At 70.5% G+C, this 57,671-nt stretch carries 47 protein-coding genes, 8 tRNA genes, 1 other RNA gene, 4 pseudogenes and 1 riboswitch (1 of these 61 only partly in view); of the genes and pseudogenes, 23 read left to right on the top strand and 37 right to left on the bottom strand.

The window, feature by feature from the left end; genetic code table 11:
• The 5 genes from ACWD04_RS25610 to ACWD04_RS25630 form a co-directional block, all read right to left on the bottom strand.
• Positions 1-2,015 (bottom strand): DEAD/DEAH box helicase (locus ACWD04_RS25610; RefSeq protein WP_451135682.1); only part of this gene is annotated, 2,015 nt, incomplete at its 3' end.
• Between the two features lie 225 nt (positions 2,016-2,240).
• The gene (locus tag ACWD04_RS25615) at positions 2,241-2,801 is read right to left on the bottom strand and encodes a hypothetical protein (RefSeq protein ID WP_451135684.1); all 561 of its coding nucleotides are present in this window, start codon (positions 2,799-2,801) and stop codon (positions 2,241-2,243) included.
• Positions 2,802-2,920: 119 nt separating this feature from the next.
• Positions 2,921-3,304, bottom strand: coding sequence for a fluoride efflux transporter FluC (locus ACWD04_RS25620; RefSeq protein ID WP_451135686.1), 384 nt, complete (start codon positions 3,302-3,304; stop codon positions 2,921-2,923).
• Complete coding sequence (locus ACWD04_RS25625) at positions 3,301-3,798, bottom strand: FluC/FEX family fluoride channel (RefSeq protein ID WP_451135688.1); 498 nt, start codon at positions 3,796-3,798, stop codon at positions 3,301-3,303. The genes ACWD04_RS25620 and ACWD04_RS25625 overlap by 4 nt, the downstream gene beginning before the upstream one ends.
• Positions 3,795-4,148 (bottom strand): metallopeptidase family protein, encoded by a 354-nt coding sequence (locus ACWD04_RS25630; RefSeq protein ID WP_015578045.1) that lies wholly within the window; start codon positions 4,146-4,148, stop codon positions 3,795-3,797. Before ACWD04_RS25630 ends, ACWD04_RS25625 begins: the two co-directional genes overlap by 4 nt.
• Before the next feature lie 122 nt (positions 4,149-4,270).
• Here ACWD04_RS25630 and ACWD04_RS25635 point away from each other — a divergent pair, with 122 nt between their 5' ends.
• The 4 genes from ACWD04_RS25635 (at position 4,271) to ACWD04_RS25650 (ending at position 6,219) form a co-directional block, all read left to right on the top strand.
• The gene (locus ACWD04_RS25635; protein ID WP_451135691.1) at positions 4,271-5,797 is read left to right on the top strand and encodes a metallophosphoesterase family protein; all 1,527 of its coding nucleotides are present in this window, start codon (positions 4,271-4,273) and stop codon (positions 5,795-5,797) included.
• A 136-nt stretch (positions 5,798-5,933) separates the two neighbouring features.
• A tRNA-Glu gene (locus ACWD04_RS25640) sits at positions 5,934-6,006 on the top strand.
• 39 nt (positions 6,007-6,045) lie between these two features.
• Positions 6,046-6,120 (top strand) — tRNA-Asp (locus tag ACWD04_RS25645).
• Between the two features lie 22 nt (positions 6,121-6,142).
• Positions 6,143-6,219 (top strand) — tRNA-Phe (locus ACWD04_RS25650).
• Between the two features lie 53 nt (positions 6,220-6,272).
• On the opposite strand, the gene ACWD04_RS25655 is transcribed toward ACWD04_RS25650, so the two are convergent.
• Positions 6,273-7,118, bottom strand: coding sequence for a cytochrome c biogenesis CcdA family protein (locus tag ACWD04_RS25655; protein WP_451135693.1), 846 nt, complete (start codon positions 7,116-7,118; stop codon positions 6,273-6,275).
• The gene (locus ACWD04_RS25660; RefSeq protein WP_451135695.1) at positions 7,115-7,894 is read right to left on the bottom strand and encodes a DsbA family protein; all 780 of its coding nucleotides are present in this window, start codon (positions 7,892-7,894) and stop codon (positions 7,115-7,117) included. The genes ACWD04_RS25655 and ACWD04_RS25660 overlap by 4 nt, the downstream gene beginning before the upstream one ends.
• Positions 7,895-8,113: 219 nt before the next feature.
• Between ACWD04_RS25660 and hrpA the strand changes: the two genes are divergently transcribed.
• The 3 genes from hrpA (at position 8,114) to ACWD04_RS25675 (ending at position 12,679) form a co-directional block, all read left to right on the top strand.
• Positions 8,114-12,034 carry an ATP-dependent RNA helicase HrpA gene (gene hrpA / locus ACWD04_RS25665; RefSeq protein WP_451135697.1) on the top strand — a complete coding sequence of 1,307 codons (3,921 nt, stop codon included), beginning with the start codon at positions 8,114-8,116 and terminating at the stop codon, positions 12,032-12,034.
• A gap of 116 nt (positions 12,035-12,150) precedes the next feature.
• Positions 12,151-12,225, top strand: a tRNA-Asp gene (locus ACWD04_RS25670).
• Between the two features lie 94 nt (positions 12,226-12,319).
• A complete protein-coding gene (locus tag ACWD04_RS25675; RefSeq protein WP_451135699.1) occupies positions 12,320-12,679 on the top strand; it encodes a DUF6274 family protein in 360 nt (119 codons plus the stop codon).
• Between the two features lie 522 nt (positions 12,680-13,201).
• On the opposite strand, the gene bldC is transcribed toward ACWD04_RS25675, so the two are convergent.
• Together bldC and ACWD04_RS25685 are read right to left on the bottom strand one after the other, a co-directional pair.
• The gene (gene bldC, locus ACWD04_RS25680; RefSeq protein ID WP_003949541.1) at positions 13,202-13,408 is read right to left on the bottom strand and encodes a developmental transcriptional regulator BldC; all 207 of its coding nucleotides are present in this window, start codon (positions 13,406-13,408) and stop codon (positions 13,202-13,204) included.
• A 658-nt stretch (positions 13,409-14,066) separates the two neighbouring features.
• On the bottom strand, positions 14,067-14,918 hold the full coding sequence (locus tag ACWD04_RS25685) for a hypothetical protein (protein WP_451135701.1): 852 nt from the start codon (positions 14,916-14,918) through the stop codon (positions 14,067-14,069).
• A gap of 177 nt (positions 14,919-15,095) precedes the next feature.
• Between ACWD04_RS25685 and ACWD04_RS25690 the strand changes: the two genes are divergently transcribed.
• Both ACWD04_RS25690 and ACWD04_RS25695 read left to right on the top strand, forming a co-directional pair.
• Positions 15,096-16,178 carry a Leu/Phe/Val dehydrogenase gene (locus tag ACWD04_RS25690; RefSeq protein ID WP_451135703.1) on the top strand — a complete coding sequence of 361 codons (1,083 nt, stop codon included), beginning with the start codon at positions 15,096-15,098 and terminating at the stop codon, positions 16,176-16,178.
• 345 nt (positions 16,179-16,523) lie between these two features.
• Positions 16,524-16,781, top strand: a complete 258-nt coding sequence (locus ACWD04_RS25695; protein ID WP_451135705.1) for a DUF3073 domain-containing protein — start codon at positions 16,524-16,526, stop codon at positions 16,779-16,781.
• Positions 16,782-16,973: 192 nt separating this feature from the next.
• On the opposite strand, the gene purM is transcribed toward ACWD04_RS25695, so the two are convergent.
• The 9 genes from purM to purS form a co-directional block, all read right to left on the bottom strand.
• Positions 16,974-18,047, bottom strand: a complete 1,074-nt coding sequence (gene purM, locus ACWD04_RS25700) for a phosphoribosylformylglycinamidine cyclo-ligase (RefSeq protein ID WP_451135707.1) — start codon at positions 18,045-18,047, stop codon at positions 16,974-16,976.
• A 60-nt stretch (positions 18,048-18,107) separates the two neighbouring features.
• Positions 18,108-19,634 carry an amidophosphoribosyltransferase gene (gene purF / locus ACWD04_RS25705; protein WP_451135709.1) on the bottom strand — a complete coding sequence of 509 codons (1,527 nt, stop codon included), beginning with the start codon at positions 19,632-19,634 and terminating at the stop codon, positions 18,108-18,110.
• A 646-nt stretch (positions 19,635-20,280) separates the two neighbouring features.
• Positions 20,281-21,135, bottom strand: a complete 855-nt coding sequence (locus ACWD04_RS25710; RefSeq protein ID WP_451135711.1) for an META domain-containing protein — start codon at positions 21,133-21,135, stop codon at positions 20,281-20,283.
• Between the two features lie 38 nt (positions 21,136-21,173).
• The gene (locus tag ACWD04_RS25715; protein WP_451135713.1) at positions 21,174-21,974 is read right to left on the bottom strand and encodes a sterol carrier family protein; all 801 of its coding nucleotides are present in this window, start codon (positions 21,972-21,974) and stop codon (positions 21,174-21,176) included.
• A gap of 314 nt (positions 21,975-22,288) precedes the next feature.
• Positions 22,289-23,113 (bottom strand): M23 family metallopeptidase, encoded by an 825-nt coding sequence (locus ACWD04_RS25720; RefSeq protein ID WP_451135715.1) that lies wholly within the window; start codon positions 23,111-23,113, stop codon positions 22,289-22,291.
• Positions 23,114-23,145: 32 nt separating this feature from the next.
• Positions 23,146-23,670 carry an ArsR/SmtB family transcription factor gene (locus ACWD04_RS25725; RefSeq protein ID WP_451135717.1) on the bottom strand — a complete coding sequence of 175 codons (525 nt, stop codon included), beginning with the start codon at positions 23,668-23,670 and terminating at the stop codon, positions 23,146-23,148.
• A gap of 106 nt (positions 23,671-23,776) precedes the next feature.
• Positions 23,777-26,026, bottom strand: coding sequence for a phosphoribosylformylglycinamidine synthase subunit PurL (gene purL, locus ACWD04_RS25730; RefSeq protein WP_451135719.1), 2,250 nt, complete (start codon positions 26,024-26,026; stop codon positions 23,777-23,779).
• Positions 26,023-26,703 carry a phosphoribosylformylglycinamidine synthase subunit PurQ gene (gene purQ / locus ACWD04_RS25735; RefSeq protein WP_451135721.1) on the bottom strand — a complete coding sequence of 227 codons (681 nt, stop codon included), beginning with the start codon at positions 26,701-26,703 and terminating at the stop codon, positions 26,023-26,025. The genes purL and purQ overlap by 4 nt, the downstream gene beginning before the upstream one ends.
• Complete coding sequence (gene purS / locus ACWD04_RS25740) at positions 26,700-26,951, bottom strand: phosphoribosylformylglycinamidine synthase subunit PurS (RefSeq protein WP_033296931.1); 252 nt, start codon at positions 26,949-26,951, stop codon at positions 26,700-26,702. The genes purQ and purS overlap by 4 nt, the downstream gene beginning before the upstream one ends.
• Before the next feature lie 393 nt (positions 26,952-27,344).
• On the opposite strand from purS, the gene ACWD04_RS25745 reads away from it, so the two are divergent.
• From ACWD04_RS25745 to ACWD04_RS25775, 7 genes and pseudogenes are all read left to right on the top strand, one after another.
• Entirely contained in the window at positions 27,345-27,680 is a 336-nt protein-coding gene (locus ACWD04_RS25745; protein WP_451135723.1) for a histone-like nucleoid-structuring protein Lsr2, read from the top strand.
• Between the two features lie 152 nt (positions 27,681-27,832).
• A tRNA-Gly gene (locus ACWD04_RS25750) sits at positions 27,833-27,904 on the top strand.
• 79 nt (positions 27,905-27,983) lie between these two features.
• Positions 27,984-28,056 (top strand) — tRNA-Gly (locus tag ACWD04_RS25755).
• A gap of 253 nt (positions 28,057-28,309) precedes the next feature.
• Positions 28,310-28,507, top strand: coding sequence for a hypothetical protein (locus ACWD04_RS25760; protein WP_451135725.1), 198 nt, complete (start codon positions 28,310-28,312; stop codon positions 28,505-28,507).
• A 283-nt stretch (positions 28,508-28,790) separates the two neighbouring features.
• Positions 28,791-29,170, top strand: a pseudogene (locus ACWD04_RS25765) (sensor histidine kinase); the annotation flags it as partial.
• Positions 29,171-29,173: 3 nt separating this feature from the next.
• Positions 29,174-29,608 (top strand): annotated as a pseudogene (locus ACWD04_RS25770) (DNA-binding response regulator); the annotation flags it as partial.
• Positions 29,609-29,630: 22 nt separating this feature from the next.
• Positions 29,631-29,706 (top strand) — tRNA-Gly (locus ACWD04_RS25775).
• Positions 29,707-29,746: 40 nt separating this feature from the next.
• On the opposite strand, the gene ACWD04_RS25780 is transcribed toward ACWD04_RS25775, so the two are convergent.
• From ACWD04_RS25780 to ffs, 6 genes are all read right to left on the bottom strand, one after another.
• Positions 29,747-30,673, bottom strand: coding sequence for a phosphoribosylaminoimidazolesuccinocarboxamide synthase (locus tag ACWD04_RS25780; protein ID WP_451135806.1), 927 nt, complete (start codon positions 30,671-30,673; stop codon positions 29,747-29,749).
• Positions 30,674-30,795: 122 nt separating this feature from the next.
• The gene (locus ACWD04_RS25785; RefSeq protein ID WP_451135727.1) at positions 30,796-32,259 is read right to left on the bottom strand and encodes a N,N-dimethylformamidase beta subunit family domain-containing protein; all 1,464 of its coding nucleotides are present in this window, start codon (positions 32,257-32,259) and stop codon (positions 30,796-30,798) included.
• A 216-nt stretch (positions 32,260-32,475) separates the two neighbouring features.
• A complete protein-coding gene (locus ACWD04_RS25790; protein WP_451135729.1) occupies positions 32,476-34,200 on the bottom strand; it encodes a hypothetical protein in 1,725 nt (574 codons plus the stop codon).
• 360 nt (positions 34,201-34,560) lie between these two features.
• Complete coding sequence (gene purD, locus ACWD04_RS25795) at positions 34,561-35,814, bottom strand: phosphoribosylamine--glycine ligase (protein WP_451135731.1); 1,254 nt, start codon at positions 35,812-35,814, stop codon at positions 34,561-34,563.
• Positions 35,815-35,937: 123 nt separating this feature from the next.
• Positions 35,938-38,196: a DNA polymerase III subunit gamma and tau gene (locus tag ACWD04_RS25800; RefSeq protein WP_451135733.1), complete on the bottom strand. Its 2,259-nt coding sequence runs from the start codon at positions 38,194-38,196 to the stop codon at positions 35,938-35,940.
• Positions 38,197-38,276: 80 nt separating this feature from the next.
• Positions 38,277-38,371: signal recognition particle sRNA small type (ffs, locus tag ACWD04_RS25805), an RNA gene on the bottom strand.
• Positions 38,372-38,503: 132 nt separating this feature from the next.
• On the opposite strand from ffs, the gene ACWD04_RS25810 reads away from it, so the two are divergent.
• A tRNA-Ser gene (locus ACWD04_RS25810) sits at positions 38,504-38,591 on the top strand.
• A 152-nt stretch (positions 38,592-38,743) separates the two neighbouring features.
• On the opposite strand, the gene ACWD04_RS25815 is transcribed toward ACWD04_RS25810, so the two are convergent.
• The 3 genes from ACWD04_RS25815 to ACWD04_RS25825 all read right to left on the bottom strand — a co-directional run bounded on the left by ACWD04_RS25815 (position 38,744) and on the right by ACWD04_RS25825 (position 41,088).
• On the bottom strand, positions 38,744-39,157 hold the full coding sequence (locus tag ACWD04_RS25815; RefSeq protein WP_451135735.1) for a DNA-binding protein: 414 nt from the start codon (positions 39,155-39,157) through the stop codon (positions 38,744-38,746).
• Complete coding sequence (locus tag ACWD04_RS25820; protein ID WP_205019245.1) at positions 39,139-39,423, bottom strand: hypothetical protein; 285 nt, start codon at positions 39,421-39,423, stop codon at positions 39,139-39,141. Before ACWD04_RS25820 ends, ACWD04_RS25815 begins: the two co-directional genes overlap by 19 nt.
• A gap of 1,011 nt (positions 39,424-40,434) precedes the next feature.
• Positions 40,435-41,088, bottom strand: a complete 654-nt coding sequence (locus tag ACWD04_RS25825) for a DUF1326 domain-containing protein (protein WP_451135737.1) — start codon at positions 41,086-41,088, stop codon at positions 40,435-40,437.
• 235 nt (positions 41,089-41,323) lie between these two features.
• On the opposite strand from ACWD04_RS25825, the gene ACWD04_RS25830 reads away from it, so the two are divergent.
• The 3 genes from ACWD04_RS25830 (at position 41,324) to ACWD04_RS25840 (ending at position 44,402) form a co-directional block, all read left to right on the top strand.
• On the top strand, positions 41,324-42,127 hold the full coding sequence (locus tag ACWD04_RS25830) for a DUF2182 domain-containing protein (protein WP_451135739.1): 804 nt from the start codon (positions 41,324-41,326) through the stop codon (positions 42,125-42,127).
• 410 nt (positions 42,128-42,537) lie between these two features.
• The gene (locus tag ACWD04_RS25835) at positions 42,538-42,924 is read left to right on the top strand and encodes a hypothetical protein (RefSeq protein WP_451135741.1); all 387 of its coding nucleotides are present in this window, start codon (positions 42,538-42,540) and stop codon (positions 42,922-42,924) included.
• A gap of 131 nt (positions 42,925-43,055) precedes the next feature.
• On the top strand, positions 43,056-44,402 hold the full coding sequence (locus ACWD04_RS25840) for a helicase-associated domain-containing protein (protein ID WP_451135743.1): 1,347 nt from the start codon (positions 43,056-43,058) through the stop codon (positions 44,400-44,402).
• Between the two features lie 244 nt (positions 44,403-44,646).
• Here ACWD04_RS25840 and ACWD04_RS25845 read toward each other — a convergent pair whose 3' ends face one another.
• Positions 44,647-46,080, bottom strand: a complete 1,434-nt coding sequence (locus ACWD04_RS25845) for an oxygenase MpaB family protein (RefSeq protein ID WP_451135808.1) — start codon at positions 46,078-46,080, stop codon at positions 44,647-44,649.
• A gap of 80 nt (positions 46,081-46,160) precedes the next feature.
• Positions 46,161-46,874 carry a polyprenyl diphosphate synthase gene (gene uppS / locus ACWD04_RS25850; protein ID WP_451135745.1) on the bottom strand — a complete coding sequence of 238 codons (714 nt, stop codon included), beginning with the start codon at positions 46,872-46,874 and terminating at the stop codon, positions 46,161-46,163.
• 554 nt (positions 46,875-47,428) lie between these two features.
• Between uppS and ACWD04_RS25855 the strand changes: the two genes are divergently transcribed.
• Entirely contained in the window at positions 47,429-48,073 is a 645-nt protein-coding gene (locus ACWD04_RS25855; RefSeq protein ID WP_451135747.1) for a dihydrofolate reductase family protein, read from the top strand.
• A gap of 83 nt (positions 48,074-48,156) precedes the next feature.
• On the opposite strand, the pseudogene ACWD04_RS25860 reads toward ACWD04_RS25855, so the two are convergent.
• The 7 genes and pseudogenes from ACWD04_RS25860 to ACWD04_RS25890 form a co-directional block, all read right to left on the bottom strand.
• Positions 48,157-48,225, bottom strand: a pseudogene (locus ACWD04_RS25860) (VOC family protein); the annotation flags it as partial.
• A pseudogene (locus ACWD04_RS25865) lies at positions 48,197-48,614 on the bottom strand (helix-turn-helix transcriptional regulator); the annotation flags it as partial. The pseudogenes ACWD04_RS25860 and ACWD04_RS25865, both read right to left, overlap by 29 nt.
• A 36-nt stretch (positions 48,615-48,650) precedes the next feature.
• Positions 48,651-49,265 carry a glyoxalase gene (locus ACWD04_RS25870; RefSeq protein ID WP_451135749.1) on the bottom strand — a complete coding sequence of 205 codons (615 nt, stop codon included), beginning with the start codon at positions 49,263-49,265 and terminating at the stop codon, positions 48,651-48,653.
• 159 nt (positions 49,266-49,424) lie between these two features.
• Positions 49,425-50,717 (bottom strand): LPXTG cell wall anchor domain-containing protein, encoded by a 1,293-nt coding sequence (locus ACWD04_RS25875; protein WP_451135751.1) that lies wholly within the window; start codon positions 50,715-50,717, stop codon positions 49,425-49,427.
• Between the two features lie 229 nt (positions 50,718-50,946).
• Entirely contained in the window at positions 50,947-51,105 is a 159-nt protein-coding gene (locus ACWD04_RS25880; RefSeq protein ID WP_451135753.1) for a hypothetical protein, read from the bottom strand.
• A 43-nt stretch (positions 51,106-51,148) separates the two neighbouring features.
• Positions 51,149-51,904, bottom strand: a complete 756-nt coding sequence (locus ACWD04_RS25885) for an IclR family transcriptional regulator (RefSeq protein WP_451135755.1) — start codon at positions 51,902-51,904, stop codon at positions 51,149-51,151.
• A gap of 59 nt (positions 51,905-51,963) precedes the next feature.
• Positions 51,964-52,788: an alpha/beta fold hydrolase gene (locus ACWD04_RS25890; RefSeq protein WP_451135757.1), complete on the bottom strand. Its 825-nt coding sequence runs from the start codon at positions 52,786-52,788 to the stop codon at positions 51,964-51,966.
• A 126-nt stretch (positions 52,789-52,914) separates the two neighbouring features.
• Between ACWD04_RS25890 and ACWD04_RS25895 the strand changes: the two genes are divergently transcribed.
• On the top strand, positions 52,915-53,496 hold the full coding sequence (locus ACWD04_RS25895; protein WP_451135759.1) for a TetR/AcrR family transcriptional regulator: 582 nt from the start codon (positions 52,915-52,917) through the stop codon (positions 53,494-53,496).
• 17 nt (positions 53,497-53,513) lie between these two features.
• On the opposite strand, the gene cobN is transcribed toward ACWD04_RS25895, so the two are convergent.
• Positions 53,514-57,113 (bottom strand): cobaltochelatase subunit CobN, encoded by a 3,600-nt coding sequence (gene cobN, locus ACWD04_RS25900; RefSeq protein WP_451135761.1) that lies wholly within the window; start codon positions 57,111-57,113, stop codon positions 53,514-53,516.
• A 56-nt stretch (positions 57,114-57,169) separates the two neighbouring features.
• A riboswitch (cobalamin riboswitch) is annotated at positions 57,170-57,244 on the bottom strand.
• Positions 57,245-57,403: 159 nt separating this feature from the next.
• Here cobN and ACWD04_RS25905 point away from each other — a divergent pair.
• Positions 57,404-57,671: the start of a cobalamin biosynthesis protein CobG gene (locus ACWD04_RS25905; protein ID WP_451135763.1), read on the top strand. It continues 1,061 nt past the right edge of the window; only the first 268 of its 1,329 coding nucleotides appear in the window; the start codon lies at positions 57,404-57,406; its stop codon lies beyond the right edge, outside the window.

The raw sequence follows: 57,671 nt of genomic DNA on the forward strand, positions 1-57,671 counted from the left end.
CGACGGTCGCGGTTGAACGCCGGGCGGTCGTTGTCACGACGCTCGAACGAACGGCCACCACGGTCGTCCCGACGGTCACCGCCACCGGAGCGGAAGCCACCGGACGAACCACCGGACGAACCACCGGACGGACGCTCGTCACGACGGTCGCGGTTGAACGCCGGGCGGTCGTTGTCACGACGCTCGAACGAACGGCCACCACGGTCGTCCCGACGGTCACCGCCACCGGAGCGGAAGCCGCCGGACGGACGGTCGCTGCTGCCGCGGAACGACGGACGGTCGTTGCTGCCGCGGTAGCCGCTCCCACCGGAGGGACGGCCACTGCGCTCGCCGACGCGGTCGTTGCCGCCGCGGTATCCACCACGGTCGTCGCGGCGGTCGCCGCCACGGTCGTCACGACGGCCGTAGTTGCCCCGGTCGTCACGACGGTCGTCGCGCGCGGCCGGCTGCTCCGGCACGGACGCGGCGGCCACCAGCGCGGCCTCGGCCTCGGCGGCGACCTCGGCCACCGCCGCCTCCGGGTCGTCGCCCCGCTCGCGGGCGGCACGGGCGACCAGGCGGTCGGCCTCCTCGCGCAGCTCGACCGCGCGGCGCTGGATGCGCTCCAGCTGCTTGGTGAGGTCGGCGGCCTCGCGCTCGGCCTGCTTGGCCGCGTTGTTCGCGGAGTCGGCCTGGACCTCGGTCAGCGAACGGGCGCCGGTGATCTCGGCGACCTCGGGCTCGAAGACGCCCGCGCCCTGCACGATGTGACGCGAGGCGTCGACGCCCGCGTCCTCCATCAGGCGGAAGATCTGACGACGCTGGTGCGGAAGCGCCAGCGAGACGACGACGCCGGACTTGCCGGCACGGGCGGTACGGCCCGAGCGGTGCAGGTAGTCCTTGTGGTCGCCGGCCGGGTCCACGTTGAGGACCAGGTCGATGCCGTCGACGTGGATGCCGCGGGCGGCGACGTCGGTGGCGACGAGGGCGTTGACGAGGCCCTTCTTGAAGTCCTCGAGGACGCGGGTACGAGCGCCCTGAGTCATGCCGCCGTGCAGCGCGTCGGCCTTCACGCCGGACTCGATGAGCTGCTCGGCGATGCGGTCGGCGCCCAGCTGGGTGCGGACGAAGATGATCGTGCGGCCCTTGCGGGCGGCGATCGCGGCCGTGACCGGCGCCTTGTCCTTCGGCTTCACGACGAGGACGTGGTGCGACATGGTCGAGACGTTGCCCTGGGCGCTGTCCACCTCGTGGGTGACCGGGTTGCTCAGGTAACGCTTGACCAGCGTGCCGATCTCGTTCTCCATCGTGGCGGAGAAGAGCATGCGCTGGCCGCCACCGGGGATCTGGTCGAGCAGCTCGGTGACCTCGGGCAGGAAGCCCAGGTCCGACATCTGGTCGGCCTCGTCGAGGACCGCGACCTGGACGTTCTCCAGGGAGCAGGCGCCACGGTTGATGATGTCGCGCAGTCGGCCGGGGGTGGCGACGAGGACGTCGACACCGCGCTCCAGCGCGTAGATCTGGTTGCCCATCGACGTACCGCCGCAGACGACCTTCATCTTCAGGCCGAGCACGTCGCCGTAGGGCTGCAGCGCGTCCGCGACCTGCATCGCGAGCTCACGGGTCGGCGTGAGGATGATCGCGCGGGGCTTCTTCTTCTCGGTGTGACCGCCGGCCAGCGTGGCCAGGGTCGGCAGACCGAAGGAGAGCGTCTTGCCGGAGCCGGTACGGCCGCGGCCCAGGATGTCCTTGCCGGCCAGGGCGTCCGGGATGGTCGCGGCCTGGATCGGGAAGGGCGCCGTCACGCCGTTCTGCGCGAGCTTGCGGACGATGCCCTCGGGCAGTCCGAGCGAGGCGAACGTGACGCTCGGCTCGGCATCCTCTTCGGAGGCGTCCTCGGCGGGGATCTCCGAAGCGGGGATCTCCGAAGCGGCGGTGTCCGCGGCGGGGGTCTCGGCGGCTGTCTCGGGGGCCTGGGCCACCACGGCCTCGGCTGCCTCGACGACCTCGATGCTCTCGACGACGTTCTCGGACATGACGGTGTTATCAGAGGAAATTGACATGCGAAATGCGAAACCTTCCGGAGTCTCGGCACGCGCCCGTAACTCCGTGTTTTCGCAATTTCGACCGCCTCAATGCGGTCCAGCCACGGCAAGGGAGAGTACGCGCCACACGGCGCTCTTCTGTGTCGGCGCCGGGCATAGGATCAAACGATCTACTACCATACGCACCCTCCCCCCATTCGTGCAAACCGGCCCGGCTCACACCGGTGCGACCTGCGGTGATGCCTGCGGAGTGGGCCACATCTCGACCCGCTCCGGCTGCCCCGTCGTGTCCGTGCGGAACTGCGCGGCCGGAGAGGCCGAGGGCTGCTCCGGAGGCGGCGGGGACTCCGGCTCCGGCGAGGGCGGCGGCTCCTCGGGAGTGACCGGCGGAGGCGGTGGCTCAGACGGCGCCGGGGGGCTGGGCTCCGGGGTCGGCAGGGGCCCGCCCTGGGTCGGTTCCGGGATGCCGGGGCCACCGGGCGCCGGGCGGGCGTCCTCGCGGCCGGCCGAGGGGGCGCGGCCCGAGGCCTCGGCGTCCGGCTTGTGTGCGGCGCCACGGTCGGACTGCGGCTCGGCACGGCCGCCAACGGAGTTGGTCCGGCCGGTGCCGGACACGGTGCCGCCGTCCGGCCGCTCCGACGCACCCTTCGGGTCGGCGGAGCGGGAAGGGGCCGGCTTCCCGGCGTCGTCGTCGCCGACGCTCACACAGCCTGTGGACGCGGCGATCGTCAGCGCGGTGACGGCTGCCCAGCGGACGCGGGAGGACAACTGGCGCACGGGGTGGCACCTCCGTGGAGGAGAGGAACAGCGGGACGGGAAAGCGATGTGTCCAACTCCCCTGCCCCCACAGGGGACACGCCCGGACACAACTCCCCCACACGCGCCGGTCGCCCGGGTCACCCCCCGGAGCCCGTGAAGCCCCCCGCCAGCTCCACCCCCAGGAACACCGCCCCGAGGCCCACCAGCAGGGACGCCAGCACGTTGGCCCCCGCCAGGAAGCCGCGGCCCGTCTCGGCCAGTCGCACCGTCTCGTACGAGAACGTCGAGTACGTCGTCAGCGCCCCGCACAGGCCCGTGCCCAGCAGGGCGTACACCGGTGTGGACACCATGGCTCCCGTGAGCACCCCGAGCAGCAGGCTGCCCGCCGCGTTGACGGTGAAGGTCCCCCAAGGAAACACGTACGGCAGACCGGCACCGTGGCGCGCCTGCACCGCACGGTCCGTCAGGTAGCGCAGCGGCGCCCCGACCGCACCCCCGAGGACGACCAGCAGCCAGTTCACACCGCCCGCCCCCGCCCGTCCACCAGCGCCCGGGTGAGCACGGCCGCCCCCCACACCGCGCCGATCGCGGCCACGGCCGTCGCCGCCATGTACGCCACGGCCGTCACCGCCTCCTGACGGGCCAGCAGCTCCGACACATCGGCGGCGTACGTCGAGAAGGTGGTGAACCCGCCGAGCACCCCGACCCCCAGGAACGGCCGCGCCAGCGGGTGCGTGACCGTGCGCCGTTCCGCCACCAGCACCATCAGGACGCCGATCAGGGCGCAGCCCGTCACATTGACGGCGAAGACCGCCCAGGGGAACGCCCCCTCGGCGGCGGGCCACGCCAGCGAGGCCGCGTAGCGGGCCGAGGCCCCCAGCGCGCCGCCCGCCGCGATCGCCCCCAGGACCCGCCACCTGCCGGCCCCCGCGATCTCGGCGCGCTGCGCCGGTACGGAGAGATCGACGTCCGGGTCGATCTCGGGCCGGCTCGGCGGCGGGTCCTGGGTGCTCACCCGTACCCCAGCTCGTGGAGACGCTCGTCGTCGATGCCGAAGTGGTGGGCGATCTCGTGGACCACGGTGATCTCGGTCTCGGCGACCACGTCCTCGCGGGTCTCGCACATCCGCAGCGTCGGCCCCCGGTAGATCGTGATCCGGTCCGGCAGGACGCCCGCGTACCACTCACCGCGCTCGGTGAGCGGCGTGCCCTCGTAGAGTCCGAGCAGCTCCCGGTCCTCCGGGTCCTCCGGCTCCTCCTCCACGAACACCGCGACGTTGTCCATCAGCCGCATCAGCTCCGGCGGGACCCGGTCAAGAGCCAGGCTCACCAGCTCTTCGAACTCCTCGCGTGTCATCTCCAGCACCCCGCCATTGTCACGTACGTCCCGCCGGAACGGGCGGGCCGCTCGCCCCTGCGGACACCCGCCCGGCCCACACCTCCCCGCCCGCCCGCATGTCTGCTGCCCGATCGGGGCATACGCGTCCAATGGCACGCCCGTTCCACGCCGCAGCCGCCCGTGTCCGCCGCTCCCGCTCGCGCGCCACCACCCCCGCCGGCGAGCTCGTCCCCGCCGCTCACCCCTGGATGCGCGCGTTCGGTCTGCTGGCCGTGGTCGTGCTGGGCGCCTGGCTCGGGCTGCTGGTTGTCGGCAGCGTGCGTACGCCGGTGGGGCCCATGGACACCACCATGACCCTGCGGCCCTCGGTGAGCGGCGGTACCAAGATCAACGTGTCTCCGCTCGGCGCTCTGGAGCTGGACTCCCACCGCGCCCCGGTCCGCCTGGACGTGGACGTGGACCAGCTGGACCCGCAGCGCTCGCAGGCCCTGGTCAAGCACCCCGAACGACTCTCCGGCCTCCAGGACGAGGTCGCCGGCGACGTCGCCTCCGGCACCCGGGAGCTGGCGGTCCGCTCCTGTGTGGCCGTGGTCTCCGGAGCGACGGCCCTCGGCCTGGTCGTCTACCGCCGCCCACGCCGCGCACTGGCCGCCGGCGGCCTCGCCCTGGCGCTGCTGGCCGCGTCGGGCGTCAGCGCGTACGCCACCTGGAACCCGAAGTCCGTCCTGGAGCCGAAATTCTCCGGGCTGCTCTCCAGCGCCCCCTCGGTCGTCGGTGACGCCCGCTCGATCGTCACCGAATTCGACGTCTACCAGCAGGAGCTGGCCCGGCTCGTCACCAACGTCACCAAGCTGTACGACGCCACGTCCACCCTCCCCGTGTACCAGCCGGACCCGGCGACCATCCGGGCACTGCATGTGTCCGACATCCACCTCAACCCCGCCGCCTGGCACATCATCGGCTCGCTCGTCGAGCAGTACGAGATCGACGTGATCATCGACTCCGGCGACACGATGGACCACGGCACGGCCGCGGAGAACAGCTTCCTGGACCCCGTCCGCCACCTCGGCGCGCCGTACGTCTGGGTGCGGGGCAACCACGACTCCGAGGAGACCCAGGCCTATCTGAAGAAGACCAGGAACGCCTACGTCCTGGACGAGGGCGGCGCGGTAGATGTGGCCGGGCTGCGGATCGCGGGCACCGGTGACCCGCAGTTCACCCCGGACCGTGTCCGCCCCACGGGCGGCAAGGCCGCCGAGCAGCTCGCGGGCAAGCGCCTGGCCGCGGCACTGCGCGCCCAGCACCGGACCGGAACCCCCGTGGACATCGCGGTGGCCCACGACCCGAACGCGGCCCGGGAGACGGACGGCACGGTTCCGCTGGTCCTGGCCGGTCATGTGCACCACCGGGTGAACGAACTGCTGCCGCTGGGTACGCGGCTGAAGGTCGAGGGCTCCACGGGCGGCGGCGGCCTGCGCGCCGTACAGAACGAAAAGCCGGAGAAGGTGCGCGCCTCGGTGCTCTACCTGGACCGGTCCACCCGGCATCTGCAGGCCTGGGACGAGATCACCCTCGGCGGTCTCGGCCTGACGACGGCCGAGGTCAGCCGCCACCTTCCGGAGGAAAACCTGAAGAGTCCGTCCCCCTCCACGACCCCCTCCACGACCTCGCCCTGAGACCGGAATGCGCGCCCAGCCCCGCGACGCCGCCCCCCATGTGCCGGTCGGTCCAAACCGTTTTGGCGATACCTCCTGCCATCACATATGCTTCTCACGTCCCCGACGCGCTGGAAAGCGCGCAGGTGGGCCCTTAGCCCTCATCGTCTAGTGGCCCAGGACGCCGCCCTTTCAAGGCGGTAGCACGGGTTCGAATCCCGTTGGGGGCACGCTTTACAGTGTGCGAGACTTGTCTCGCACATTAGCTAGGTCCTGTGGAGCAGTTTGGAGTGCTCGCCACCCTGTCAAGGTGGAGGCCGCGGGTTCAAATCCCGTCAGGACCGCTGCAGCCCGTACGAGCTGCGTGGCTGGGTAGCTCAGTTGGTACGAGCGATCGCCTGAAAAGCGATAGGTCGCCGGTTCGATCCCGGCCCCAGCCACCACCCGAAGGCCCCGTCCGATGGACGGGGCCTTCGTCGTTGCCAGGCCACCGTAGTCAGGCCGCTTCCTCTTCCTTCCGCCCGGTGCGCCGCCGCCACACCTGCAGCCCGAGGAACAGCAGCCCCACCGCCGCCACGGCCCCCAGCGCCAAGGCGTCCGGCACCCGCTCACCGAGGCGCTGGGCCCACTGCTCCACGGCGAACGAGTCGTCCACGTCCAGGAGTCCGGGCAGCGCGGTCGTCCCGTCGTACACGAGGAAGAGCACCCCGAGTCCGATGAAGAAGAGGCCGGAGAGCAGCGAGGTGCTGTGCAGTTCGAAGCGCCCGGCACGCAGCGGCCTGCCGCGCAGCCAGGCCCGGCGGCCGAGGTCGAAGCGTTCCCAGAGCAGGGCGAGCACGAACAGCGGGACGGCCATGCCCAGCGCGTAGACGGCGAGCAGCAGTCCGCCGTAGACGGGGCTGCCGCTGACGGCCGCCACCGTGAGGACACTGCCGAGGATCGGGCCCGCACAGAAGCCCGCCAGCCCGTAGACCGTGCCCAGGGCGTAGACGGAGAGGACCGTCGTGGGCCGGATCCGGCCACTGAGGGCGGCGATCCGCCGGGAGGCGAAGCCCAGCCCGACGATCTGGGCGAGGCCGAGCCCGATGATCAGCCAGCCCGCGCCGAGGACGAGAGCGTCCCGGTGCCCGTAGAAGAGCCGTCCGGCGTACGAGCCGGCGGCGCCGAGCGGCACGAGCGTGGTGGCGAGACCGGCGTAGAAGATGCCGGTACGCGCCAGCAGTCGCGAGGCGGAGTCGACGGAGTACGCGAAGAAGGCCGGGAGCAGCAGGGCACTGCACGGGCTGACGAGGGCGAGCAGCCCGCCGAGCAGGGCGGCGAAGTAGCCGAGGTCCGGGGTCACTTCGCGGGGTCCCCGGCGCTTCCGACGTTCGCTTCCTCGGCCGCCGCGGCCTCGATGGCCTCGGTGAACACGGCCATGGGCTGGGCCCCGGCCAGCGGGCGGCCGTTGACGAGGAAGGACGGGGTGGACGTGGCACCGATGCCGTACGCCTGCTCCTGGTCCTTGCCGACAGCTTCCGCGGCCGCCGGGCTGTCCGTGTCGCGTACGAAACGGTCGAGGTCCTTGACGCCGGCCTGCCGGGCGAGGTCCCTGAGACGGTCCTTGCCGAAGCCCTTCTCCTTGGCGTCCTCGGCATAGGCGGCGCGGTGGAAGGCCCAGAAGCGGTCCTGCTGCCCGGCCGCCCAGGAGGCGCGGGCGGCGGCCTCGGATTCCTTGCCGAAGATGGGGAAGTTGCGCCACTCGATCCGCAGCGTGCCGTCGTCGACGTACTTCTTGATCAGTTCCGGTTCGGTGTCCCGGGCGAACTTCCCGCAGTAGCCGCACTTGAAGTCGGCGTACTCGATGAGGACGACGGGGGCGTCGGTGCGGCCCTGTGCCAGCTTGTCGCCTGCGTCGCGCCGGGCGAGTTCCGCCAGCTGCCGGTAGACGTCGGAGTCCGGTCCTGCGGTCGTGGCGGCGGCCGGGGTGTCGGTGGCGGACGCGTCCGGGGCGGTCGCCCGGTAGGAGACGAAGCCGAGCAGCCCGGCGGCGAGGACGACGACGAGGCCGAAGAGCAACGGCTTCCTCGCGGAGGACGGCTTCTCCGCGGAGGGCGAGGGGCGGGTGGGCGTGGGCATGCGGCGCTCCGTGCGGGGGGGTGTGAGCGGGGAGTGCGGTGCGCGGGCGTGGGGCCTCGCGCGGGAAACGGATGATCAGTTGCCCGGAATGGTACGTGCTGTGAGTCCGCCCTCCCGCTCGGCCTCGGCGCCACGGCACGCCATTCCGGAGCCGTGTGACACGGCCCGGACGAAATACGTTCGCCACTCATCGCGCCCGGGTGAGATCCTGGGGTCCGTATGTCTACTTCCTTCGCCGATCTCCAGTCCCAGCTCGGGCAGCTCTCGCTCCGCGACGCGCACCGGCTCGGCCGCCGTCTCGAGGGTGCCCGCCGCATCCGTAAGCCCGAGGCTCGTCAGTCCGTGGTGGACGAGATCTCGGCCGAAGCCGGGAAGGCAGCCGAGCGGCTCGCAGGACGCGCCGCGCGGATGCCCGCCCTGTCGTACCCGGAACAGCTTCCGGTCAGCCAGAAGAAGGACGAGATCCTGGAGGCGATACGCGACCACCAGGTCGTGATCGTCGCGGGTGAGACCGGCTCGGGCAAGACCACGCAGATCCCCAAGATCTGCATGGAGCTGGGGCGTGGCGTCCGGGGCATGATCGGGCACACCCAGCCCCGCCGGATCGCGGCCCGCACGGTCGCCGAACGCATCGCGGACGAGCTGACGACCCCGCTCGGCGAGGCCGTCGGCTGGAAGGTGCGCTTCACCGACCAGGTGAATCCGGACGCGACCTTCGTGAAGCTGATGACGGACGGCATCCTGCTGGCCGAGATCCAGACGGACCGTGAGCTCCTCGCCTACGACACGATCATCATCGACGAGGCCCACGAGCGGTCGCTGAACATCGACTTCCTGCTGGGCTATCTGGCCCGGCTGCTGCCCAAGCGCCCCGACCTGAAGGTCGTCATCACCTCGGCGACCATCGACCCGGAGCGCTTCGCCAAGCACTTCGGCGAGGCTCCGATCGTGGAGGTCAGCGGTCGTACGTATCCGGTCGAGGTGCGCTACCGGCCGCTGCTCGAGGAAGAGAGCGACGACTCCGACCGCGACCAGATCACCGCGATCTGCGACGCCGTCGACGAGCTGGACCACGAAGCCCCGGGCGACGTCCTGGTCTTCCTCTCCGGGGAGCGGGAGATCCGCGACACGGCGGACGCCCTGAACAAACGCAACCTCAGACACACCGAGGTGCTCCCCCTCTACGCGCGCCTCTCGCACGCCGAGCAGCACCGCGTGTTCCAGCGCCACACCGGACGCCGCATCGTCCTCGCCACGAACGTCGCCGAGACCTCGCTGACCGTCCCCGGCATCAAGTACGTGATCGACCCGGGCAACGCCCGTATCTCGCGCTACAGCCACCGGACCAAGGTCCAGCGGCTGCCGATCGAGCGGATCTCACAGGCCAGTGCCAACCAGCGCAAGGGCCGCTGCGGCCGTACGTCGGACGGCATCTGTATCCGGCTGTACTCCGAGGACGACTTCCTGACCCGTCCGGAGTTCACCGATCCGGAGATCCTGCGGACCAACCTGGCCTCCGTCATCCTCCAGATGACCGCCGCCGGCCTCGGCGACATCGAGAAGTTCCCCTTCATCGACCCGCCGGACCACCGCAACATCCGCGACGGCGTCCAGCTGCTCCAGGAACTCGGGGCACTCGACCCGGCGGAGAAGGATCCCAAGAAGCGCCTCACCCCGCTGGGCCGCAAGCTCTCCCAGCTGCCCGTCGACCCGCGCCTGGCCCGCATGGTCATCGAGGCCGAGAAGAACGGCTGCGCCCGCGAGGTCATGGTCATCGCGGCGGCGCTCTCCATCCAGGACCCGCGCGAGCGGCCCTCGGAGAAGCAGACCCAGGCCGATCAGCACCACGCCCGCTTCAAGGACGAGACGTCCGACTTCCTGGCGTTCCTCAACCTGTGGCGCTACATCCGGGAGCAGCAGAAGGAGCGCGGCTCCTCGAGCTTCCGCCGGATGTGCAAGCAGGAGTATCTGAACTTCCTGCGGATCCGTGAGTGGCAGGACATCTACGCCCAGCTGCGCACGGTCGCGAAGCAGATGGGCATCGAGCTCAGTGAACAGGACGCGCCGGAGCAGTCGGTGCACACCTCGCTGCTGGCCGGCCTGCTGTCGCACATCGGGCTGAAGGACACCGAGAAGAACGAGTACGTGGGTGCCCGCAGCGCCAAGTTCGCGATCTTCCCCGGATCCGCGCTGTTCAAGAAGCAGCCGCGTTTCGTGATGTCGGCCGAGTTGGTCGAGACGTCACGGCTGTGGGCACGGGTCAACGCGAAGGTCGAGCCGGAGTGGATCGAGCCGCTCGCCCAGCACCTGCTGAAGCACACGTACAGCGAGCCGCACTGGGAGAAGGACCAGGCCGCGGTGATGGCGTACGAGAGGGTCACGCTCTACGGGGTACCGATCGTCGCCCAGCGCAAGATCAATTTCGGCCGTATCGACCAGGAGGCGTCGCGCGATCTGTTCATCCGCAACGCCCTGGTCGAGGGGGACTGGCGCACGCACCACCAGTTCTTCCATGACAATCGCAAACTGCTGGGCGAGGTCGAGGAGTTGGAGCACCGCGCCCGGCGGCGCGACATCCTCGTGGACGACGAGACGCTCTTCGATTTCTACGATCAGCGGATCCCGGAGCACGTCGTCTCGGGGGCGCACTTCGACTCCTGGTGGAAGCACAAGCGGCGTGACGAGCCGGACGCGCTCGACTTCGAACGCTCGATGCTCATCAATGAGAAGGCCGGGGCCGTCACCAAGGACGACTACCCGGACTCCTGGCGGCAGGGGAAGCTCAAATTCCGGGTGACCTACCAGTTCGAGCCCGGCGCGGACGCCGACGGTGTGACCGTCCACATCCCGCTCCAGGTGCTCAACCAGGTCACCTCCGAGGGCTTCGACTGGCAGATCCCGGGGCTTCGCGAAGGGGTGGTCACCGAGCTCATCCGCTCGCTGCCCAAGCCGATCCGCCGGCATTACGTCCCCGCCCCGGACTACGCGACGAAGTTCCTGGACCGCGCGGTCCCCCTGCAGGAGCCCCTCCCGCTCACGCTCGCCCGTGAGCTCCAGCGGATGGTCGGCGTCCCCGTCACGGCGGACGACTTCGACCTGTCACGTATCCCGGACCACTTGAAGATCACCTTCCGGATCACCGACGAACGGCGCCGCAGGGTCGCCGAGGACAAGGACCTGGAAGCGCTGAAGATCCAGCTGCGGCCCAAGGCCCGCCAGGCCCTCTCCAAGGCCGCCGCCGCCACCGCGGGGCCCTCGGGAGAGTCCATCGAGCGTTCGGGGCTCACCGACTGGACGATCGGCACCCTGAACCGCGTCTTCGAGACCCGTCGCGCGGGTCAGCCGGTCAAGGCCTACCCGGCACTCGTCGACCAGGGCGAAAGCGTGGCCGTACGGCTCTTCGACACGGAGGCCGAGCAGCAGCAGGCGATGTGGCGGGGCACCCGGAAGCTGATCCTGCTGAACATCCCGGTGAACCCGGCGAAGTTCGCCTCGGACAAGCTCACCAACCAGCAGAAGCTGGCACTGTCCCGCAATCCGCACGGCTCCGTCCAGGCACTGTTCGACGACTGCGCGACAGCGGCGGCCGACCGTCTGATCGCCGCGCACGGCGGCCCGGCCTGGGACGAGACGTCCTTCCGGAAGCTGTACGACAAGGTGCGCGCCGACCTCGTGGACCTCACCGTCCGCACGATCGGCCAGGTTCAGCAGATCCTGGCCGCCTGGCAGGCCTGCGAGCGCAGGCTGAAGTCGACGAAGAGCCTGGTCCTGATCAACAACGTCACGGACGTACGCGACCACCTGGCCCGCCTGATGCCACCCGGGTTCGTCACCGCGACCGGGCTGCGGAGACTGCCCGACCTGATGCGCTACCTGGTCGCCGAGGACCGCCGACTGCAGCAGATGCCGACGAACGTCCAGCGCGACACCACACGCATGGAGAAGGTCCTCGAGATGCAGGACGAGTACGCCTGGCTGCTCGAACAGCTGCCGCGGGGGCGGCCTGTGCCCCAGGACGTACTGGACATTCGCTGGATGATCGAGGAGCTGCGCGTGAGCTACTTCGCACACGCGCTGGGCACCGCACAGCCCGTCTCGGACAAGCGGATCGTGAAGGCGATCGACGCGGCGGCGCCGTGATCCGGCCCGCTCCGGAGACGTGACAGCTCCACCACTGTGGGTGAGTTCGACCTGGCCCGCGGACCTCCTGTACAGTCTGTCTTCGCAGCCGAACGAAAGAACGGCAGCGAAAACCTGGTCCTGTGGAGCAGTTTGGAGTGCTCGCCACCCTGTCAAGGTGGAGGCCGCGGGTTCAAATCCCGTCAGGACCGCAGTAAACGGAAGCCCGGATCCTCTGGATCCGGGCTTCCGTGCGTCTTGACGCCGGCTCCCACCGCGAGTAACTCCGTAGGACGGAGTCCGCCCTTGTTCCCCTCGACGCGGGGCGGCCGGGTCCACCTGGAGGCCGTGCGCATGTCCGCGTCCACGCAAAGGCACGAGACCCGCGCGCTACTGCGCGCCCACCTGGCGGCCGCCTCCGGCTACCGCCACCTCACCCGGCACTGTCCGATCTGCTACCGCCTACTACGGCTCGCCATGGAGCCCCTGACGGCCCCACAGGCGCCGTACGCACCCCAGGAGGCCGGCAGCGGGACCGAGCCGCCACCGACCCCGGAGGCCGCCGCCGGCACGCTCCGGAGGGCCGCGGACGACGAGGGCGGCGCGGACCGCCTCGCGGACCAGCCCCGGGATCCCCCAGGGAGCGAAAGCCCGCCCGCGACCTGACCATCTACCGCAGCCAAGACCGCCGAAGAGTGGCAGGCTCACAGCGGGAGACCGCACAGGTGTGACGGGAGTCACCCACCCCGTTTGCCGCAGGAGGGATTTTACTCACTTCCTACAAGTGGCCAATTTAATATGTGCAATTGCACTGCCGTGTAAGTACATCCCGGACCGTTCCGCACGAGCTGTCCCACGACGCCAGGGACCCGGGCGAACAGGCCCGAACAGGTCCGCCCGGGGTCGCACGCGACCTCCCCACAAACCGACCCGTCGGCAGGTTCGGGCGCCACTCGGACCGTCGAGCGCCTCGAACACCTCCGGACACAGGCCTCCCGGCGCAGGCCTCCGGGCACAAAAAAGATCGCGCTGGACCCGGCGGAGTCCAGCGCGATCGAACGACGTACCGGTAAGTCACAGGCATGGCACCCGTTGGGGCGGGCACCCGTCGTGTGGAGCTATGAGCGGGGACACCGGGGGTCGGGGGACCCTTCAGCGCCCTGTTGTGGCTGCGGCGACAGGGGTGTGTCAGGCCTCGCTACGCTGCTGCGGAATACCCGCAAGCAGTGCGCGGACCTCTGCCTCGCGATACCGGCGATGCCCACCGAGCGTGCGGATGGACGTGAGCTTGCCAGCCTTCGCCCAACGGGTGACCGTCTTCGGGTCCACGCGGAACATCGTGGCAACCTCAGCCGGGGTCAGCAGCGGCTCGGCATCAGGGGTGCGAGCGGTCATGAGCGGCCTCCTCGGGAGAACCGAACCATCTCGGTTCTTTCCTCTAAATTCTGCACCTTGACCCACGTTGCCCGAAATGGCGGACGCAGGCCGAGTCGGTTATAGGACGAACGGCTTGTCTTCGGCACTACAACTACACCATCCGTCCAGCCACGTCGGCCAAACCGATGGAATTGCCCTCCCAGGCGCCCATCAGCGACGGAAGCCGATGGACCATGCCATAGCGGACAGTCACGCCCCAGTAACGATCAGTCACAGGGTAACCAGGAATCGCCAGAAGTCGTCAGACCCCCCATAGCGTGCAATGCACAGCATTCCGCCCATAGTTGGGCGAACAGAGCCCTCCCCGGACTCCTTGTCCTATTTTGGCATGAGGAGTAGGTAAGGGCGCAAGGGCCCCGATAGTGCTATCCATCACGCTTGAGGCAAAGGCCCGGTTCGGGGCGTAGGTCCCGGTCTCGCGAGCGGCTTCCCGCCCCGCCTGTCACGCGCGTCACACTCAACGGGTATTCACGGCCCGTCAATTTCCCTCAGGGCATCTCCGTTCACCTCCGCCGGCTCCCTCGGTGCCCGCAGATGTCGGACACCTCACAGGATGTCTCTTCCCTACGGATAGCGCCTCTATGCGACGTTGCGTTCCACTTCACACCGCTTCGGGCTAATTGGACGATTGTAGGTCACGCACCGCCCGCCAGCGGTCGGCGAGACGCCCGTACGCGACACCCGCCGCATCGCTGTCCCCGGCGCGCAGCGCCGCGATGCCCTCGGCCACATCCGCCGCCGACCGGTCCGCGGCGAGCTGCTCGCCGCTGAGCGCGTGGACCAGGCCGCCGTAGTCCAGCTCGACCATGGCGCGCGGGTGGAACTCCTCCAGCCAGCGCCCCACCTCCACGAGCCCCTCGGTCAGCGGGCCTTCGTCGACGGTCTCCCGCAACGTCCGCAGCGCCCTCGCCAGCCTGCGCCGCGCCTGCACCATCGGGGTCCGGTATCGCAGCAGCCGGCCCCCGGCGGCGCCGTCCGCACCGGCGGTCACGTACTCCCGCTCCTCGTCGTCGAACAGGACGAACCACCGCACCGGCACATGCCACACCGTGGTCCGGATCCAGGGGCGGGCGTCCGGATTACGCTCGGCCCACCGCTCGTGGTCCGCCGCCGCCTGCCCCCGCACCACCGGGGGCAGCACCGCGTCCAGCACAGTGGCCGAAAAGAGACCCCCCAGTTCGCCCAAGGCCAGCCAGCCCCGCAGCCGCGTCCGCCACGGGCAGACGCAGACCACCCCGTCGACCACCGCGACGAAGGCGTCCCCGCTCTCGTGCACCGGCACCGCAACCGGAGGGGTGGAGACCAAGCCCGCCAGTGAGCGCCGCAGTTCGTCCTGGGCCGTGGGGAGGCCGGAACGCTGCGCGTAACGCGTCCAGTGGTCCCGTTCGGGCTCACGGAAAGCGGCGAGCGGTTCGTACACCCGCAGGTAGGACGCGTAAGGGACGAGCACCGAAGACACCACCGACATGCGGCGAATCGTGTCACGCCGGTACTCCACAGGGGGGTGATCCCGGTCAGGAGAACAGATCTACGTGCCACGAGGACATACGCTCTTGCCCAGTCGGACCGGCCGGTACCGGCCGGTCCGAGACCCTCCCCACCTTCAGGAGGGGCCCCCGCCGCTTCGTACTTGGGAGTCACCACAGTGACCGATGTGACCAACGGCGTCCTGCACACCCTTTTCCACTCGGATCAGGGGGGCCACGAGCAAGTCGTGATCTGCCAGGACCGTGCCAGCGGCCTCAAGGCCGTGATCGCCCTCCACTCCACCGCCCTGGGCCCGGCCCTCGGCGGGACGCGCTTCTATCCGTACGCCTCCGAGGAGGAGGCCGTCACGGACGCGCTGAATCTCTCGCGCGGCATGTCGTACAAGAACGCCATGGCCGGCCTCGACCACGGCGGCGGCAAGGCCGTCATCATCGGCGATCCCGACCTGATCAAGTCCGAAGAACTGCTGCTGGCCTACGGCCGGTTCGTGGCCTCGCTCGGCGGACGTTATGTGACCGCCTGTGATGTCGGCACGTACGTCGCCGACATGGACGTCGTCGCCCGGGAGTGCCGCTGGACCACCGGCCGCTCCCCCGAGAACGGCGGCGCGGGCGACTCCTCCGTACTCACCGCGTTCGGCGTCTTCCAGGGCATGCGCGCCTCCGCGCAGCACTTGTGGGGTGACCCCACGCTGCGCGGCCGCAAGGTCGGTGTCGCGGGCGTCGGAAAGGTCGGCCGCCACCTGGTCGAGCACCTGCTGAGCGACGGCGCCGAAGTCGTCGTGACGGATGTGCGCGAGGAATCCGTACGCCGGATCACCGAGCCGCACCCCGAGGTCTCCGTGGCCTCGGACACGGACGCGCTGATCCGCACCGAAGGGCTGGACATCTACGCCCCGTGCGCGCTGGGCGGTGCGCTGGACGACGAGAGTGTCCCCGTACTCACCGCCAAGGTGGTGTGCGGCGCGGCCAACAACCAGCTCGCCCACACGGGCGTCGAGAAGGACCTTGCCGACCGATCGGTGCTGTATGCACCGGACTATGTGGTGAACGCCGGTGGCGTGATCCAGGTCGCCGACGAGCTCCATGGTTTCGACTTCGACCGGTGCAAGGCGAAAGCCACGAAGATCTTCGACACCACGCTGGCCATATTCGCACGTGCGAAGGCTGACGGGATTCCGCCGGCCGCGGCGGCCGACCGGATCGCCGAACAGCGGATGGCGGACGCCCGCCGTCGCTGACGCGCTGCTCCGACGTCGCCCCTCCGTCACCGGCCTGTCAGGAACATCCGGTGGCGGGGGACCTTCCCGCACCCGGGAGCCGCCGACGTGCCACAGGGAGACAAGACTCACTCCGGTCGGCGGGTCGACCGCCCCGAAGAGGTTAATATCGGGGTTGACCAGCGAGGACGGGCTCCTCTGCGGTCCTGCACGGAGGCGCGTGATGCGGGCGGCGTACCGTATGGCCGAGGAAGCAGGTACCGTTAAAGCCACGGGCGCGGTCTCTCCGCTGAGAGTCCGTCCCGAAACATGAACGCGTGTCAAGACTCTGGGGCCGTCGAGCCCCGTCACCGAGGGGGTCGAGCCATGGGGCGCGGCCGGGCAAAGGCCAAGCAGACCAAGGTCGCCCGCCAGCTGAAGTACAGCAGCGGCGGGACTGACCTATCGCGTCTGGCCAATGAGCTGGGCGCATCGCCTTCGAGTCAACCACCGAACGCAGAGCCGTTCGAGGACGACGACGAGGAAGATGACCCGTACGCACAGTACGCGGATCTGTACAACGACGACGAGGACGCGGACGAGGACGGCCAGTCCGGTCCGTCGTCAAAGCGCCGCGGCGCTTGACCTCGCGCTGACACATCAACCCGGTCCGGGCCTGCCCGGACCGGGTTCTGTGCTGTAGCGGTACGGACGGATGCGGTCACTCCCGCGAGCGGTCGGCGGGCGACGCCGCCCGTCGGCGCTCCGGGGGTGCCGGACCGACGGGCGAGGCGTCGTCGTGCGCCGTGGCAGGCGATGTCGCTGCCTGCCACGGTACTAGCGTGCGTAGCCGCCGGTCAGCTCGGCACCCGTGGCGTGGTCACCGCGCTCAGTGATCTCGCCGGCGACCCAGGAGTCGACACCCCGGTCGGCCAGCGTCGTCAGGGCCGCGTCGACCGAGTCCGCCGGGACGATCGCGATCATGCCGACACCCATGTTGAGCGTTTTCTCCAGCTCCAGCTGCTCGACCTTCCCGGCCGTGCCGACCAGGTCGAAAACGGCGCCCGGCGTCCAGGTGGAGCGGTCGACCGTGGCGTGCAGCCCGGCCGGGATCACCCGGGCCAGGTTGTTGGCCAGGCCACCACCGGTGACGTGGCTGAAGCCGTGCACCTCGGTCGTGCGGGTCAGCGCCAGGCAGTCCAGGGAGTAGATCCTGGTGGGTTCCAGGAGCTCCTCGCCGAGCGTCCTGCCGAACTCCTCAACCTGGCGGTCCAGGGTCCAGCCGGCCCGGTCGAAGACCACGTGGCGGACGAGCGAGTACCCGTTCGAGTGAAGACCGGACGACGCCATCGCGATCACGGCGTCACCCTTACGGATGCGATCCGGACCCAGCAGCCGGTCGGCCTCGACCACACCCGTACCGGCACCCGCGACATCGAAGTCGTCGGGGCCCAGCAGACCCGGGTGCTCGGCCGTCTCTCCGCCGACCAAGGCGCAGCCCGCCAGGACACAGCCTTCGGCGATGCCCTTCACGATGGCCGCGACACGCTCGGGATGCACCTTGCCGACACAGATGTAGTCGGTCATGAAGAGCGGCTCCGCGCCGCAGACGACCAGGTCGTCGACGACCATGCCGACGAGGTCGTGACCGATGGTGTCGTACACACCCATCTGCCGGGCCAGATCGACCTTCGTGCCGACGCCGTCGGTGGCGGAGGCGAGCAGCGGGCGCTCGTAACGCTTGAGCGCCGAGGCGTCGAAGAGGCCGGCGAAACCGCCGAGGCCGCCGAGGCCCACGACCTCGGGGCGCTGCGTCTTCTTCACCCACTCCTTCATCAGCTCGACGGCGCGGTCACCGGCTTCGATGTCGACGCCCGCCGCAGCGTAGGAAGCACCTGTTGTCTCAGACATGGCCCGGGATCTTTCGTGTGGGAATACGGGGCTGGTGGGGAGGCAGCCGGTCGGTCCGGGTCACGGACGACGCAGCGCGTCGGCCGCCGCGGTCGCGGCGGGGCCGGCCGCCAGCTCGGTCTCCAGCAGCTGCTTACCGAGCAGCTCCGGGTCGGGGAGCTCCATCGGGTATTCGCCGTCGAAGCAGGCGCGGCACAGATTCGGCTTGGCGATCGTCGTCGCCTCTACCATCGCGTCCAGCGAGATGTACGCGAGGGAGTCGGCACCCATGGAGGTGGCGATCTCGTCGACGGACATGCCGTTGGCGATCAGCTCGGCCCGCGTCGCGAAGTCGATGCCGAAGAAGCAGGGCCACTTCACGGGCGGGGAGGAGATCCGGATGTGGATCTCGGCGGCGCCCGCCTCGCGCAGCATCCTGACCAGGGCACGCTGGGTGTTGCCGCGGACGATCGAGTCGTCGACGACCACCAGGCGCTTGCCCTTGATGACTTCCTTCAGCGGATTGAGCTTGAGACGGATGCCCAGCTGGCGGATGGTCTGTGAAGGCTGGATGAAGGTTCGGCCGACGTAGGCGTTCTTGACCAGTCCGGCACCGAACGGAATTCCGCTCGCCTCGGCGTAGCCGATGGCCGCGGGGGTACCCGATTCCGGCGTCGCTATGACCAGATCGGCCTCGGCGGGGGCCTCGGCCGCCAGCTTCCGGCCCATCTCGACCCGGGAGAGGTAGACGTTCCGCCCGGCGATGTCGGTGTCGGGGCGGGCCAGATAGACGTACTCGAAGACACAGCCCTTGGGCTTCGCTTCTGCGAAGCGGGTGCTGCGGAGGCCGTTCTCGTCGATGGCGACGAGCTCACCCGCCTCGATCTCGCGGACGAAGCTGGCACCGCAGATGTCGAGGGCGGCGGACTCGGAGGCCACCACCCAGCCACGCTCGAGCCGGCCGAGGACCAGGGGGCGGATGCCCTGCGGGTCACGGGCGGCGTAGAGGGTGTGCTCGTCCATGAAGACGAGCGAGAAGGCGCCCTTGACCTCGGGGAGCACCTTGACGGCGGCCTCCTCGACGGTGAGCGGCTTGTCCTCGGCATCTCTCTGACCGGCGAGCAGCGCGGTCACCAGGTCGGTGTCGTTGGTCGCTGCGACCTGGGTGGCACGGCCGTCCTTGCGCGGAAGGTCGGCGACCATCTCGGCGAGCTGGGCCGTATTGACCAGGTTGCCGTTGTGACCCAGGGCGATCGAGCCGTGCGCGGTGGCACGGAACGTCGGCTGCGCGTTCTCCCACACCGAGGCACCGGTGGTGGAGTAACGGGCATGACCGACCGCGATATGGCCCTGGAGCGATCCCAGAGACGTTTCGTCGAAGACCTGCGAGACCAGTCCCATGTCTTTGAAGACCAGGATCTGGGACCCGTTGCTCACTGCGATGCCCGCGGACTCCTGTCCACGGTGCTGCAGGGCATACAGTCCGAAATAGGTGAGCTTGGCGACCTCTTCGCCGGGAGCCCAGACACCGAAGACGCCGCAAGCGTCCTGGGGGCCTTTCTCTCCGGGGAGCAGGTCGTGGTTGAGTCGTCCATCACCACGAGGCACGCCACCGAGTGTAGGCGAGATCGACCACCGGTCCGAATTGGGCGACCCCCCGGCAGGGACTGCCGACGGGACCGCGGGGCGCTCGCCGCAGAGGCCGGGGCCGACATCGGACGATTACTCCGGGTCACCGACGCGACGTCTCGGCCCTGGCCTGGGAGGGCCCCGCAGCGGCCGACACCGGGCACAGACGGCGGTTACCGGCCGGTCGGGCGACTCGGCGACTCCACGCCGCGATCGCCCCGCTGGTGGCACTCGGTGAGCCGGACCAACCGGCAGGGCAAGCGGTGGTCGAACGCTCGTTCCGTGGCGAGCCTCACACCGGGCGACCGCCACCGGAAGGCCGTGCGAGCCACTTCGGAGCCCCTCACGGGCGGGCCTGGGCCCGCCCGACCGTCCGGCCGGGCCCACCCAGGGGCCCTGGGCGCGAACGGCGTAATCGGGACAGTTGTCCGCAGTCCGAGCCCACCACTGACAGGCACACGCCCCGGCGGAAGACTCCTTCCCCCTGCAGCCCCTCGGCGCGGCAGCCGAACCGCAGGGCCTGGCGGAGCCGCGGGCGGCGTGGAGGAAGACGGACTCCGGCCTGCTCCGTATCCGTGGGGTTACTGAGAGTCGGCCGCATCCCGCGCGGATCAGCCCTGGCCGGTCAGCCCTTGTGCTCGGCCGCCGGGGCGGACGCCACGAGCCCCTTGCCGCTCCCGGTCTCGATCGACAGGGAGCGGTGATCGATCTCGTACGTCGTCTTCCCCTCCAGCACACCGAGGAGCGCTCGCTCCAGCTCCATCTCGGGGCCCGCGCACATCTTCCGGGTGGAGGTGAGCGGACCGAAGGTGAGAGTGGAGCCGGAGACCGACGCCTTGCCACGGAAGGAGTTGCAGCCGAGGTTCCCCTCCACCGCTCCGTCCTCGCCGAAGGTGAGGTGCGCCTTGTTCTCCGTACCGGACGGCACGGAGGCGGCCCCCCTGCCCGATAGCAGGCCGGTCACCTTCCAGGCGGTGCCGGTCAGGGGGGCCGGGGGCTCGGAGGTGAGGGCGATGGAGTCCCCCTCCGCGGTGGTCAGGGTCAGGGTCTTCTCGTCGCTCCGGCCGGCCACGGCGGCCTTGAGCTCGCCGCTGAAGGTCCGGCCCATCGCCTTCTCGAACTGCTGGACATCCTTCTCGCACCCCATTTCGGTGGTCGTGCCCGGCCCGACGGAGACCTTGTCGCCCTCGACGTGGGCCTCGGCGGTGAAGCGGTTACAGCCCAGATTGCCCGTGGCCTTCCCCGCGGAGTCGATCTCGACGTGTGCGCCGGCGGGGGCGGTGGTCTTCTTCCCGCCGACGGTCAGGGAGGACACGTTCCAGTGGACACCGGTCACGGACGGCCCGCTTCGTACCGAGCCGCTGCCGTCCCCGGAATTTCCGGAGCCCCCGGAACCCGCTCCGGAAGAGCCCGGCTCCGTACCGCAGGCGGCAAGGGCGAGGAGGGCCAGGACGCTGACAGCCATACGTTGTTTGCGCATGGCCCTGGGACGGATCGAGTAACCGATCCGGTTCCCCCTCAGCCCATCAGCGGGAGCAGCGGAGCCAGGTCGGCCCGCTCACCACTGGCGCTGACCTGCGCCGCGTCGAGCGCCTCCGCCCACCGCGTACGTCCCGTGGCCAGCCGGATCCAGGTGAGGGGGTCCGTCTCCACGACATTGGGCGGCGTGCCCCGGGTGTGCTTGGGGCCGCCGATGCACTGGACGACGGCGAAGGGCGGGACGCGCACCTCGACGGAACCGCCGGGCACCTTGTCCGCGAGCGCGTCGGCGAGCAGCCGGGTGCAGGCCGCGAGCGCCTGGCGGTCGTAACCGATGGAGAGTCCGGCCGCGCGGTTGAGGTCGTCGGTGTGCACGACGAGTTCCACGGTGCGGGTGACCAGGAAGTCGCCCAGCCGCATCGTGCCGCCCCGTGTCGTCACCAGCCGCTCGCCCGCGCTCGCGGGGACCAGCCGCGCGAACCGGTCGGCCGTCTCCCCGTACAGCGCGGCGAGGCCTGGGTGGGCCTCGGCCGGTTCCCGGGTGTCGTCGGCGATGCCCTCCGCCCCGCCCGCGGCGGAGAAGGGCCACTCCAGCAGGGTGAGCTGCGGCTTGGGCCCGGGCGGCTCCGGCAGCTCCATCTCATGGCTGACGCGATCCATCGCCTTGGTGAGGTGGACGGCGAGGTCCCGCACGGTCCACTCCCCCAGCCCGGACGGCCCGGCCAGCCGGCCCTCCGTCAGCGCGGCCACCGCCTCCCGGACACGGTCGAACTGGGCCAGGACCGCGAGGCGGGTCCGGCTGAGGTCATAGACGCGCGGGCGCTTCTTGGCCGGGGGCATAGGGCGAGACTAACCGGCGCCTGTGACAGTGCGCGCCCACCGCAGGGTCGCTCAACTCCGTTCGAAGTCCGAGGTCCGGGGGAAGGTGAGACCGGTGCAACCGCAGCGTCAGGTGGCGTCGTCGACGTACGCCCGGACAAGGGCTCCAGCCGGTCGCGGGGGGTGCGGCGTCACGGGTCAGGGCGAAGTGCCCGTACGTCGTCCCCAAGTCGCCCACCCGGTCGGCTCCGCATCGGACCCAGGTGGCCCGGCAGCGCACGTACCGTCCGTGATCATTCCCCCGTACCGCACCGACACGTGACGCCCGCAAGCCATCAGTGGCTACCGGCCGTCCCGCCGGTGACGAAGATTTCATCGTTGCCCGGGACACCGACACCCCGCCAGGTGAAGGGGATCCCCCGCGCCACGTCGAGATCGGGGTGGTCCATCAGCTGGAAGTGCACATGCGGCTCGGTGGAGTTGCCGGAGTTGCCGCAGCGGGCGAGCAGTTGCCCCTCCCGGACGGTGTCCCCGGCCTTCACCTGGAGGGACCCGCGCCGGACATGCGCGTATGCGGCGTACGTGCCGTCGCCGAGGTCGAGCACGATGTGGTTGCCGAAGATCCTGTGGGCGCCGGCCATGTCGCGTACGAAGGCCTCCACCAGCATCAGATACGCCAGCGCCGGGCCCGAGTTCCGGCTGAGGTGATCGCGCCGGCCGTCGCTCGCGCGGACGACGGTGCCGTCCGCCACCGCGACGAGCGGGGCGCCGAAGGCCGGAAACGCGCGGTTGGGCCGGGCGACCGGCCACAGCCGTCGGAAGGGCGGACGGCTGCCCTCCTCCGGTTCGGCGACGATGTCGATCGCGTATGCCTGCCCATAGGCGTGCGTGCCGTGGCTCGGCACCTTGTCGGCCGGGCTGTTGACGGCGGTCCAGCGGCCCGTCACCGGCGGCCCCACCTCCACAGCGGGCCGGGGGTCCGTCACGCCCGCGCCGCCGGAACGGCTCAGCGCGTAGCCGGTCACGAGAGCCGTCACGGCGGGCAGGAACACCAAGGCGAACGGGTCCAGCGGTCCCGTGAACGTGGTGACCACCACCAGTGCGACAAAGACCAACCAGCAGCAGCGGTACAGGACCATCGCGGCTTTGCGTACGGACATGACGTCCCCCTCGTTCGTATCGGTCCGGCTCCTCAGGGCCGGGCGGCCGTGAGCATCACCAGCAGCGGCACCACCCGTGCGCCGGGCACCTCGTAGCGCCCGCGCTCCTTCGTGTGCAGCCAGCCCGCGGCGGTGAGCAGGCGCAGATGGTGGTAGATCTGGCCGGTTGTGCCCGTCTCGTCCAGCCCGGCCAGCTCGGCAGCGGTACGCCGGCCCGCGAGGATCTCGCGGAGCAGCCGCAGCCGTACCGGATGACCGAGTGCCGCCAGGGGTTCGGCGGCTTCCGCCCAGTCGGGGCGGTCCTCGTCGGTCCCCAGGAGGCCTGCGGTGAGCGCTCCGTACTGCCACTCGTACCGCTCACCGGCGGGCAGCTTCACCGCGCCCGTGAACAGCACCCCGCCGTCGGCCGCGGCCTCCCCGACCTGTTCGAGCTGGTCCTTCAGCCCGTCCAGCGCCCAGAAGTCACCGTCGCTCAGGCTCGGTTGCCCGCCGCCCGCCGCCTGCTCCAGCGCCGCCATCCGGCGCTCCAGCTCGGCGACGCGTTCCTCAAGCTCCACAGAACACAACCTTACGTAATTACGTAACATGCATCAACAGTTTCCGGTGAGAACGCCGAAGCCCCCGTCCGGTAGACCCGGACGGGGGCTTCGGTACGGGCAGAACTTAGGCGAACAGACCCCTCAGAGTCCCCTCGTGCGCCGTACGCAGCTCGCTCAGCGGGATGCTGAACTCGCCCTGGATCTCGATCTCCTCGCCGTCCACGACACCGATCCGGGCCACGGGCAGTCCCCGCGCCCCGCACATGTCGTTGAAGCGGAGCTCCTCACTGCGCGGGACCGAGACGACCGCACGGCCGGCCGACTCCGAGAACAGGAAGGTGAACGCGTCCACGCCCTCCGGCACGACCAGCCGGGCACCCTTCCCGCCGCGCAGGCAGGACTCGGTGACCGCCTGGATCAGGCCGCCGTCGGAGAGGTCGTGCGCCGCGTCGATCATGCCGTCGCGGGAGGCCGAGATCAGGATCTCGCCGAGCAGCTTCTCGCGGCCCAGGTCCACCTTGGGCGGCATGCCGCCCAAGTGCTGGTGGATGACCTCGGACCATGCCGAGCCGCCGAACTCCTCGCGGGTCTCGCCCAGGAGGTAGAGCAGCTGGCCCTCTTCGGCGAAGGCGACCGGCGTGCGCCGGGTGACGTCGTCGATCACGCCGAGCACCGCGACGACGGGCGTCGGGTGGATCGCCGTCTCACCGGTCTGGTTGTACAGCGACACGTTGCCGCCGGTGACCGGGGTGCCGAGCTCCAGGCAGCCGTCCGCGAGACCACGGGTGGCCTCGGCGAACTGCCACATGACGTCCGGGTCCTCGGGGGAACCGAAGTTCAGGCAGTCGGAGATGGCGAGCGGCTTGGCGCCGGAGGCGGCGACGTTGCGGTAGGACTCGGCCAGCGCGAGCTGCGCGCCCGTGTACGGGTCGAGCTTGGCGTAGCGGCCGTTACCGTCGGTCGCCATGGCCACGCCCAGGTTCGACTCCTCGTCGATCCGGACCATGCCGGCGTCCTCGGGCATCGCGAGCACGGTGTTGCCCTGCACGAAGCGGTCGTACTGGTCGGTGATCCAGGACTTGGAGGCCTGGTTCGGGGAGCCGACCAGCTTCAGGACCTGCTCGCGCAGTTCGGCGCCGTCGGCCGGACGGGCCAGCTTGCCGGCGTCGTCGGCCTGCAGCGCGTCCTGCCAGGAGGGACGGGCGAACGGACGGTGGTAGGTCGGGCCCTCGTGGGCGACGGACCGCGGCGGTACGTCCACGATCTGCTCGCCGTGCCAGAAGATCTCCAGCTGCGAGCCCTCGGTCACCTCACCGATGACGGTGGCGATGACGTCCCACTTCTCACAGATCTCCAGGAAGCGGTCCACGTGCTGCGGTTCGACGATCGCGCACATGCGCTCCTGCGACTCGCTCATGAGGATCTCCTCGGGCGAGAGCGAGGAGTCACGCAGCGGCACGGTGTCCAGGTCGACGCGCATACCGCCGGAACCCGCGGAGGCCAGCTCGCTCGTGGCGCAGGAGAGCCCGGCGCCGCCGAGGTCCTGGATGCCCGCGACGAGCTTCTCCTTGAAAATCTCCAGGGTGCACTCGATGAGGAGCTTCTCCTGGAACGGGTCGCCGACCTGGACGGCGGGCCGCTTCGCGGGCCCGGTCGACTCGAAGGTCTCCGAGGCCAGCACGGAGACGCCGCCGATGCCGTCGCCGCCGGTGCGGGCGCCGTACAGGATCACCTTGTTGCCGGGTCCGGAGGCCTGGGCGAGGTGGATGTCCTCGTGCTTCATCACGCCGATACAGCCGGCGTTGACGAGCGGGTTGCCCTGGTAGCAGGCGTCGAAGACGACCTCGCCACCGATGTTCGGCAGGCCGAGGCAGTTGCCGTAGCCGCCGATGCCCGCGACGACACCGGGCAGCACCCGGCGGGTGTCGGGGTGGTCGGCCGCACCGAAGCGCAGCGGGTCGACGACCGCGATCGGGCGGGCCCCCATGGCCAGGATGTCGCGGACGATGCCGCCGACGCCGGTGGCCGCGCCCTGGTAGGGCTCGATGTACGAGGGGTGGTTGTGCGACTCGACCTTGAAGGTGACCGCGTACCCCTGGCCGACGTCGACCACACCGGCGTTCTCGCCGATGCCGACGAGCATCGCGTCGTTCTCGGGGACCTTCTCGCCGAACTGCTTGAGATGGACCTTGCTGCTCTTGTAGGAGCAGTGCTCGGACCACATCACGGAGTACATGGCGAGCTCGGCGCCGGTGGGACGGCGGCCCAGGATCTCGCGGATCCGGGCGTACTCGTCCTCCTTGAGGCCGAGGTCCTTCCAGGGCTGCCCGGTGTCCGGGGTTTCGGCCGCGTGCTTGACCGTGTCCAGGCTCATGCGTTGACCAGCTTCTTGATGATCGAGGTGAAGAAACCGAGACCGTCGGTGCGACCGGTGCCGATCAGCGGCTCGACGGCGTGCTCCGGGTGCGGCATCAGACCGACGACGTTGCCCGCGGCGTTCGTGATGCCGGCGATGTCGCGCAGCGAGCCGTTCGGGTTGAGGTCGGCGTAGCGGAAGGCGACGCGGCCCTCGGCCTCGAGCTCGTCGAGCGTGTGATCGTCGGCGGTGTACCGGCCGTCCACGTTCTTCAGCGGTACCGAGATCTCCTGGCCCGCGGTGTAGTCCGAGGTCCAGGCCGTGTCCGCGTTCTCCACCCGCAGCTTCTGGTCGCGGCAGATGAAGTGGAGGTGGTTGTTGCGCAGCATCGCGCCGGGCAGCAGGTGTGCCTCGGTCAGGATCTGGAAGCCGTTGCAGATGCCGAGGACCGGCATGCCGGCCTTCGCCTGCTCGATGACGGTCTCCATCACCGGCGAGAAACGCGAGATGGCGCCGGCGCGCAGATAGTCGCCGTAACTGAATCCGCCCGCCAGGATGACCGCGTCGACCTGGCGGAGGTCCTTGTCACGGTGCCAGAGAGATACGGGTTCGGCACCCGCGATCCGCACGGCCCGCAGGCTGTCCTGGTCGTCGAGCGTGCCGGGAAAAGTGACGACTCCGATACGGGTGGTCACTTCTCCTCCTCCACCTTGACGGTGAAGTCCTCGATGACGGTGTTGGCGAGAAACGTCTCGGCCATCTCGTTAATACGGGCAAGGGCGGCATCGTCGACCGGCCCCTCGACCTCGAGCTCGAAACGCTTTCCCTGACGAACGTCCGCGATTCCGTCGAAGCCGAGACGGGGCAGTGCGCGCTGCACAGCCTGTCCCTGCGGGTCGAGGATCTCCGGCTTGAGCATGACGTCGACTACGACGCGTGCCACGGGCACTCCCGGTGGTGTGGTGCGGCTGTTTCTCCGAGGGGTTCCCCAGATCCCCGCGGGTCCTCTCAGCGTACCTGGCCAGAAAATCTACGCGGGTAGATATCGACGGCGCGATCACGGACAGATATCGGAGGCGACAACGCCCAGCGAAAATCCCGGGAAAAATCTTCACCCGGATTGCCCGCGGACACACGGAGGCAACACGCGGATGCAACACGCGGATGCAATTGGCCGGGCTTCACAATGCGGCTCCTGCCGCTGTACAAATGAATAGCCGGGAAAGCACGATTACCCCGGGACAGCCGACAGCAGTCGAGCCCATCCGCCCAGCCGCCGGAAGGCCGGCATCAGCGCATGTCAGCGCGACGATGCCGCAGGAAAGGACCGATATCCGTGGCTCAGCGCGTAGTAGTTACGCTCTCCGACGACATCGACGGGGGAGAAGCGGCGGAAACGGTCACCTTCGCCCTGGACGGTAAGTCGTACGAGATCGACCTGAATCCCGCCAATGCAAAGAAACTGCGCAAGACGCTGGCCCCGTACGTCGCGGCCAGCCGAAAGCAGACAAATACCGGCAAGCGCGGCAAGCCCCCCGTGTCGTACCACCACACGTCGCTCGCGCCGGACCCCGCGGCCGTGCGCGCCTGGGCCCGCTCGCACCGCATGGAGGTGCCGGCCCGCGGCCGGATCCCCAAAAAGGTCTACGAGGCATTCAGCGCGGCCAGTTGAGAGCAGCGCCCGGAATGCTCCCTTCCGCTTCAACGTCCTCCGGGCCCCGGAGCCGCACCTCGGGGAGCCGACTTGCACAACACCCCTGCAGGTCGGCTAGAGTCTGGAGCACGCCGAAGGGCAAGGCCGAAAAGCCGGGTCCGACGCAGCGTGCGGGTGTAGTTCAGTAGTAGAACATCCCCCTTCCAGGGGGAAGGCGCAGTGTGCAATTCCTGTCACCCGCTCTGCACTGCCTTACCGGACCACTGAGTGGATCAGGTAGAGTAGTGAGCGCTCCACCGGTGAAAGCCGAGTGGTAGCAATGCGGACGTAGCTCAGTTGGTAGAGCGCAACCTTGCCAAGGTTGAGGTCGCCAGTTCGAACCTGGTCGTCCGCTCTTGATTCAAAGGCCCCGGTCGATCTCGACCGGGGCCTTTGACGTTCCCGGACATCGACCCATGACGTCTGTCATGAGTAGTAATGACCACGCGCATTACTCACGGTCGCGAACCAACGGAAGACTTGATCCTTGACCGGCGACGGCTCTTCCCCGTCCGGAACCGGGTGGGTACGGGCACGGGTGCGCATGGCAGACGCGCGAGGGGTTCGACGACATCGATCTCTACACGCACAGGACCATCCCCCGGACCATGCACACCATGGTCCGGGGGATGGTCCTGCGCGTGGTGCTCCTGTCGGTGACACACCCGGGGCGGCACTCGGACGCGTCCGCCGTCCTGATCGCCGCTACGGTCCTGAGCGCGATCACCCAGGGCGCCTGCTCGGTACCGCTGATCGTCCGGCCCTCGACAGCTTCCTCGGCCGCGGGGCCGTCGAACGACGATTGATCGCGCTCGCGGCCGTCCTGCTCATCGTGAACGCGGCAGGCCTGCCGGCGCTCGGCGGATACGCCGGCACCCCGAGGTTTCCCGAGCTGCGGCTGGCCCTGGGGGCCGCACTGTGGCCGTTCCTGACGCCTTTCGTCCTCGCCGTACCGGTGTGGGCATCCGGTGTGTGCATCGCGGTTGTCGCGGCGGGCATGAGCGGCGGCATGCTGCCGACCGGGGGCACCGGGCCGTTCGCCCCTGACCAGGTCGGCGGGGGTGGGCATCGGCGGTGCACCGATCGACCCGGCCGGCGGTCGCCGAGGAGCGACTGCGCTTCGAGGGGCGGGACACACACGAAGTCCTGCGCCGGAATCCGGCGGTGATCGCGCTGAAGAGCGAGCTCGCGGTCGAGCCGGCTCAGCGCGGAAAGCCCACGGCGATGGGCCGGATGATCGAGGTACAGCGCATCGCACAAGCCGCCCAGCAGGAGGTCCGCGACGTGCGTACGGGGATATCGGGAGGCCGACCGTACGGAACTTCTGGGCGCCCAGGGCGTCTTGCGGGCAGCCGGAATCGAATGCACCGTCCACGGCGACGGCGGGCAGCTTCCCGCTCCGGTCCGGGTCGGTGCTCGGCTGATCCGTACGGGAGGCGGCCACCAAGGTCCTGCGACACGGCGCCCCCGGCGGCGCGGACGGTGTGAAGGTCGCCACAGCACCGCGGGCCGGACTGCCCGGCTGCCGCACCGTGATCGTGACAAGCGATGACAGGCCGGGGAAACAGGCCGGGGAATCTGAAGCGGGCACTGGAGGCGGGCGTCCGTGCGTTCGTCCCGAAGACGGTCGGCGCCCGGCGGCGGGCCGAGATCATCCGTACCGTCCACGCGGGGAAACCGTTTCGTGCACCCGGAGTTGACGGCCGACGCGATCGTCGCCGGGGACTCCCCGCCGACCGCACGGGAGGACGAGGTGCTGGAGCCGACGGCGGACGGCGCGCCGGTCGCGGAGCGTGCGTCGCTGTCACCGGGGACGGTGCGCGCCCGCCTCGGCCGCCGTCTCCGAACTCGGTGCGGAGAACCGCCGTGCGGCAGTGCGTCTCGCAGGCCGCAGAGGTTGGGTATAGTAGGCATCGCACTTCGGCGCACGCGGACGTAGCTCAGTTGGTAGAGCGCAACCTTGCCAAGGTTGAGGTCGCCAGTTCGAACCTGGTCGTCCGCTCCATGTAGAAGGCCCCGGTCCTCGCGACCGGGGCCTTCTTGCGTCACACCCCCTGGGCCGGCCAGCTCGTGCCCGTCAGGAGCTCGTACGCGTCCAGGTACTTGGCCCGGGTCGCGTCGACGATGTCCTGCGGCAGCGGCGGGGGCGGCTGTTCGCCGTGGCGGTCCCAGCCGGACGCCGGTGAGGTCAGCCAGTCGCGCACGAACTGCTTGTCGTACGAAGGCTGCGCCTTGCCCGGCTCCCAGGTCTCGGCCGGCCAGAAGCGGGAGGAGTCGGGCGTCAGCACCTCGTCCGCGAGGACCAGCTCCTCGCCGCCGTCCGCGGAGGGCGCGAAGCCGAACTCGAACTTCGTGTCGGCGAGGATGATCCCCCGCTCACGGGCGATGTCCCGGGCGCGGCCGTAGACGTCGAGCGTCGTCCGGCGCAGTACGGCCGCCGTCTCGGGGCCGACCTCGCGGGCGACCTCCTCGTACGAGACGTTCTCGTCGTGGTCGCCGACCGCGGCCTTCGTGGCCGGGGTGAAGATCGGCCCCGGGAGCTCGGAGCCGTCGACGAGCCCCTCGGGCAGCCCGAGACCGCAGACCGTACGGGACGCGTTGTACTCGACCAGGCCTGAGCCCGTCAGATAACCGCGCGCCACGCACTCGACCTGGACCATCCGCAGCGAGCGGCAGATCAGGGTGCGGCCGGCCCAGTCGGCGGGCGCCCCGGCAGGGAGCTCCGCCGACAGCACATGGTTGGGGACCAGATCGGCGAGCTGGTCGAACCACCACAGCGACAGCTGGGTGAGGACGCGGCCCTTGTCCGGGATCTCGGTGGGCAGGACCCAGTCGTACGCGGAGATACGGTCGCTGGCGACCATCACGAGGTCGCCCGCCTCGTTCCGGTACAGGTCGCGCACCTTGCCGGTGTGCAGATGGGTGAGCCCGGGCACCTGCACAGGCTCGGGCTTTTCTACGAAACCGGACACGCTGCCTCCGCGTAGGTTGATCCAGGAGTCGTAGCGATTGTCCCGCATGCGAAGGAGCCGCGCCGCCGGGGGTCGCCCCGTGGACACGGGGGCCCCTCGGCGGCGCGGATCCTCGGTCCCGCTCAGTCCCGCTTACAGATCCGGTCGAGCAGATTGGCCGTGGCCCGCTGAATACGGGAGTCGACATGGCCCGGCCGGTCCAGAGCCGGAGACCAGGCGAAAGTGCCCGACGCGAAGACGAGCGCGCCCGACGGGGCGCGGTACAGCGAGGTCTCCTGGTGCCGGGTGGCCCCCTCGCTGTCCGCGTACGGAGAATGCGCGAGCAGCATGCGGCTCTCGTGCTCGGGCAGCGCCGTGCGCGGGAAGTAACGGTCGGCCTCACCGGCGACCAGCCCGTCGATCTCGTCGCCCTCGGCTGCGCCAGTGGCTTCCCAGAGCCAGTGGCCGGCATTCCGCACGACCAGCGGATGGGGGTCGGGGACCCGGCCCGCGTACTGGATGCCGAGCATCTGCTGCTCGGGGCGGTCGATGTCGCGCCACAGCGCGGACTTCCCCGGGCCGCGGCGCTTGCGGCAGGTGAGCAGGCGGTCGGGGACACCTGAGGGGGACGGGCCCAGACCGACCTGCCAGTACATGGTGTTGGCCGAGAGGAAGACGAGCGAGGTGCCGGTGTCCCGGGCGAGCTCGGTGGTACGGCGCATCGGCACCGACCAGTACTCGTCGTGGCCGGGGAAGACGAGGCCCCGGTAACGGCTGGGGTCGACCCGGCCGGCGTGCAGATCGCGGGCGTCGGCGTACGCGAGGTCGTAACCGTAGCGCTCGGCCCAGCGGATGAAGTCGTAGGCGTGGCCCACATGCAGAGGCAGCCCGGCGCCTGCGTAGGGGCGGTCGAAGGAGACGGTGACGGCGGCGTCCTCCTCGCCCAGCAGCCGGCCCTGATCATTCCAGGCGTGGTAGAGACTCGCGCCGGTGCGACCGTCCTCCGGGTAGAGGTTGTAGGCCTGCCAGGTGACGTCGGGGAGCAGGAGCAGCAGGTCCGCCGGATGGTTGTCGCGGACCGTGAACGGGACGTGCGAACGGTGGCCGTCGGCGGTGGTGAGCACGGCGACGTAGGCGCCGACCGACCAGTAGGCGGGGATCTGAAGCCGCCAGGAGAGCCACCAGTGATGGCAGGAGACCGTCCGGTCGGCGGTCATGGGCGCCGGCTGGACGATGCCGGAGAGGCGCGGGCTGGTGCTGATCTTGGCGGCGCCGTCGCCCGCATAGTGCCCGATGCGGTACACGTCGACGGAGAACTCCTGGGGCGGGTCCACCGTGATGTGGAAGTCGATCGCCTCGCCGGGTGCCGCGGCGCCGGGAGACACGAATCCCTTGATCTGCCGGCGCACGTCGTCGGCCGTACGCGTGCCGCCGCCGGATCCACCCCGGCCGAGGTCGGGATCGACGTACCAGGGGACGACCTGACCGGTGTCGTCGAGGTAGTTGTCGCTGCTGCGCAGCCACGGCAGCGGGCCCTGCCCGAAGGGGTCACTCACGGCATGCGCGAGGGCACCCGATTCCCATCGCCGGATCTGCTCCGCCCCCATCCCGCGCCCCTCCCTCGTCCCCGAACATCTGATGCGCCGGATGCCGACGCCGGGCTCAGCACATCACATTACGCAGGCACTCCGTCACCGTTCGTCGCGAATTGACTGGACCAAAGCCCGACCTTCCGCGTATTGAGAGGACATTTAGGTTATTTTGCCACCTAAAGTGGACGAACGGCCGTGCAGCTCGGTCTCCTCCCGCCGCAGGCGCACCTCTCAGCCCAGGCGTACGGGCTTGTCGGCGCGCACCCCTACCGCGGTGAGCCAGGAGAGCAGCGGCTCCGCGTCCCCGTCCTCGACGAGGCAGAGCACGGGGGCGCCGAGGTCCGACCCGCGTCCGCCGTCGACCAGCAGCGCCGGTCCGTCGAGCCAGTCGAGCCCGGGTGCGGCACCCGCCGTGTCCACGGCGGCGCAGCAGACCATCGCCACGACATGGTCGGCGAGCAACTCAGCTCCCGTACGCGGCGGCTGCAGGGGGAAGAGCGGGAGCGGGACCGGCCCCCAGAGGTCGAGGGGGCCGGTGCCCACCCCGGCCGACGTGCCGTCCGCCGGGGCGCCGCTTGCACCGGTCAGGGGCCGCGGAGCCGCCCTTTCCTCGTCGCGGGCGACGGCGGCGCCGATCCCGGCCGCGAGCGCCTCGCTGTCGGCGCCGGGTGCGGCGAGGTGGTCGATCACGCGCGCCAGCGTGGGCACCGCGGCCTCCGACGCGTCCGGTGCCCCCACCGGGACACTGGTGGCCACTCCCATGGCGTCGAGCACCCGGTGCAGGCGGGCAGCCTCCATACGCCATTTCCGGTCCACGACCTCTTCCGGATACTGCTGCCAGTCGACCGGGGACCAGCCGGGTCCGGCCTCCGCCGGCCCTCCGTGGAAAAGGCGGGCGGCCAGCAGCGAGGCCGCCTCGTCCGCCGCGCCGGGCTCCTCGATCAGATCGCAGGCGGGGCGCTCCCCCAGCCGGGAGGTGAAGCCCTGGGCGAGGCGGTCGCGCCGGGAGAGCTCCGTGAGCGCGGAGACGACACCGGCGTCGAGCCGAGAGGGCCAGCGCCCCATCCGCCAGGCGGGCAGCGCGACCCGGGTCAGCAGCCGGTCCCAGCCCGCGTAGGCCAGGCCGACCTGCTCCTGGGCGACGATCCGCAGCCCGTAGTCCACCTCCTGGGCACGCCCTGACGCCGCAGCGGCGACGCAGCGCTCCATCTCTGCCGCATGACCGCGACAGCCGCGCAGCAGCACCCTGGCTATCCACCCCACGAAGGCGGCGGGAATCCTGCGTACGGACCCTTGTCCGGGCACCTCGGCATCGGCGACCGCGGCGTCCAGGCCGCGGACGAAACGGCGGGCGGCGGCTATGTCGGGGTGGGCGGACGGCCCTGTGCCCGCGACGACCGGAGCCAGAACCGCACGCAGTTCGGCGACCCGCATCCACCACAGGAAGGGAGAGCCGATCACCAGCACCGGCGCCGCCGGGACACGGCGGCGCCTCCGGGCCCTCGCCAGGCCTTTGGGGTCCCCCGCCCCCGGCTGGGCTGCGGGGTGCGTACGGTCCTCCAGCCAGCTGTCGCAGTCCGGGGTCAGCGCTATGGCCGACGGCGCCGGGACGTCGAGCCGGTCGGCGAGGTCCCGGACCAGCCGGTAGAGATCGGGGGCCGCGGCCTCGGCAAGAGGCACGGTGGGACTGACCGCGGGCCTCGCGCGCGCCACGACCACGGCGACCGCCGCGGCGAGCAGCAGGACCACGACGGCGCAGGCCGTCACCGCCCAGCTGACCGTGGACCACGCCCCGGGGCCGATGCGCCCCTGGGCGCCCGCGACGAGCAGCACGACGGCCACACCCGCCGGAAGGATCGCCAGGGCTGTGGCCCTGCTGCGGATGCGCAGCAGAGCCACAGCCCTGGCCCGCGCTGTGTGCGCACCCAGCTCCTCAACCGAACCGGTACCGGACACGGCTGGACGTCACCCCCTCTGCCCCCGCGACGGTGTTGGTCACTCCCCCACTGTGGCACCCGTCACTGACATCGCAATGCCGGTGGGCCAAGTGCGGAACGCCTGCGCCGCACCATAGTTGGGCCCTCGGCGGGCGTCATCCGGATGGTCGAGTCGTCACCCGATGGAATGGCTTTGGGCAAAGCTGCTGACGTGTCGGCGCCCCAGCGTCGGGTGATACCGCGGTCCTGGCCCCGGGTGCGCGGACACGGCCTCCCGCGCCCTGGCCGGGAGACGCCGGACACGCCTGTGCCCGGCGCCTCCTGGAGGGCCGGGCACACGGAATGAGCAGTCGCAAACGTCTCAGGCGCCTCAGCCGTCTCAGGCTTCTTCGGCGGCCTTACGGGCGATGTCCGTACGGTGCTGGGAGCCCTCGAGCCGGATTCGTCCCACCGCGGTGTAGGCGCGCTCCCGGGCCTGGGTGAGGTCCTTGCCGGTCGCCGTGACGGAGAGCACGCGCCCTCCGGCGCTGACCACCGCGTCGCCGTCCTGCCGGGTGCCGGCGTGCAGGACGAACGCATGCGGCGCATCATGCGCCACCACATCCGCGAGGCCCTCGATCGGGTCTCCCGTGCGGGGCGTGCCCGGGTAGTTGTGCGAGGCGATGACCACGGTGACGGCCGCGTCATCGCGCCAGGTCAGCGCGGGTACGAGTTCCAGGGTGCCGTTGGCGGAACCGAGCAGGACCCCGGCCAGCGGCGTCTTCAGCCGGGCCAGGACCACCTGGGTCTCGGGGTCGCCGAAGCGTGCGTTGAACTCGATGACCCGCACACCGCGTGAGGTGATCGCGAGGCCGGCGTACAGCAGCCCGGAGAAGGGGGTGCCACGGCGGCGGAGCTCGTCGACGGTCGGCTGCAGGACGGTCTGCATGACCTCGTCGACCAGCTTCGGGTCGGCCCAGGGGAGCGGGGAGTACGCACCCATGCCACCGGTGTTCGGGCCCTCGTCGCCGTCCAGGGCGCGCTTGAAGTCCTGGGCGGGCTGAAGGGGCAGCACCGTGGTGCCGTCGGTGATCGCGAAGAGGCTCACCTCGGGGCCGTCGAGGAACTCCTCGATGACCACACGGTCGCAGGCCAGGGCGTGGGCCCGCGCGGCTTCGACGTCATCCGTGACGACGACGCCCTTGCCGGCCGCGAGGCCGTCGTCCTTCACGACGTACGGGGCGCCGAAGGCGTCCAGGGCTTCGTCGATCTCGGCGGGCGTCGTACAGACATAGCTACGGGCGGTCGGGACGTTGGCAGCGGCCATGACGTCCTTGGCGAACGCCTTGGAGCCTTCCAGCTGGGCAGCCTCGCCCGAGGGACCGAAGCAGGGGATGCCGACCGCGCGCACGGCGTCGGCGACACCGGCGACAAGCGGTGCCTCCGGGCCGACGACCACCAGCCCGGCGCCCAGCTCGGTGGCCAGGCGCGCGACGGCGTCGCCGTCGAGTGCGTCGACCGGGTGCAGTTCGGCCACCTCTGCGATTCCGGCGTTGCCGGGGGCGCAGTACAGAGCGGTGACATCGGGGTCGAGGGAGAGAGAGCGGCACAGGGCGTGTTCGCGGGCGCCGCCGCCGATGACGAGGACCTTCACGGGGTGCAGCCTAGCCGCCGGGGGCAGGGGGCCTCGACGGGCGCCGCTCCGTGGACAGCCCGGGGCGGTCCGGAGAGCCTCCTACGCATTGCGAGGAGCCTTCCGGGCGTTGCGAGGAGCCTCCTACTCGTTGGTGAACTCCTCGACGACCGTGGCGCCCAGCTCGCGGACGATCAGGTCGTGCCCGGAGAGCGCCGAGTCGACCAGGTCGGGATCGTCCGCCTCTGCAGTGTCGTCCTCGGGCGCGACCGACCGCGGCGGCTCGGGGGTCGCACGGTCGTACGAGGGCTGCTCAGGCTGCCCGGGCTGCTGCGTCGGGGCCTGCTGTGCAGGCGGCGGAGACTGGTGGGCGGGGGCGGCCGGCCGGGACTCGTACGACGGGGCCGGCGGTGCGGGCGGGGGCTGATACGGGGCGGCCGGAGGCCTGCCGCCACCGCCCCCGCCGCCGGTTTGCACCGGCTGGCCGCCACCGCCCGACGGGTCGACGACCGCATCGACCCGCCACTTGGCGTTGAACTGCTCGGCCAGAGCCTGCTTGAGCACCTCTTCGCTACCGCTGCTGGAGAAGGTGTCCCGGGCACCGGCGTTGAGGAAGCCGAGCTGCAGGGTGCTGCCGTCGAAGCCGGTGACCTGGGCGTTCTGGCTGAGCAGGATCCAGGTGAACCGGCGGCGGTTCTTCACGGCCTCGAGGATGTCCGGCCACATGTTCCGCACCTGGGCGGCGCCCTGTGCCATGTCCTGCCCGCCGGGCGCGGGAGCCTGCGCGACGGGGGCCGGAGCGGACGGGCCAGAGGCCGGGGCGGGCGCCTGCGCCTGCGGTACGCCGCCTCCGGGCGCGGAGGCGGTCGGCCAGCCGCCGGGCCTCCGCGCCGCTTCCGCACCACCCCCGCTGCCGGCTCCAGCCGCTGCGGGCCAGGCGCCGGGGCGCTGACCTGCGGGCGCCGGGGCCGTCGGCTGCTGGGGCGCCGGCTGCTGGGCAGGCGGCGCTTCTTCCTGTGCCTCCGATGCCGCAGCACGGGGCTGCTGGACGGCCGGCGGGGCCGCAGCCATGGGCGCGGCCCGTGGTACGTCGGCGGGGGCACCGCCCGGAACCTCGCCCCGGGCTGCCGCACGGGCCGCCGCGGGACCACCGGCGCCTCCTGCGGGAATCCCGACGCCCGCCCCGTGGGCTTCCGGCCCCGGTACGTACCCCATGGCCGGGCCGGACCCCGCCGCGGCGAAGGACGCGCCGCGCTCCAGCCGGTCCAGCCGGGCCTGGAGCGAACGCTCGTCGTCGAAGGCGGCGGGCAGCAGCACCCGGGCGCAGATCAGCTCCACCTGGAGCCGGGGCGAGGTCGCCCCGCGCATCTCGGTGAGCCCCTCGTTGACCAGGTCCGCGGCGCGGCTCAGTTCGGCGGCGCCGAAGACGGCCGCCTGGGCCTGCATCCGCTCGACCACATCGGCGGGCGCGTCGATGAGCCCCTTGTCCCCGGCATCCGGTACGGCGGCCAGAATCACCAGGTCGCGCAGCCGCTCCAGCAGGTCCGCGACGAAGCGCCGGGGGTCGTTTCCGCCCTCGATCACCTGGTCCACGACCTCGAAGGCGGCCGCCCCGTCGCCCGCTGCGAAGGCGTCCACGACGGAGTCCAGCAGGGACCCGTCCGTATAGCCGAGGAGCGAGGTCGCCATGGCGTATGTCACACCGTCGTCGGCGGCACCGGCCAGCAACTGGTCCATGACGGACATCGAGTCACGCACGGATCCCGCACCGGCCCGCACCACGAGCGGCAGCACACCGTCCTCGACGAAGCTGTTCTCCTTGCCGCACACCTCCGCGAGATAACCACGAAGCGTGCCGGGCGGTACCAGCCGGAAGGGGTAGTGGTGCGTCCGCGACCGGATCGTGCCGATGACCTTCTCGGGCTCGGTGGTCGCGAAGATGAACTTGAGATGCTCCGGCGGCTCCTCGACCACCTTCAGCAGGGCGTTGAACCCGGCCGGGGTGACCATGTGAGCCTCGTCGATGATGTAGATCTTGTACCGGCTCGACGCGGGCCCGAAGAAGGCCTTTTCCCGCAGGTCACGGGCATCGTCCACGCCGCCGTGCGACGCGGCGTCGATCTCGATGACATCGATCGAGCCCGGCCCGTTGCGCGCGAGGTCCTGGCAGGACTGACACTCCCCGCAGGGAGTCGGCGTAGGCCCCTGCACGCAGTTCAGGCAGCGGGCGAGGATGCGGGCACTGGTCGTCTTCCCACAGCCCCGCGGCCCGCTGAACAGGTACGCGTGATTGACCCGGTTGTTCCGCAGGGCCTGCTGCAGGGGGTCAGTGACATGCTCCTGACCGATGACCTCGGCGAAGGACTCGGGGCGATAGCGGCGGTACAGCGCAAGGGACGACACACATACGAGGTTATCGGGGCGGACCGACAACCGGTCCCGCCCCGGACCGAGCCCCGGGCGGAACACCACACCACGGGCACGCAAGGGCCCCCCACGCACCCGCCAGAGCCAACCTACCCTTGCTGCCTTCCGGCCCTGGGGGAGTTCAGTCAGATAGCGCCACGTGAGGGGCTGATGCCCACCTTAACCGATCCCCGCCCCCTGCCGTCCACCCGCTCCCGGCCTCGCCCCTCCCGGAGGACGGACCGGAACGATCTCCGGGGAACGTGTTCGCGAGCACCCTCCAACGTCTTGTATTGTTTGCGGCGGAGGATTCGCCTAGTGGCCTAGGGCGCACGCTTGGAAAGCGTGTTGGGGGCAACCCCTCACGAGTTCGAATCTCGTATCCTCCGCCATTGCTCTCACCGGGCAATACGTCGAAGGGCCCCACCGCTTGCGGTGGGGCCCTTCGACGTTGGTGGTCTCAGTTTCGGTCTCATTCATCTCCGACATTCAGTACATTTCAGCCATGCGGCGAACGCCCCCTCGTTCGGGTCCTGGGCGTCGACTACACGGCGACGAGGCGCACCCTGTCGCCGCAGAGCTTCGCCATGTCGTCAATGTCCGAGGTGAGCATGACGACCGGGCGGCGCTGACGCAGCGCCATCTCGGCCACAGCAGCGTCGATGGCGTACTTGTGACCATGAAGCCCAGCATTGATCAGCATGGCTGAGGCGGCCTTGGCCTCCTCGTCACCGATGTGCACGATTCGCACGCCGGACAGGACCCAGGCGAGCCTCGCCTTATCTGTCCGGCGATACACCGCTTCGATGATGGTGAGTGCGCTGATGACCACCTCCATGCCCCGCTTGCGGGCTTCCGCGACGAGGGCGACGACGGGCTCGTGATCACTGAGAAACTTCGACAAACCCTCGCAGTCGAGAACGAGGGTGCCTTCGTGGCTCAGCTTGCGGCGGGCCACTGCCCCTCCTCGGCGAATACCTCGTCGAAGACCCGGCGTGCACGCTCCTGCTCGCGCTCGGAGATCGCCCCCTGACGGCGTTCGTAGTCGGCCAGGTACTCATCCAGGATCTGACCGCGCAACTCGCGCTCCACCGCTTCGGTGATGAACGCGGAGAACTCACGCTTGCCGACCCGTCGGCGAATCGCCTCCGCCGTCCCCTCGGGGAGGGAGAGACTCACCCTGGTGGCCGGCCCTTCGCCGACGCTGTAAGGAATCTCGCTCATGGAACAGACATTATCAAACAAGTAGGAATTTGGGCCCCGGGCGCAGCATCCGCCGAACGCCGCGAGCCACCCATCCGGCGCCTCGTGGTCTCAGTTCTGGTCTCATTCGCCCACATTCAGCCGCGTCCGGACGTCGCTGAACAGTCCACTCCGTCCCAGGTCAGGACGCCCCTGCCCCTCCCCGAACCCCCAAACGAACATTTGGAAAGCGTGTGGGGGGCAGCCCCTCACGAGTGCGGATCTCGTATCCTCCGCCACTGCTCTCACCAGGCAATACGTCGAAGCTGCAGTCCCCACGAGACTCTTCGGGCTCCTCCGGCCCACTCGCCTCGATGCCCCCGAGACTTCGCGGCCACCGAGACTTCGCGGCCACCATGCTCCGCGCCGAGGGATACGCACCTGCTGCCGAGGGCACGGTACGCATCAGTAGGACACGGCGCCGCCGGGTCACCGCCAGGTCCCGGCCTCGCGCCACCGGATCGTCGCCCTCGCCTCACCGCCCGGCGTCGCGGTGGAGGAAGACGTCGTGGCCAGGGTGGAGCGGAAAGACGCTTGCCGACCACTTCAAGGTATGTGGCGAGCGAACGTCGCGGGTCGGTGAGCACGGTGCACGCGCGCCCCGCCCACTGCTGAGACCGGGATGCCGGCCTCGGGTGGCGGGCCCTTACCTCGTACCTCTCCTGACCTGGTGCTTCCGGCCACCGAAGCAGCGCCGGGACATGGCCTACGAACGCTGCCTCGATCCGGTTGCATTTCTGGTTGCGTTCCCGCGTGGTCTGCATTCCGGTCTCATTCACCGGCGTACGCCACAGTCCGGCAAGCGTGTAGCCGCCGGCTGCGCCACAGGTCGGGAAGCCAGCGACCGAACCCGAGCCATCGGGCGAACAGTTGGCAAGCGTATTGGGGGCACCCCCTCACGCGGCTCGGGTTCGTCTCACCACACACACCGTCGGAGAAAACCGAGGCGGGGGCGCGTCCCGTGGGCTCAGTTCGGCCTCTCCGTTCACTCGCTCAGTTCGGTCCCGTCCAGTCAAAAGTGATGTGCTTGCTGGACTGGCCCTCGCGGCTCCACCGGAAGTCGAACGCGTCGGCGCGATCCGCCACCGAGCGGCCCCACGTCGCAACCTGGCCGGGGCCCGTCTCCGATCCGGGAAGGTTCGTCGTCTGGACGCGCGCACCCTCGGGTGTGGTCGGCCCGGTGAGCGCGACAGCGCTGGCCTCGACCCGGCCCGGGACAGCGGCCCGCCACTTGCCAAGATCGTCATCGGCCTCGAACTCGATGGGGGCGACATCCATGCCACGCATCTCGGCCCCGAGCATGCTGATCATTTCCGCAGGCCAGCTACCGGCCTCACCGCTGAAGATCATCTGTAGCGCTCCGCGCTGCGCCCCGTCGGCACTCTCGTCGAGGAAGACCGCCGCGTACGCATCGGAGTGCTCGGCCCACACGTTGCCGACGAACGAGCCCAGCATCAGCACGTTGAGCCCGTCCAGCGTGATGTCGCCGTAGTGACCCTCACGGATGTGCCAGGCCAGGACTCCCTCGCATGTCCCGTCCGTCGGCGGCTGCGCGAACGAGCAAGGACACGGAATATCGCACCTGCACGTGTCGAACCAGTCGCCGGACACGTGCCACTGCGGAATGGTCTGCGTCGTCTCGGACATCACTGCCTCCTTGCGCACGACCTCCTACGCGACGTCGCGCCGAGCGGTGCGGGAAGTTCGGCAAAAGCTTGGTGACGATGCCCGAATGGCCGGCGCTGCTGCCGAACTCCAGATCAGCAGCTCGGCAATCGGGATATTTTCTTCCATTCTTTCACCGACGGCGGTCGCGAGCCAGAGACCGCGACCGCCCCGTCGCCGACGCGCGACCCGCCATCGTCCGTGATGGGCTGGAACCATGCCCCCCAACCGGGAACGGCTGACCCCACCCTTGCGGACCGGCAATCTGCTCCCGGCTCGACAGCTGGCCGCCGCCTGGTCCGTCATGGCGCTGATCGCTCTGCTCGCCTGGATTCTGGTGGTCGCCCAGACGGGCGGTACGGGCATGGGCCCGGGGACGATGGGCATGAGCGTGCCGCTGTTCCTGCTGCTCTGGGTGGTCATGATGATCGCCATGATGTTCCCGTCCGTGGCACCGGTGGCCGTCACCTGGACCCGGGCCATCGGCCGACAGTCATCGGGAGGCGCGCGGGCGCTCAGGACCACCCAGTTCGTGGCCGGGTACCTGCTCGCCTGGGCGGCGTTCGGCCTGGCCACTTACGGGATTCTCATGCTGGTCGACTCCTTGCTGTCCGGCCACCCACAGGCCGGGCGGTGGGTCGGGGCCGGTGCCTTCCTCGCCGCCGCCGTGCAGCAGGTCAGTCCGCTGAAGGACATCTGCCTGCGCCACTGCCGCAGCCCCATGGGCCAGCTGGTGCGCTACGCCGGCTTCCGGACGAGAGCCCGGGACCTGCGGGTGGGAATGCACCACGGCCTCTACTGCGTCGGCTGCTGCTGGGGCCTCATGATCGTCCTCATTCCGCTGGGCTCGATGAACATCGCGGCGATGGCGTCGGTGTCGGTGATCATTTTCGTGGAGAAGCTGTGGCGCCTGGGCCCGGTGTTCGGTACCGCGATCGGCGCGGTGCTCCTCGTCCTGGCGGTCCTGACCGCGCTGGGGCTCCTGCCCGGCTTGCTACTGCCCGGGCTCCAGGGCTCCTGAAGCGGTGGTCCTCCGGTGCGTGGGCGGCCCCGCCTCGCGCGCATCTCCCGCCCGCCACAGGGCCGCCTCAACCAGCCTGCCGATTCCTTCTCGGACCGGTTCCCGCCGCTGGCCGGGCAGGGCACCCCCTTCACTCAGGAGTGGATGCCTTTCGCCACAGCGTGCGGGCGTCCCCTTCGATGCTCCATTCTGGGATCTGTGCGGGACCGACTCCGGTCGGAGACCACCAGCACCCGTCTTTGTGAGGTGTCCCCATCAGCAAGCCCAGCGGATCAACTCTGGCCACGTGGCTGAACGGTCTGGAAGTCGACCGGCTGGAGCGGGTCCTGGCAGCGCGCCCGGACACCGTGTGTCCGCCGGAGCCTCGATCGTCCGGCGAACTCGCGGACCGGCTTCAGCGCCCGGCCTCGGTGGCCCCGGTACTGACCCGGCTCACGCTGCCGCACCTGCAGGTAGCCGAGGCACTGGCGGCATCGGGGCCCGTTCCACGTGCCGCCCTGGCCGATCTGCTGGACGTGACCGGAGCGGAGCGCGCTCGCGGGCTGGCGGCGGTCCTGGACGCGCTGGCCGATCGCGCACTCGTCTGGCCGGACGGCGAAGGGCTGCTGCACATCGCGGCTCCGCTACGGCAGGCGTGGGACTCGCCGCTGGGGCTGGACGCACCGCTCGCCCGGCTACTGGCGGACACGACCTCCGAGGAGCTGCGCCGCGTGCTGGTCGCCCTGCCGCTACAGCGTTCACCGCCCGTGCCGCGTCGGCCCTGGCGGCGTGCGCCGCCTCCGAGCCGACCCAGCTGAAGTCCGGCGGGGTCGGAGCACGTGAGCTGGCCCGGGTCGGCAAGGCAGCGCGGTGCGACGACATCGTCGTACGCCTCGCGCTGGAGGCGGCGTACGGTGCCGGGCTGCTGGCTCGGGACGGTGGCCAGGTCGTGGCGACGGACGCATACGACACCTGGTCGGAGCAGGAGCCGGCGGAGCAGCTCACCGCACTCCTCCAGGCGTGGCGGACGCTGCCGCTCACCCCGACCCAGGCTCGGGACGAGGACGGCAAGGCGCTGCCCGCGCTCGCCGGGACACCGCCCTGCGACGGATGTGTCCAGGCCCGGGAGGGGCTGTTCGCCGCCGCGGGGTGTCTTCCGGCGAACCAGGGAGTGCAGAGCCCCGCGGAACTGGGGCCGCTGGTCGCCTGGCACCGGCCGCTCGCCGACCAGATCCCCCAGGACACCACGCTCTTCGCCTCCGTCATCCGGGAAGCGGAACTGCTCGGAGTCGTCGCCCGCGGCGCCTTGTCCCGCATCGGTGCCGCTCTGCGGGCCGACACGGCCGACGCGCTGGCCGACGCCTGCCGGCGGCTGCTGCCGGCGGCCACCAGGGCGGCCCGATTCGGCGCGGATCTCACCGCTGTCGTCACCGGCACACCTTCTGCGCGCCTCGCCGCGCTGCTGGACACCGTCGCGGACAAGGAAACCGGTGGTACGGCATCGGTGTGGCGGTTCAGCCCCACAACCGTTCGCCGCGCCCTGGACCGAGGCCGCGCGGCCGACGCGATCGCAGCCGATCTCACCGCAGTCGCCGTCGGCCCCCTCCCCCAGCCCCTGTCGTACCTGATCCACGACACCGCACGCACTCACGGCCGTATGCGCATCGCCCCTGCGGCCTGCGTGATCCACGCAGAAGAACCCGTCCTGCTCGCCGAAATCGCCGCGCACGGAAAGCTCGCCGGACTCGGCCTGCGCCGGCTGGCGCCGACCGTGCTGGTCAGCCGGACCCCGCTCGACACGACCCTCGCCGCGCTCCGGGACGCCGGCTACGCCCCTGTCGCCGAGAAGGCCGACGGAACCGTGCGCCTCGAGAAGACCCGGCCCCGACGTGCCGCCGCTCCGGCCCCGCTCCCAGGCCAACGACGGCGGGACCTGCCGACGGCGCCTCTGGTGGCCGTCGATCTGAGCGCGCTGGCCGCCAGACTGCGGAACGCCCCGTCGGCACTTCCGGCTCCCGACCCCTTCGGCACCGGGGTTCCCTACTGCACGGACACCGAGGAGATCGTCGCCGCCTACGCGAAAACCCTGGCCTACAGCGATGTCCGCCAGCTCGCCCATGCCGTCGACGCCGACGGAGCCGTCACGGTCGAGTACGTCGCCGCCTCGGGCAACCGGACCGTACGTACCCTCAGCGAGCTCGTGCTCGACCCGCCCTACGTGTATGCCTGGTGCCACCTGCGCGACGAGGAGAGGGTCTTCACCCTCTCCCGCATCCACGGCGTCATGCCCGGGTAGCCGGGATCCGCGTCGTGGCTCGGTGTCCGGTCGGCCGCTGCGGCGATGCCCCGCACGGTCCCGCCATGACCGCCTGACCTCGTCCACGGGGCAGAACCGCCGTAACGGTGGTGACGGCGGGCAGATACCGCATCGGCAGCCCTCACCGACACCCTGCGGTGCCGCCGCCGGCGGGTCGGCGGACGGTACGCAGGGCCGGCACGCTGTACGGACCGGTGTCGCAGCGGTCGGACGGTCTGCTGTCCTACGCGTCGGACAGCAGCGGATCGTAGGGGGCCGACCGCTGACGACCTGACATGAAGGAGACGAAGTCCCGCACGAACGCGCTTCGGGAGTACCGCCCTTCGGCGTCCACGACGGATCGCCCGAAGCCTCTCCGGAACAGGGCCCGGTACTCCTCGGCGTCGATGAACTGGTCGCCGTCCGCGTCGGTGACACCGAAGAGGACCTCGGCGACCCTGATCAGCGCCGGCCCTGCCAAAGACGGGGCTGCGGCCGCGTATTCCTCCTCGCTCACCCGGCCGTCACCGTCGCTGTCCATGGCGGCCTGGAGTTCTCTCCACCACGCGGCGAACGCGTCGTACAGCCGGGTCTCCTCCGGCTCGTCCAGGTCGAGACGGGAGCAGAGTTCCCGGGCCATGGCGGCGAGATCGGGCCAGTCCAGATAGCCGTCCCCGGTCTGGTCCAGCACCTCGCTGAAGAACTCGCGGGCACTGCGCCGGTTCCCGGTCCCGCCTGGGCCGCCCGGATCGCCCGGTTGTTCCGGTACCGGTGTGATCAGCCGGAGCAGTGCGCCGGCCCGTTTCATCCGGACGCGCAGAGTGGTGAGTGTCTCGGCCAAGGGGCCGTCGCCGTCCGGCGACAGGTGAAGCAGACCGACGACGTTCTCGGCCCGGATCCAGTCGTCGGGCAGGGCACGGGCCAGGCGGGCGGCCATGTAGGCACTCTGCATCAGGGTCTGCGCACCGGGAACCTCCGGCAGCCCGGCCCGGCGCCGGAAGGCCTCGGGAAGGGAGGCCACGGTGATGGTGCCGATGACCGGCCCAGCCAGCGCACGACCGGTCGCCCAGACTGTGGGCAGTCCTGCGAACAGCGGCGGCGCCGGTAGATGTTCGAAAAGCTTGAAGAGGATGATGCGCAGCGCCTCCGTGTTCTGCAGTTCCTCCGCGACCATGCGGTCGTAGTACTGCCAGAACTCGGGCAAGGTGGGCGGAAGGTGGCCCGCCTGGTCCCCCAAGGCGGCGAGGAAGCCCTGGAACTCGGCGTAGAGCCGCTCCATGGTGATCTGGTCCAGGGGCTGCCCGCTCAGCCGGTACATGGTGACGGAGCTCTCGAAGAGCGTGGCGGCCACCCACGCCCGCACCTCGGGGTCCATCGCGTCGTAGGGCCGGTTACTCGCGTCCGTGCCGCTCAGCCGCGTGTGCAGGCGGTTGAGCCGTGCCGCCTCCCGCTGCCGGGTGTGTTCGTCGGCTCCGAACATGCGCTGCAGACTGACCAGGGTGTTGCGCAGCCGTCGCCAGGGGTGCACGACGAAGGAGGAGTTGTCGGCCAGTGCCGCGCCGATCTGCGGATGGGCGGCTTCCAGCACCGTGGCCCTGACGACGGCCAGTGCCCAGCGGGGATCGTTGAAGAAGCGGTGGAACTGCGACCCAGGGCCGAACAGGGATTCGGCCGGCACTTCGGTGGCCTCCCGGCCGGGGTGTTCGTACGGGCCCGTGGCGCCGGGGCCGGTCCACGGGACGTGACTGTCCGTGTCCTTCACCTGTGGGACTCTCCGTTCGTTTGCGGCGTCACGCCGCCGAAGCGGCGGTCGCGGCTCCGGTAGTCGTGCAGGCACTCCAGAAAGTGCGGCGCACGGAAATCGGGCCAGAGCACCGCGGGGAAGATCCACTCGGCGTAGGCCACCTGCCAGAGCATGAAGTTGGAGATGCGCTGTTCGCCGGAGGTACGGATGACGAGGTCCACGTCAGGCATGTCGGGGACAGGCAGATGCGCGGCGAAGCACTCTTGGTCGACCGCGTCGGCGGCCACCCCGGCTCGGACGAGGGACCGTGCCGCGGAGACGATGTCCTGGCGCCCGCCGTGGTCGAACGCCACGGTCAGCGTCATGCCCCGATTGGTCTCGGTGAGTGTCATCAGGTCGTCGAAATCCTGGGCCAGGGAGGCGGGAATTCTCGGGTCCTCGGCTCCCAGGAACCGGCAGCGGATGCCGCGTGCGTGCAGCAGCGGCGCGTGCTTGCGCACCACGCGGCGCACCAGACGCATGAGGAAGTCGATCTCCTCGCCCGGGCGTCGCCAGTTCTCGGTGGAGAAGGCGTAGAGGCTGAGCCACTCGACCCCCGCCGACCGCGCCGCCTCGATGACGTCGATCACCGTCGTCTCCGCCGCCCTGTGCCCTGACGTGCGCGGAAGGGAGCGCTGCTGCGCCCACCGGCCGTTGCCATCCATCACGCACGCGACATGGCGAGGCACCGGGCGCTGCCGCTCCTCACCGGGCGTGCGGCGTGGTCGTACCGGGACCGCCGGTAACGTGCCGCCCTCCGACTGCGTGCCGACGCTGCCGACCGGCTTACCCGTCGGATGCGCCTGTCCGCATGGTCCTGCTCCACCGGATGTCATTGAAGCGTCCCCCTTCGACTCGCGTCCGCAGGCTTCGCCGGGCCCCTACCCCCGTCGCCGAGTCGACGGGCCACTGGCCGGCGCCTCCCCCGCTGCTCCACACCTCCAGCAGAGTGCCGGTGCCCGGCCCACGGCGCATCACGATGCCCGCATATTCACCCGTAGCACGTCAGTCGGAGAGCACCGGCCCGCTCCCCGCCCGCCGGACCGAGCGGAAAGGTCTCGCCGCTCGCCGGCTGACGGGCTTCCGCTCCGCTTCGCGGTCGACGCAGGCAGGATTCCTGGTATCAGCCGCAGTCTCGACGAACGCGATCAGCAGCAGGATGTCGCGATCGACACCCGGCCCGGTGCTGAGGGCGGCCTGTTCGGCCGGTCCCATCACCGTCTACAAGCGCAGGAGGAAGCACGTGGAACAGCTGCTGAGGGTCCAGAACTTCACCGTCTCGCAGGACGGATTCGGTGCCGGTGAGCACCAGACTCTCGAGAGACCGTTCGGCCACGCCGATCCCGGAGCCCTGTTCGCCTGGGCCGGCGCCACGGCGAGCTGGCCCAACCGGACCGACCCCGGCGGGAGCCGTGGCCTCGACGACTACCTCACGCGGGACTTCGCGCGCAACATCGGCGCCGAAATCATGGGCCGTAACAAGTTCGGTCCCCAGCGCGGGCCCTGGCCGGACCAGGAGTGGCGCGGCTGGTGGGGTGACGAACCCCCCTTCCACACACCGGTGTTCGTCATGACCCACCACACGCGCCCCTCGTTCACCCTTTCCGACACCACATTCCACTTCGTCGACGCCACGCCTGCCCAGGTTCTCGAACAGGCACGCGAGGCGGCGCAGGGCAAGGACGTCCGGCTCGGCGGCGGGGCCACCACCATCCGGCAGTTCCTCGACGCGGACCTCGTCGACACCCTGCACGTGGCGGTCTCGCCGGTGCGGCTCGGATCCGGGGTGCGGCTCTGGGAGTCCCCCGCCGAGCTGCTCAACCGGTTCCACCTCGATGTCGTGCCGAGCCCGAGCGGCGTGACGCACCACCTGTTCTGGCGGAGGTGACGGAACGGCTCCGGGTAGGCATCGACGATCAGGTTGACGCCCTCCGCGAGGTGACCGGCGGCAGCTGAGGCCCTGCGGAGAGCTCAGCGCAGTTCCTGGATGCGGATCGGGTTGCCCGCGGGATCGCGGAAGGCGCAGTCGCGGACGCCGTACCTGTTTCGCTGCACGGCGGCACCCCCTCCGCCTCGCTCTCCGCCCGGCGCCGGCAGGCGCTGGGCGGCATCCCGACCAGTCGGGTGAAGCGGGCGCTGAAGGTGCCGAGCGAGGAACAGCCGACCTCGAAACAGACGTCGGTGACGCCGAAGCCGCCACTCCGCAGCAGCGCCATCGCCCGCTCGGTCCGGCGTGTCATGAGATAGCTGTACGACGATTCCCCGTAGGCGAGCCGGAACCGGCGGCTGAGGTGGCCCGCCGACATGTTCGCGCGGGCGAGCGCCTCGACGTCCAGTGGTCGCGCGTACTCCCGGTCGATCCGGTCACGCACGCGGCGCAGCCGGGCGATGTCGCGCAGGTGCTGGGCGTCCGTGGGTCTGCTCGTCACCTGTGTAATCGTGCGGCCGGGCCGGCGCGGTGGGAATCACTGCGAGGCCGCCTCCCAGACGAACCCGTCCGGGTCGGTGAAGGGCCCGCTGTCGCCGGCGATCGTGAGCCGGTGCGATCCGGTGCCCTCGGGAGAGACACCGGCGTCCTTGGCGAGGGCACGACGGCCGTAGAACCCCAGCTTGACGGGACTGGCCGGCATGTCGAAGTCGACGTACTTGCGGCCGAAGCTCTTCCCTACGGCGAGGCCGCGCTCGACGTAGTACTGCTTGCTCGCGAGTACGTCGTCGACGCCCAGCAGGAGCACGAACTGGCCGATCTCGCGGGTGGCCGGGCCCTTGTCCCTCTTCGCCGAGGTCGCGATCTTCCACAGCGCCCCGTCCGGGGCGCGTACGACGCCGCCGTAGCCCCAGAACGACTTCGCGGCGGGCTTCACCGGGGAGGCCCCGGCGTCGAGGGCGGCATCGACGAAGCCGTCGACGGTGGCGGGCCCCGACACCGTGAGCGACAGCGTGTACCCGCGGAAGCCGGTCGTCGGTGCGTCCGAGGCACGCACGCGCAGCCGGGGACCCAGGCCGAAGGCGGCGGCGTAGAAGTGTTCTGCGGCGGTGGGATCGGCCACCTCGAGGGTGACCGATGTGAGGGAGGTCATGCAACGAAGCTACGCGCGGCCCCGCCGACACGCTTCTCGGTTCCTGACCGGTCTGCGGGCCGTGCCGACCGCGTCAGGCCCGACACCGCGCTCGGTGTCGGGCCCGCCGGGGGTCGGTGCGTGTGCCGGGGACGCCTGGCAGGCCCCCCGGCTCACGCGTCAGGCGTGGGAGCCGGCCTTGCGACGGCGTACGACGAACACCGCGCCGGCGCCGATCGCCAGCGCCGCGCCGCTCGCGAGGGCGAGCTGGGACATCGAGGAGGACGAACCCGTGGCGGCGAGGCTGCCGCTCACCGGACTGGCCGACCCGCCGCTGTGCGGCGTGAGGCCCGAGGGCTTCGGCTCGGTCGTGCCGGGCTTGGCGTCCACGACCTTGCCGGGCTTGCTGCCCGCGGCGGCGATCAGGAACTCGTAGCCCTCGAGGTCAAGGTTCCCGCCGCACGAGCCGTTGTCGTTGCGGAAAAAACCGGCGACGAAGGTGATGCCGTTGCCCGCGGGGGCCGAGGCCTCGATCGTGAGGCGCATCTTGACGTCGGCGTGGGCGCCGGCCTTCAGCGGGCTGATGGCATCCATGTCGTGCTCGCTGTCGACGGTCTTCCACGTCTTGGACGAGCCGGACGACCACTGCAGGCGCACCAGGTCGTCGATGTCGTTGAGCCCGCTCTCGTCGGTCGCGTGGACGTAGGCGAGCGGAAGCACCTCGTCCATCGTCCTGTCGGTGCCGTTGGTCACCCGGAGGTTGAAGTTGACCTTCGTTCCGGCGACGACCGTGGACGGCAGACCCGTGACGACCGTGGTGAGCTCGGGCTCGGGAACGCAGGCCTCACCTCCTTCGCCGTCCTCGCCCTCCTCGGCTGCCTCCTCCTCCGCCTTGGCCAGCGCCTCGTCGGCGGCGGTCTTGTCGGCGAGTGCCGCCTCGGTGGCCTCCTTCGCCAGGTGCACCGCCTGGACTGCGGCGACCCGCTCGTCGTCACGCGCGTCCAGGGCTTGCACGAGCCGGGCATCGGCGGCGGCCTTGGCCTCGTCGGCGGCGGTGGCCGCGGCCTCCGCCTCGGTGAGAGCCGTCTCCGCAGCAGCCCTCTCCTCGTCGGTGGCCGCCTCCGTGAGGGCGTCGACCGCCGCCTGGGCGTCGACGACCGCGTCGGCGGCGGCGGTTTTCGTGGCGGCGGCGTCGTCCGCCGCGGTCTGGGCGGCCTCGGCGGCCACGGCCAGGGGAGCGGTGTCCAGCAGGACGGCTTCCAGAGCCGCGTATGCGGCGCTCTCGGCCTCTACGGCGGCTTCGTGCACCGCCTGTGCGGCGGCGGCGGCCTTCTCCAGCTCCGCGATGGACGGCTTTTCCTGCGTCTGCGCCGCCGGCTTTTCGTCGGCGAACGCAGGGGTGACCGACAGCAGCAGGGCAGGGGTGGTCACTGCGGCGGCAACAGCTGTGGCAAGAATCCGGCGAATCTTCACAAGAGCCCTTCGGTGTCCGAAAAAAGAAGAAGGGGTCGCAGCGGAATGGGGCACGCATATGCGACTCGGGGTGATCGTATGGCCGGGGGAACGATCACCCCTCACGAGTTTTTCACCTGTTCCGGCCACTATCACAACATCGGAGCAGACAGAAAAGACGAAAGGGTGCAGTTGCTTTCGTCGCCTGTGCTTTCGCTGTGAGGAACGCCACGTGCTCTCGCGTGCCGTTCTACGGCTTCCCGCCACCGTTCCCGGCCCCGGCGAGTGCCTGCACCTCCGCGTACGCGTACGGCTCCCCGCTCACCGGCCGCCGCCCCGCGCGGACGTCCACCGCGGCGGCCACGGCGGCACCGAGCGCGCGACGGCAGAGGAACGAGCCGAGGCTCACCCGGCGTACGGCCTCCGCCGATGAGTCCCGAGCCCCGGGGCCGTCAGAGCAGGAACGAGAGGCCCCGGCTCACCCGGTCCGCCGCGGACAGCAGCATCTCGCGGACCTGCGTGGTCCGGTACATCCTGTCGGCCCGGAAGGAGATGCCCAGCGACCCGAGCGTGCCCCCGCTGTACACGGGCACCGCGATGCACACCGTGCCGAGGGCGTACTCCTCGCGGTCCATGACGGACGGTGACGGCAGCGCGTCGAGCCGCTGGATAAGCTCCTCGCGGTGGGTGATCGTGTGGGGGGTGAGGTCGTTGAGGAAGTGGCGGGAGAAGTATTCGCCGCGCGCCTCGTCGTTGAGTTCACGGAGGACGCACTTGCCGAGGGCGGTGGCATGACCCGCGTTTTCGAAGCCCACCCAAAGGTCGACCCGGGGCGCCCGGGGCCCGTCGACGATCTCGGCGACGCGGATTTCGCCGTCCTCGTAGAAGGTCAGATAGGCCGCGGCCGAGATCTCGTCCCGCAGGGCGGCGAGGGCGGGCCGGACACCGGCCAGCCGCCCCTCGCCGCTGCTCGCGGTGCGCAGCCGGTCGAGCGTGTCACCGATGACGTACCCGCCGCCGTCCAGCCTCGTCAGATACCCGTCCCGGGTGAGCGCGCGCAGAAGGTGGTTCGCGGTGTCCGGCTCCAGCCCAGCCTCACGCGCAAGCTGCGCCGCGGGGGCTCCTGCCGCATGGGCCCCCGCGGCTTCCATCAGGCGGAACGCCCGCTCCACGGACGTGAGGAACTCGGGGCTCGGCTGATCACCCATTCCCCCAGCGTGGACCTGACGCGGGGAGGGGGCAACGCGGGACCCCTCCCCGCACCCCCCTACTGCTTGATGAAGTCGAGCAGATCGGCGTTGAACGCCTCCTCGTACGCGCCGACCAGCCCGTGCGGGGCGCCCGGGTAGACCTTGAGGGTCGCGTTCTTCACGATCCGGGCGGCCTTGTGGGCGGAGTCGGCGATCGGCACGATCTGGTCGTCGTCACCGTGGGCGATCAGCGTGGGGACGTTCTCGAAGCGCTCCAGGTCCTGGGTGAAATCGGTCTCCGAGAACTGGGCGACGCAGTCGTACGCCGCCTTGAGCCCGGCCTGCATGCTCATGAGCCAGAACGCGTCGCGCGCGCCCTGCGAGACGGCGGAGCCGGGCCGGTCGGCGCCGTAGAAGTTCTCGCTCAGGCCCTGGTAGAACGTGGAACGGTCGCTCCGCACGCCTTCACGGATGCCGTCGAAGACCTCGATGGGCAGCCCCTCCGGATTGCTGTCGGTCTTGAGCATCTGCGGAGGTACGGCACCGAGGAGGACGGCCTTCGCGACGCGGCCGGTCCCGTGCCGTCCGATGTAGCGCGCGACTTCGCCGCCGCCGGTGGAGTGGCCGACGAGGATCACGTCGTCGAGGCCGAGGTGCTCGATCAGCTGCGCCAGGTCATCGGCGTAGGTGTCCATGTCATTGCCCTGCCAGGGCTGGTCGGAGCGTCCGTGGCCACGCCGGTCATGGGCGATGGCGCGGAAGCCGTTCTCCGCGACGAGCCGCAGCTGGCCGTCCCAGGCGTCGGCGTTCAGGGGCCAGCCGTGGCTGAAGACGACGGGCCGGCCGCTGCCCCAGTCCTTGTAATGAATGCGCGTGCCGTCGGTGGTGGTGAAGTCACTCATGGGGCGGGTCTCTTCCGGTCGGTTGCGAGAGAGGGAGACAGACCTGTCTGTCTCCTAAAGACTGCGGCCGTCCGGGATGCTTGTCAAGGCAGGAAAGAGACAGACCAGTCTGTTAGCGTGTGGGCCATGTCCGCGCAGCCCTCACCGCCCCCACGCTCGGCGGCTCGCGACCGGCTCCTCGCCACCGCGGCCGACGTCTTCTACGCGGACGGCATCCACGCCGTCGGCGTGGACAGGCTGATCGCGGCGGCCGGAGTCACCAAGGCGACGTTCTACCGCCACTTCCCCTCGAAGGAAGACCTCGTCCTCGCGTATCTGCGGCAGCGGGACGCGGCCGTCCGGGCCGACGTCGAGCGCGCCGTCGCCACGGTCCAGGACCCGCGCGGGCAGGTGGACGCCGTGATGGAGTGGCTGGCCGAAGAGGTGTGCGGTCCCGGTTTCCGGGGCTGTCCGTTCATCAACGCGGCGGCCGAATACCCGGACCCGGAACACCCGGTCCGGGTTCTGGTGGCCGAACACCGCACCTGGTTCCGCGACACACTCGCCGGGGTGCTGCGCGCGGCGGGCCACCCGGACCCGGACGCAGCCGCGGCCTCACTGCTGCTGGCGCGCGACGGGGCGATGGTCGGGGGGTACCTCGACGGCGCGGGCGCCCGCATCGTTCTGCTGAGCACGGCCGACGCGCTCATGGCACACGTCGGCCGCTGAGCCCTGCTGGGGCCCGGTCAGTCCTCGCCCTCCAGGTCGCCTTCCGTCTCCAGGAACACCTGCCGCAGCGCTTCGAGCACCGCCGGGTCGGGCTTCGCCCACATGCCCCGGGACTCGGCCTCCAGGAGGCGCTCGGCGATGCCGTGCAAGGCCCAGGGATTCGCCTGCTGGAGGAACTCGCGGTTCGTCGGGTCCAGGACGTACGTCTCGGTCAGCTTGTCGTACATCCAGTCCGCGACCACGCCCGTCGTCGCGTCGTACCCGAAGAGGTAGTCGACCGTCGCGGCGAGCTCGAACGCGCCCTTGTAACCGTGGCGGCGCATCGCCTCGATCCACTTCGGGTTGACCACCCGGGCGCGGAACACCCGGGACGTCTCCTCGACCAGGGTGCGGGTGCGGACCGTCTCGGGACGGGTCGAGTCGCCGATGTACGCCTCGGGGGCGGTGCCCTTCAGCGCGCGTACGGTCGCGACCATGCCGCCGTGGTACTGGAAGTAGTCGTCCGAGTCCGCGATGTCGTGCTCACGGGTGTCGGTGTTCTTCGCCGCCACCGCGATCCGCTTGTACGCCGTCTCCATCTCGTCCCGGGCCGGGCGCCCGTCGAGCTCGCGGCCGTAGGCGTAGCCGCCCCACACCGTGTACACCTCGGCGAGGTCGGCGTCCGTACGCCAGTCACGGGAGTCGATGAGCTGAAGCAGCCCGGCGCCGTACGTCCCCGGCCGGGAGCCGAAGATCCGGGTGGTGGCGCGCCGCTCGTCACCGTGTTCAGCCAGGTCGGCCTGGGTGTGGGCCCGTACGAAATTCTGCTCGGCGGGCTCGTCGAGCGAGGCCGCCAGGCGTACGGCGTCGTCGAGCAGGCCGATGGTGTGCGGGAACGCGTCGCGGAAGAAGCCGGAAATGCGCAGCGTGACGTCGATACGGGGGCGGCCCAGCTCCTCGTACGGGATCGCCTCCAGGCCGGTCACGCGGCGCGAGGCGTCGTCCCAGACGGGACGCACTCCGAGCAGGGCGAACGCCTCCGCGATGTCGTCGCCCGCGGTGCGCATCGCGCTGGTGCCCCACAGGGACAGGCCGACCGATGTGGGCCAGTCGCCGTTGTCGGCACGGTAGCGCTCCAGGAGCGAGTCGGCGAGGGCCTGGCCGGTCTCCCAGGCGAGGCGGGACGGGACCGCCTTCGGGTCGACGGAGTAGAAGTTACGGCCGGTAGGCAGAACGTTGACCAGGCCGCGGAGCGGTGAGCCCGACGGGCCGGCGGGGACGAAGCCGCCGTTCAGCGCGTGGACCGCGTGGTCGAGCTCGTCGGTCGTCGCGGCGAGGCGGGGCACGACCTCGCGGGCGGCGAAGTCGAGGATGTCGGCGACCGCCTGGGGGTGGCCCGCGGCCACACCGGCGACGGCTGCCGGGTCCCAGTCGGCGTCGTCCATCGCCTGCACGAGAGCACGGGCCTGCTCCTCGGTCGCGTCGGCGGCGGTCCGGGTGGCCGCCGACTCGTCCAGGCCGAGCGCCTCGCGCAGCCCGGGCAGCGACGCCGTACCGCCCCAGATCTGGCGGGCGCGCAGGACGGCGAGGACCAGGTTGACGCGGTCCTTGCCGGCCGGGGCGCTCCCCAGGACGTGCAGTCCGTCGCGGATCTGGACATCCTTGATCTCACAGAGCCAGCCGTCGAGATGCATGATGAATTCGTCGAAGCCCTCGTCCTCCGGCCGGTTCTCGAGCCCCAGGTCGTGGTCGAGCTTCGCGGCCTGGATGAGGGTCCAGATCTGGGCACGTACGGCCGGCAGCTTGGCCGGGTCCATCGCGGCGATCTGGGCGTGCTCGTCGAGGAGTTGTTCGAGGCGGGCGATGTCGCCGTAGCTGTCGGCGCGCGCCATCGGCGGCACGAGGTGGTCGACGAGGGTGGCGTGCACCCGGCGCTTGGCCTGGGTTCCCTCGCCCGGGTCGTTGACCAGGAACGGGTAGACCAGCGGCAGATCGCCCAGCGCGGCGTCGGGGCCGCAGGCGGCGGACAGGCCGGCGTTCTTGCCGGGCAGCCACTCCAGGTTGCCGTGCTTGCCGAGGTGGATCATCGCGTCGGCGCCGAAGCCGTTGTCGTCGGCGGACGCGGCGATCCAGCGGTACGCGGCCAGGTAGTGGTGCGAGGGCGGCAGATCAGGGTCGTGATAGATCGCGATCGGGTTCTCACCGAAGCCGCGCGGCGGCTGGATGAGGATCAGCAGATTCCCGCGGCGCAGGGCCGCGAGCACGATGTCACCCTCGGGGTTGCGGGACCGGTCGAGGAACATCTCGCCGGGCGCCGGGCCCCAGTGCCGCTCGACGGCCTCGCGCAGCTCGGCGGGGAGCGTGGCGAACCAGCGGCGGTAGTCGGCGGCGGGGATGCGGACCGGATTGCGGGCCAACTGCTCCTCGGTCAGCCACTCCTGGTCGTGGCCACCGGCCTCGATGAGCGCGTAGATCAGCTCGTCGCCGTCACCGGAGACCAGGCCCGGGATGTCCTCCTCGGGCCCGAAGTCGTAACCCTCGGCGCGGAGCCTGCGCAGCAGGGCGACGGCACTGGCGGGGGTGTCGAGGCCGACGGCGTTGCCGATACGGGAGTGCTTGGTGGGGTACGCGGACAGGACGAGCGCGATCCGCTTCTCGGCGGCCGGGATGTGGCGGAGCCTGGCGTGCCGTACGGCGATCCCGGCGACCCGGGCGGCGCGCTCGGGGTCGGCCACGTACGCGGGCAGACCGTCCTCGTCGATCTCCTTGAAGGAGAACGGCACCGTGATCAGGCGGCCGTCGAACTCGGGGACGGCGATCTGGGTGGCCGCGTCCAGCGGCGAGACGCCCTCGTCGTTCTCCTCCCAGGCGGCACGCGGACTGGTGAGGCAGAGCGCCTGGAGGACCGGCACGTCGAGGCCGGTGAGGGCGCCGGCGTCCCAGGACTCGTCGTCACCGCCGGCCGACGCGGTGGCGGGCTTGGTGCCACCCGCGGCGAGGACCGTCGTCACGATGGCGTCGGCGGCGCGGATTTCGTCGATGAGCTCGGGCTCTGGGGTACGGAGCGAGGCGACGTACAGCGGGAGGGGGCGTGCGCCCGCGTCCTCGACGGCGGTGCAGAGCGCCTCGATGAACGCGGTGTTCCCGCTCATGTGGTGCGCGCGGTAGTAGAGCACCGCGACCGTCGGGCCGGTGACGTCCCGGGCGGTCCGCTCCAGCGGGCCCCACGCGGGGGCCGGGGCGGGCGGCTCGAAACCGTGGCCGGTGAGCAGCACGGTGTCGGAGAGGAAGCGGGCCAGCTGCTCCAGGTTGGCGGGCCCGCCGTGCGCGAGGTAGGCGTGGGCCTCCGCGGCGATACCGATGGGCACCGTGGAGGCGGCCATCAGCTGCGCGTCGGGGGCCTGTTCACCGGTGAGGACGACGACGGGACGGCCGGTGGCCAGCACCTGGTCGAGCCCGTCCTGCCAGGCGCGTACGCCGCCGAGGAGGCGTACGACGACGAGGTCGGTGCCCTCCAGCAGCTGCGGGAGGTCGTCGAGGGGGAGCCGGGAAGGGTTGGCGTACTGGTAGGTGACCGGGCCCTGCGCGGCGCGCGCGCTCAGCAGGTCGGTGTCGGACGTCGACAGGAGCAGGATCATGCGGCGTCAGCCCTTCCTCGGGGTGTCCACGCCCCGGGCGGTGTGTCGGACGGCTGGAGTTCCTGACTCGCGCGGCCGGTGGGCCGGGCTCACAGTGGCGGGACCGCGCCGGACTCTCACCGGGCTTCCTCCATGTCGCCGTCTGGCGATGGCGGGCCGAACGGACCGCCGCTAGGCATAGTAGGCGGCGGGTGGGGGGTCCTGACCAGACGGCCCCCGCCTGGCCGGGGCGGCAGCGGGTATCCCGTAGGTCACAGCGACTTCAGGGGTGTGCAACGGTCACGGTCGGTATGCTCGCCGCCATGTCCGCCCCCTCCCTTCCGTCCCGGTCTCCGGGCGATGCGTGTGCCCGGAGCAGCGGCGACGCCTGCCCCGGCGCGCTACGGCTGCACCGTGCGGACGACGGTGCGCTGGCCCGGATACGCATACCCGGCGGGGTGTTGACACCCCGCCAGGCTGAGGCGCTGGGGGAGACCTCGGAACGCCTCGGTGACGGTGAGCTGCATCTCACCTCACGCGGAAACGTGCAGCTGCGCGGGCTCGCCCCGGACTGCGGCG

The sequence above is a fragment of the Streptomyces sp. NPDC002911 genome (assembly GCF_053591835.1).

Excerpts from the sequence above, each read along its gene's own strand:
- ACWD04_RS25635 (WP_451135691.1), top strand. The coding sequence starts at position 4,271 with ATGGCACGCCCGTTCCACGCCGCAGCCGCCCGTGTCCGCCGCTCCCGC.
- ACWD04_RS25660 (WP_451135695.1), bottom strand. The coding sequence starts at position 7,894 with ATGCCCACGCCCACCCGCCCCTCGCCCTCCGCGGAGAAGCCGTCCTCC.
- hrpA (WP_451135697.1), top strand. The coding sequence starts at position 8,114 with ATGTCTACTTCCTTCGCCGATCTCCAGTCCCAGCTCGGGCAGCTCTCG.
- bldC (WP_003949541.1), bottom strand. The coding sequence starts at position 13,408 with ATGACCGCTCGCACCCCTGATGCCGAGCCGCTGCTGACCCCGGCTGAG.
- ACWD04_RS25685 (WP_451135701.1), bottom strand. The coding sequence starts at position 14,918 with ATGTCGGTGGTGTCTTCGGTGCTCGTCCCTTACGCGTCCTACCTGCGG.
- ACWD04_RS25695 (WP_451135705.1), top strand. The coding sequence starts at position 16,524 with ATGGGGCGCGGCCGGGCAAAGGCCAAGCAGACCAAGGTCGCCCGCCAG.
- purM (WP_451135707.1), bottom strand. The coding sequence starts at position 18,047 with ATGTCTGAGACAACAGGTGCTTCCTACGCTGCGGCGGGCGTCGACATC.
- ACWD04_RS25710 (WP_451135711.1), bottom strand. The coding sequence starts at position 21,135 with ATGCGCAAACAACGTATGGCTGTCAGCGTCCTGGCCCTCCTCGCCCTT.
- ACWD04_RS25715 (WP_451135713.1), bottom strand. The coding sequence starts at position 21,974 with ATGCCCCCGGCCAAGAAGCGCCCGCGCGTCTATGACCTCAGCCGGACC.
- ACWD04_RS25720 (WP_451135715.1), bottom strand. The coding sequence starts at position 23,113 with ATGTCCGTACGCAAAGCCGCGATGGTCCTGTACCGCTGCTGCTGGTTG.
- purL (WP_451135719.1), bottom strand. The coding sequence starts at position 26,026 with ATGAGCCTGGACACGGTCAAGCACGCGGCCGAAACCCCGGACACCGGG.
- ACWD04_RS25760 (WP_451135725.1), top strand. The coding sequence starts at position 28,310 with ATGCACACCATGGTCCGGGGGATGGTCCTGCGCGTGGTGCTCCTGTCG.
- ACWD04_RS25785 (WP_451135727.1), bottom strand. The coding sequence starts at position 32,259 with ATGGGGGCGGAGCAGATCCGGCGATGGGAATCGGGTGCCCTCGCGCAT.
- ACWD04_RS25820 (WP_205019245.1), bottom strand. The coding sequence starts at position 39,423 with ATGAGCGAGATTCCTTACAGCGTCGGCGAAGGGCCGGCCACCAGGGTG.
- ACWD04_RS25825 (WP_451135737.1), bottom strand. The coding sequence starts at position 41,088 with ATGTCCGAGACGACGCAGACCATTCCGCAGTGGCACGTGTCCGGCGAC.
- ACWD04_RS25830 (WP_451135739.1), top strand. The coding sequence starts at position 41,324 with ATGCCCCCCAACCGGGAACGGCTGACCCCACCCTTGCGGACCGGCAAT.
- ACWD04_RS25870 (WP_451135749.1), bottom strand. The coding sequence starts at position 49,265 with ATGACCTCCCTCACATCGGTCACCCTCGAGGTGGCCGATCCCACCGCC.
- ACWD04_RS25885 (WP_451135755.1), bottom strand. The coding sequence starts at position 51,904 with ATGGGTGATCAGCCGAGCCCCGAGTTCCTCACGTCCGTGGAGCGGGCG.
- ACWD04_RS25890 (WP_451135757.1), bottom strand. The coding sequence starts at position 52,788 with ATGAGTGACTTCACCACCACCGACGGCACGCGCATTCATTACAAGGAC.
- ACWD04_RS25895 (WP_451135759.1), top strand. The coding sequence starts at position 52,915 with ATGTCCGCGCAGCCCTCACCGCCCCCACGCTCGGCGGCTCGCGACCGG.
- cobN (WP_451135761.1), bottom strand. The coding sequence starts at position 57,113 with ATGATCCTGCTCCTGTCGACGTCCGACACCGACCTGCTGAGCGCGCGC.